The following is a 57,671-nucleotide window of genomic DNA, read 5'->3' as shown; positions in this document are numbered from 1 at the left end:
ACCAGGCTGAACATTTCGGCGCCGGGCCTTGGGCCCAGGTCCGCAATGCCCGCCCGGACGGCCTCTTCTTCCTCTAAGGCCAATCGCTGTGCATCCGCGAAGAAGGCCTCGTCGGCCACTCCTTCGGCGAGGAGCCGCTGCTTGAACCGCTCCAGCGGATCCTCGCCGGCGTCGAGGCGTTCCTCCTCCAGCGTGCGGTAGCGGCCGGGATCGTCTGCGGTGGAGTGCGGACCGCGGCGGTAGGTCATGGCCTCGATGACCACGGGGCCGTTGCCCGCGCGGCAGTGCGTGAAAGCAGAACGAGTGGCTTCGTAGACTGCCACGACGTCATTGCCGTCCACTTGCACGGACGGGATTCCGTAGCCTGCGGCGCGAGCTGCGACGGAGCCTCCGGCAACTTGGCGTTCCGTAGGGACGGAGATGGCCCAGCCGTTGTTTTGGATGAAGAAGACCACCGGGGCTTTCATGACGGCGGCGAAGTTCATGGCTTCGTGGACGTCGCCCTGGGAGGAAGCTCCGTCGCCAAAGTACGTCATGGCTACGCCCGTTTCACCTGTGGCATGGCCGGCCAGGGTTTGGCCGTGGGCCCAACCCACAGCGTGCAGCACTGACCCTGCCACCACCGCCTGGATGGGTGCGAACCTGGATTCCAGCGGGTTGTACATTCCGCCGTGCCACGTGGCCTTGTGCGTGGACATGTAGCCCACCATGTCCAGGCCCATCGCCCGTGCAACACCCATCTCGCGGTAGGTGGGGAAGACGAAGTCCCTGGTCCGGTCAACGGCGTAGCCACTGCCCACCTGCGCGGCCTCCTGGCCGAGCTCCGGCGCGTAGCCCGGAATGATCCCTTGGCGCTGCCAAGCCACGGCCGAAGTGTCCAGGTGCCGGACGGCTGCCATCAGGGTGTACAGCTCACGTAGTTGCTGGTGGGTGAGCGGGGCCGCGTCATCATCGACGGCGGCCAGCACAGGATGTGTAGTCATAGCTGTGACCCTAGTCACCCAATGATGGTGTGCGCAATCAGCTCAGTTCAAACGAAACACTTTGTACAATTTGGGCACACAAAGAAGCCCTGCACAGTACAAACTGTGCAGGGCTTTCTTGCGGTGATAAGCAGTTGGTTACTCGACGGATGTGGAGTGTTTGGCGGCCTTTGACTTGGCGTTGATGAAGCAGCCGGCGGCTATGACCAGGATCAAAATGAATGTTCCGATCAGCTGTCCGGCACTTTCCGGGTTGGCGAAGCCCACCACCAGGATCAGGCCCAGCAGGACGAGGCCGACGATGGTGAGGAAGGGGAATCCCTTCATGCGCAGCGGCAGCTCTGTGCCGTCCCGATCCGCCCTGCGGCGCAGGATAAATTGCGACACCAGCGCCGTACCCCAGACCACCAGGCAAGTGGAGCCCACAAGGTTCAGCAAGGCGGGCAGGATTTTTTCCGGGAACAGCAGTTCAAGGACCGTTGCGATGAAGCCGAAGGCAACCGAAATTCCGACGGCGGCGACGGGAACCTTTGAGCCGCTGAGGCGGGACAGGAAGCGGGGTGCTTCCCCCCGCTCTGAGAGGGAGAAAATCATGCGGGAGGCGCCGTAGAGATTGGCGTTGAGCGCGGACAGCAGGGCAACGACGGCCACCAGGGTGATGGCTGCGCCGGCGCCGGGGATTCCCGCAAGGTCCAGTACGCCGGCGAACGGGGACTTCAGGCCGTCCGAGCCCACGGGGAGAACGGCTGCGATGACAAACACGGAGCCGATGTAGAAGACCAGGATGCGCCAGACCACCGTGCGGATGGCCTTGCCAACGCTATGGGCAGGGTTCTCGGTTTCGGCAGCAGCAACGCTGACGATCTCGGTTCCACCGAACGCGAAGATCACGACGAACAAGGCGGCGGCGATGCCACCGATGCCGTTGGGTGCAAAGTCGCCAAAAGCTGAGAATCCGGGGGAGGGAACGTTCGGCAGCCAACCGAACAGCAGGGCTGCGCCGATCAGCAGGAAGATGACGATTGCGGCCACCTTGAGGATGGCGAACCAGAATTCGAACTCGCCGAAGTTGCGGACGCCCACCAGGTTGATTCCGGTGAAGACCACCATGAAGACCAGTGCAAGGACCCAAACGGGGATGACCGGCCAGATGGAGAACAGGAGTCCGGCTGCGCCGATGGCTTCGGCGGCAATGACCACCACCAGCTGGAGCCACCACAGCCAGCCGATGGTTCCGCCGGCGGTCTTGCCCATGGCTTTCTCCGCGTATACGGAGAACGCGCCGCTGTTCGGGTTGGCAGCTGCCATCTCGCCGAGGGCCCACATGACCAGGATGATCAGCGTCCCGGCCACGAGGTAGGAAATAAGCACTGCCGGGCCGGCGGCCTGGACGCCCGCTCCGGAGCCGAGGAAGAGGCCTGCGCCGATCGCACTTCCGAGCCCCATCATGGTGAGCTGGCGCGGTTTGAGTGAATGGCCGAGGCCGGATGTTGGGGCAGGAGCCGCGATGGACTTCGTTGTCATACGTGTCTACCTTCTATGGATTACATGCTGGTTTGGCGTGCTGGCCTCATGGGCTTGGCACGCAGGCGTCGACGACGCAGCAAGAGCCGTGGAATAATTCTCGCAGTTTGTAAGATACATCACTTTTTGCTTTGGCGATGTGATGGGTACGGATCCCCGGGGACAGGAACTTTGATGCTGGTCGATGCGCTTGATGCAAAAATTGTACGTTTCTTCACCGATTCACCGCGATCCTCAGTGCTGGAGGCCTCCCGCGTGCTCAAGGTTGCCCGGGCTACGGTGCAGTCCAGGATCGACCGAATGATTGAGAACGGTGTTATTGGTTCCTGGGTTCCACAGCCTGATCCCGCCAATTTCGGTTTTCCGGTGGTGGCGTTCTGCTCGGTGACCATCACGCAGGAGATAGGCCACGACGCCATCATCGAAAGCCTCAGTGCCATCCCGGAGATTATTGAGGTCCACACGGTCACGGGGAACTCGGACCTCATGGTGAGGATCGCGGCGCGGTCCAACCCGGATATGCAGCGCGTGCTCGATGCCATGATCGCAACCAAATCGGTGGTCCGGTGCTCGTCGGTCATTGTCCTGAACAGCCACATCCAAGGTCGCACTTTGCCGCTGATGGAAGCGGCCGTGAAGACAGTGTGACGCAAGGCATTTTGCTAACCGCCGGTCGAGTCGTACCATTAGTTCTAGTCAACATGACTTTAACTAACACTCCGCTTTGGTGGGAGCGTTTGGGACGGCGATGAAGCGAGGTGAACGCCGTGAACACCAACTCAGCAAACGTCGCCGAGAGGCGGCTCGCGCCGCCGTCGTTGGCTATTTCTACGGTGATTTTCGCCCTCCGTCCCAGCGAGAAGTCCGGGCGCCCCACGCTGTGGCTGCCGCTGGTCCGCCGCATCCGCGAACCGTACAAAGACATGTGGGCCCTCCCGGGTGGGCCGTTGGCCCACGACGAATCGCTTCAGGATGCGGCCTCGCGAAACCTCCGCGAAACCACCGGCCTCGCGCCCCACTACCTGGAGCAGCTCTACGCGTTTGGAGGCCTCCACAGGTCACCCACCCAGCGGGTCGTCTCCATTGTGTACTGGGCTTTGGTTCAACCCACCGAAGCTGCCCTCGCCGACGAATCCGAGAATGTGCGCTGGTTCCGGGCAGACCGGCTCGGCGAACTGGCCTTTGACCACAACGCAATCGTTGACTACGCCCTCTGGCGGCTCCGCAACAAGATGGCGTACGGGTCCATCGCGTACCACCTGCTGGGAGAGTTCTTCACCCTCGCCCAGGTCCGCGAAGTCTACGAGGCCGTGCTGGACCGCCAGCTCGATCCCGCAAACTTCCGAAGGCACGTCAAGGCAACACCGGAAATCGAAGAAACCGGTGAATACCTCCAAGGCGGAAAACACCGCCCACCACGCCTCTACCGCTTTACCGGCACGCCCGGCCTCGGGCCAGATAACAGGAGTACACCATGAGCAGCGTCAACACTGCCGTCCAGCTGATCACTCGCGAGGAAGCCGAGAAGGGCCTCTCCCGCGCAGGGTCCACCTGCAGCCCTGCCTTGGCCAGGGGCCCATGGGAGTACGACCTTGCCGAGGCCCTCGCCGGCGAGCCCGCCTACGGCCCGGGTGCCTCAAGTGACGACGTTGCGCCCCAAGCCACGCCGCGCCAAGGCCAGCTGCCGGAAGAGTACAAGAAAGCCACCGACGCCGAACTTGACGCCCGCATCCGGGCCGCCAAGGCGACGCTCGGGGACCGCGCCGTAATTCTGGGCCACTTCTACCAGCGTGACGAAGTCATCCAGTACGCAGACTTCGTCGGCGACTCGTTCCAGCTCGCCAACGCAGCACTGACCAAGCCGGACGCCGAAGCCATCATCTTCTGTGGCGTGCACTTCATGGCCGAAACGGCGGACATCCTCTCAACGCCTGAACAGGCCGTGATCCTGCCGAACCTCGCTGCGGGTTGCTCCATGGCGGACATGGCGGACGAAGACTCCGTTGAGGAGTGCTGGGAGCAGTTGGAGGAAATATTCGGCACGGAGCCGGACGCATCAGGGCGTGTACCCGTCATCCCCGTCACGTACATGAACTCTTCCGCTGCGCTCAAGGCGTTCTGTGGGCGCAACGGTGGAATCGTTTGCACCTCGTCCAACGCCAAAGTGGTCCTGGAATGGGCCTTCGAGCGCGGTCAGCGGGTCCTGTTCTTCCCCGATCAGCACTTGGGCCGCAACACCGCCAAGGCACTGGGCGTCCCGCTGGAACAGATGCCCATGTGGAACCCGCGCAAGGAACTCGGCGGCAACGACGAACAAGCGCTCCTGGACTCCCGCGTCATCCTCTGGCACGGCTTCTGCTCAGTCCACAAGCGCTTCAACGTAGGCCAGATCGAAAAGGCCCGGCTGGACTTCCCTGGCGTCAACGTGATCGTCCACCCCGAGTGCCCCATGGAGGTAGTGGACGCCGCCGACTCCGCCGGTTCCACCGACTTCATCAAGAAGGCCATCGCTGCCGCAACCGAACCCACCACGTTCGCTATCGGCACCGAGATCAACATGGTGAACCGGCTCGCCGCCGAAAACCCGCAGCACACCATCTTCTGCCTCGATCCCGTCATCTGCCCGTGCTCCACCATGTACCGCATCCACCCTGGCTATCTCGCCTGGGTCCTTGAGGAGCTCGTGGAAGGACGCATTGTCAACCGGATCACGGTGGACGACTCCGTGCAGGAAAACGCCAAGATTGCGCTGGAGCGCATGCTGGCCGCCAAGCCGGCCTAAGCCAGTCGGCACAAACCATCTGGCACTTCACCCCGGACTAGCCGAATCGAGCCTCACATGACTACAGCGAGCGTTGCTGAAGGGCCTGCCCCCAAGCGGCTGATCGTCGTCGGAAGCGGAATTGCAGGACTGTACTCCGCGCTGCTTGCCGCGGAAGCCGGTGCGGAAGTGGTACTGCTGACCAAGGGTGCGCTCGCGGACAGCAACACATACTACGCCCAGGGTGGGATCTCCGCCGTGCTGGACGAGCCAGCCCCCGGTGACACGGTGGCTGCGCACATCGCTGACACCCTCAAGGCCGGGGCAGGCCACTGTAACGAAGAAGCAGTACGGGTGTTGTGTACCGAGGCGCGGCTGGACATTGCCGGGCTTGGACGGTTCGGCGTGCAGTTCGACCTCGACGACGACGGCGACCCCGCCTTGGGTCTCGAAGCCGCCCACTCGGCTCCGCGTATCCTGCACGCCGGCGGCGACGCCACCGGTGCGGGAGTGGCGGCAGCGCTGATCAGGACAGTCCTGGATTTCCAAGCCGCGGGCAGGATCCAAGTCATCGGGCACGCCCAAGTCACTTCGCTCTCGTTGGGCGGACCGCAGGGTGGCCGCGTGGTGGGGGCCAATTTCCTCCACGACGGACGCCACCTCGGCGTCCACGGCGACTCCGTCCTCCTCGCGACGGGCGGAGCCGGACAGCTTTTCGCCCAAACCACCAACCCTGCGGTTGCCACGGCAGATGGTTTGGCGCTTGCATGGCGTGTTGGAGCCGCGGTTGCAGACCTCGAGTTCTTCCAGTTCCACCCAACATGCATGGTGCTCCCGGCAGCGGCCAGGGAAGCAGAAGGGAACAACGACCCCCTGCTCATCTCTGAAGCAGTGCGTGGCGAAGGGGCCATCCTGCTCGATGCCACCGGGCTCCGGTTCATGCCCGATTACCACCCTGACGCAGAACTCGCGCCACGGGACGTCGTCTCCCGCAGCATCGCCCTGCACCTGGCAAAACTCGGCGACCCCAACGGCCACGTCTTCCTCGACGCCACCGTGATCGAAGAACAGCGAGGTCGGGGCTTTCTGGCCAAGCGCTTCCCCACCCTCAGCAAGCGGACGCGCCAGGCCGGCGTCGACTGGACCCGGCAACTTGTTCCCGTTGCACCAGCGGCCCACTACTGGATGGGCGGGGTGGTGACCGACCTCTACGGCCGCACGTCTGTTCCTGGTTTGCTCGCTGCCGGCGAAGTCGCTTGCACCGGTGTAGAAGGTGCCAACCGGCTGGCCAGCAACTCCCTGCTCGAAGGCCTCGTGTTCGGGCGCAGGGCTGTTGAGGGGTTCCTCGGGTCGACTAACGGAGTCCCTCTGCGTGCTAACTCGGCCGCGGGCGGCCTCGCTTTTACGCACGCTGCCGGGACCCCGCCAGCCGACCAACAAGACGCCAGCTCTCACGCGACAACGGCGCTGTCGGGACCTCCGGAACTACCGGTTGTTGACAGCGGACGTCCGCTGTCGGGACCTCCGGAACTACCGGTTGTTGACAGCGGACGTCCGCTGTCGGGGTCTCCGGCGCCGCTGGATGATGTGGCCGGTTACGTGCGGTCTCAATCTGCAGAGTCGGGTGGATTTTCGCGGCAGGCACTTCGCCGCCTCATGACCGCCAGGGCCGGCGTGCTCCGGAGCGGGGAGTTGTTGGGTGAGGCCGCCGAAGCTCTTGGCGAGTGGGAGAGCGGGGTGCTGCCCCTCAACGTTCCGGATTCCCTTGATGTCCGGGAGCATGAGGACGCCAATCTGCTGTTGGCGGCCCAGTTGCTCGTCCACGCGGCCCGGGAGCGGCGGGAGTCGCTTGGAGCGCATTACCGCAATGACAGCGTGAGGGAACCAGCCGCCGTCGAGGAATTTGATAAGCGTTACACCATGAGCCGGAAAGCGAGCCTCGTCCATGACTAACCTGACCCTCCCCGCAGCCCCCGTCCGGGACATCCTGGAACGGGCATTCGCGGAGGACGCACCCAGCGGCGACATCACCTCGCAACTGCTGATTCCCGCCGATGCCCGGGCGAGCGCCGTGCTGAACGCGCGCGTCCCCGGAGTCTTCAGCGGCGGTACCGTTTTCCGCGACGCCATGAAGCTTGTGGACCCGGACACCGAGGTGGAGCTACTGCTCGCCGACGGTGAAGCGTTCGACGCCGGAACCCACCTGGCGCGGGTCAGTGGCAGGGCCCGCTCAGTGCTGCTTGCCGAAAGGGTGGGCCTGAACCTGGTGCAGCGGATGAGTGCCATCGCCACCAAGACCGCAGAATTCGTAAAGCTCGTGGAAGGGACGCGTGCGCGGATCACTGATACCCGCAAGACCACGCCGGGCCTTCGTGTCCTGGAACGTTACGCCGTGCGTTGCGGTGGGGGAGCGAACCACCGCTACAGCCTTTCAGATGCCGTTCTGGCCAAGGACAACCACCTGGCCGTCATGACCGGAGGCGACTCCAGCAAGCTGACCGAATTGCTGGTTGCCGCCAAAGCCCAGCTGGGCCACACCACCCACTTCGAAGTTGAAGTGGACAGGGCCGAGCAGATTGAACCGGTGCTGGCGGCCGGTGTGGACACCATCATGCTGGATAACTTCTCCGTCGACGAGCTCCGGGCCGGTGTCAAGCAGGTGGACGGGCGGGCTATCGTGGAAGCGAGCGGCAACGTGAACATCAACACTGTCACCGAAATCGCTTCGACGGGCGTGGACGTCATCTCCATCGGAGGCCTGACGCACAGCGTAAGCGCGCTCGACCTCGGCCTCGACATCGAACTCAAAGCCACACCCAACTGAAGGCGTTTCCGCCATGATCTTCCTTGATGCCGCAGCCACCACTCCGGTCCGCCGCGAGGCTCTCGAAGCCATGTGGCCTTATCTGAGCGGCGAGTTCGGCAACCCCTCCAGCCATCACAGCCTGGGCGAAGCGGCAGCAGCTGCGCTCGCAGGGGCCCGTTCCGGCGTCGCGAAGGTCCTGAACTGCCGTGCCGGCGAGGTGACCTTCACCTCCGGAGGCACGGAAGCTGACAATCTTGCCGTGAAGGGCATTGCGCTGGCCCGTCAGGCGGCCGATCCTTCGCTGAACAGGGTGGTCATCAGCGCAATCGAGCATCCCGCGGTGGAAGAGTCGGCCCGCTACCTGGAACGAGTGCACGGGTTCGCCGTGGATGTGCTTGCGGTCGATGGAGAAGGCCTGGTGTCGATCGACGACCTGCGGGCGACAATAAGGCCCGAAACGGCTTTGGTGAGCATCATGTACGCGAACAATGAGATCGGAACCATCCAGCCGATCGCTGCCTTGGCGACGGTGTCACGGGAACACGGCGTGCCTTTCCATACTGACGCGGTGCAGGCCGCCGGATGGTTGCCGCTGGACGTCAAAGCGCTTGGCGTCGATGCATTGAGTATTTCCGGACACAAACTTGGTGCGCCCAAAGGATCCGGCGTCCTGTTCACCAAGGGGCGTCTCCGCATGGAACCACTGGTTCACGGTGGCGGCCAGGAGAGGGCAAGGCGCTCGGGCACGGAGAACGTGGCTGGAGCTGTGGCACTGTCCACGGCACTAAGGCTCTCCCACGCCGAGCAACCCGAACAGGCTGCGCGGGTTTCCGCTCTGAGGAATCAGTTCATCGATCAGATCCTCGCCACCGTTCCGGACGCCTTGCTCACGGGGCACCGAGGCCAACGGCTGCCTTCAGTAGCCTCTTTCTGCTTCCCGGGCACCAGCGGCGAGTCGGTGCTGCTTGAGCTCGAGCGGCTTGGGGTGGTGTGTTCCAGTGGCTCGGCCTGCGCGGCAGGATCGGACGCGCCCTCGCCGGTGCTGGTTGCCCTCGGCATCGCCCCTGAAACGGCACAGACTGCGGTGCGTTTCAGCTTCACGTCAACTGTCACTGACGCCGAACTGAAACAGGCAGCCGTTGCCGTGGAAACCGCCGTCGGACGTGTCCGGAACCTGGCGGCACCGCAGCCAGGCTAGAACCGGCGGCCGTGCCGGCTATACGTGCCGGGCCCGCCGGAAAATCCAGTGCCGCAACAGGGTAAACCGAACGGCCGTGGCCACGAACCCGGACAATGTAGTGGTCCAGAGCTCCTCGGCCACCGTGGCTTCGGGCCGGAGGAGATGCAGCATGCCAAGGCTCCCCCCGGTGATGATCAGCGCAATGCCGATCACGATCACTCCACTCAGGTGATCCTGCGTGCGCTTCTTGCGGCCCGTGATCTTGAACGTCAGGCGGCGGTTCAGGGCCGTGTTCATCAGCGACGTCAGGATCAGTGCCACAGCGTTGGCCAGTTGGGGATCAATCCACGGACGCAGCAAGGCATAGATGGCCAGGGAACTCGCCGTGCAGACGACACCAACCCCGGTGAAGCGGATCAACTGACGGACCACCGGGTACTTCAGGATGCCGCGATGCCGCTTGCGTGGGAGCTTCTGCCGGCCTGGTGGCTTGCTTGAGGGAGATGGGCGTAGCTCAGTGGCCCCCGCAGCTATCTCCATGAAGTTAAGCCTGACACACTATGCGGGCTACTGTTCCCAGGAAGCGCCGGTTACAGGGTTGTGGAGCTCTCCGATTCCTTCCACACGGCACACTACGGTGTCGCCAGGCTGGATTCGCGCGCACTCCGCGGGGAACCCTGAGAGCACGAGGTCGCCGGCTTGGAGGGTCATGAACGAAGTCAGATAAACCATGATCTCGTCCACTTTCCAGCCGAGATCAGCTGTACCGGCGGTGCTGAGGGCGTGGCCATTGTGGACAATGCCGATTTCAAGGTTCGAGTCATCCAGGTCCGTGACTATCCACGGGCCGACGGGCGTGAACGTGTCCTGGCTTTTGGCGCTGATCCAGAGTTCGTCGGACTTCTGGAGGTCTCGGGCGGAGACGTCGTTGCCGATGGTGTATCCAAGGATTGCCGACCTCGCCGTCTCCAAGGTCAAACCCCGCGCGGCACGGCCGACGACGACGGTCAGTTCAGCTTCCGGGTCCACATAACCCACGGTGGAGCTCAGTTGGATTGCTTCGCCGGGTCCGATGACGCTGGATGCTGCTTTGTGGAATGCCTGGGGCGGCAGGTCCCGGCCAGGCTGCCCGGTGTTGTGGGCCATACCGAAGACGTTGACAGGAGCCGATGGGGCCAGGAAGTAAAACGAATCTTGGCTGACCACGTCGCCAAGCTCCCAGCCGTCCCTGGCAGGACTGTTGGCGTTCGCCCTCGATCCCGGGAAAGGGGAGTCCACCACGGTCCACTGGGTTCCTGCGGGCGAGTCGAAATCCGTGGCGTTGTTGGCCACGAAGAACTGCTCGTCCGGATACGAGCTCGTCGAAGGCCTGCCGCTCAAGGACTCACTAGTCGGGGACTGGGCAGGGACGGGCCGGACGCGGGCGATGCGACGGGGAAGCAGCAAGGTCATGATGACATCCTACGTCCTCCCTGAGCTTCGCCCTGCGTTGCGAGGCCCGTTTTACACCCCATGGCACGCCCTTAGCACGCAGAGCGGGCCTCGCAACGCGTCAGGAGAGTGGGGCCGATCCGAACGCAACGCTGAAACGGTCACACCACAGGACCACAGACGTCAGACCGGCGACGTCGGTCCCTGCGGGGATGGCGTAGTTGTGGTTGCCGTGAGTGGCTTTGATGGCTCCCAGGTCCACGTATCGCCCTGAACGGTACTTGAACCAGTCGCCACCGGCTTCCAGGCTGCTCAACCAGACTTTGACGTCCGGACCGTCGCTGCTGGCCAGGTTCTCAAGTCGCAGCAGATGGCTCCCGTCGGCGAGTTTCACCAGCTGGGCCGTGCCAGTGGTCTCATGCTCCTGGGATTGGAAAGCACCCGAGCTAAGAACCAGCGGAGCTGCGGGGACGGGCGGGGTGGGAGCCGGTGCTGCGGGACCGGAGGACGCGGGCGGTGGTGAGCCTGGGACTGCGGGCCTGTCGGCAGGTCCCGAGCTCGCAGAAAACGGTGCAGCGGGCAGCGCTTCATTGAGGGTGCTGCTGGTGAAGAGGCGCCACGGCTGGAACAACGCGGCTCCCGCCACCACCGCTGAGAGGATCACCAAACCTGCCACCGCCGCAAGGATCCTGTGGGCCCGGACCAGTCTCCGGAATCGGGTCATGCTCCACAGTGTGTTCATGCTCCAAGGCTAGGCTTCGCAGGACCGGCGCGGGTGCTCCAAGGCTTACGGTTCGATGACGCGTTGTCCTCGTGGCGCGGAGGAAGGACACAGGGGCCGGGCTTAGAATCCGTTCCATGCGTCTGGCAATCATTGGGTTGGTCCTCCTTGTGGCTGGTGGGATCACCGTGACCACGGGTGTCCTGCCATGGCAGGAAGTGGCGGTCCTGGTGGACCGGGTGGCACCCATCCTCGGCTTCGTGGTTGCCATGACGGTGGTGACAGAACTCGTCAGTGAGGCCGGCGCCTTCCAATGGATAGCCCGCCATCTGCGCGGTTGGGGGCGCGGACGCAGCATCCTTCTGTGGTTGCTTTTGGCGTTGTTTGCCACCTTGGGCACTGTCTTCCTGTCGCTGGATACGACGGCGGTTCTCCTCACCCCGGTGGTGGTCACCGTTGCCCGCCAAGCGGGCCTACCCGTCCTGCCCTTTGCTCTGACAACCGTGTGGCTCGCGAACACCGCCAGCTTGTTGCTTCCCATCTCCAACCTGACCAATCTCTTGGCGCAACACAACCTGGGCGGTATCAGTCCCGCACAGTTCGCCCAACTGATGTGGGCGCCGTCGGTGGCCGCCGTCCTGGTCCCTTTGGCGTTCATAGCCATCGTTTTCAGGCGCGAACTGCGCAAGACCTATGCACGCGATTCCACCCGTCCAGCCCAAGGAATTTCGTCCAAAGCAACCACCGACAGGGTCCTGCTGCTGGTCAGTGCCGTGGTCCTGTTGTTGCTGTTGCCGGCGCTGGTATCCGGAGTTGCCATCTGGATTCCTGCTGCAGCGGCTGCGGCCACCCTTGGGGTGGCGTTCGCAGTCCGTAGGCCCAAGGTGCTCAGGGTGACGTTGATTCCGTGGTCCCTGTTGCTGTTCACGTGCGGACTCTTCCTGGTGGTCGAGGCAGGTCAATACCTTGGAGCGTCAGTGCTTCTTGGCGAAGTGGCGGGGCAAGGGTATGGGTTCCTTGAACTATTGAGACTGGCCATGACGGGAGCCCTGGGCTCCAATGTGGTCAACAACCTCCCCGCCTACCTGCTGGCCGAACCACTGGCAGGAAACCCTGAGAGGATGGCTGCCCTTCTGGTGGGAGTCAACGCGGGGCCCTTGATCACGCCGTGGGCATCATTGGCCACCCTGTTATGGCACGACCGGTTGGTGCGCATGAACGTGCTGGTCAAGTGGAGGGGATACGCGCTCTTCGGCCTGATCGTGGCGCCCCTGACAATACTGGCCGCCGTTGCGGCGCTCGCGGTTTTTGGCCCGGGTGGGCTGTTCGGCTAGCCCAGGTAAAGTTCTCCCACAGGTACTTCTGCCGCCAATCGGTTGGCTGGTCCAGCCAGCGGGCACGCCCAAGCTTCGTTGTAGGCGCACGACGGGTTGTACGCAAAGTTGAAGTCCAGCACGAGCTCTTGCCCGGCGCCGGTTTCCCGTGTCCCATGGAACGCGCCTTTGACTGTGTCCAGCAGATATCTTCCCGCTCCGTAGCTTCCGCCCTCTTTGCCGGCAGTCGAGTCACGGAAGGGCACGAAGATGCCGCCACCATAGCTGCGTAGCCGCCAGGCCGCCAACGAGCCCAGTCCGGGTAGCTCAAGGGTGCCGATCCTTGTAAAAGGCACTACGCCGTCAGTCCCTGTTTCGACGTTCATCTCCTGGCCGGCTCCGTCGGGGGACAAGGCGGCGTACATCCGGAAGGAGGGATCGTAATCAGCGGTTCGCAGCCCGGAAAATGAGGCTTTCATGCCCGCGGTCAGCGCTGAAGCAGGATGGGTAGCGAACATCAGGTCCCGTTCCTGCCGCCAGAAGACATGCGCGTCGAACGGGTTGGTGGCTGCGAGCTGACGCACCTTGTCGTAGAGAGCGAACGTCCGCAGGCGCCAGTCGGCAATATCAACCGCTGACATAGTGGGGATGTCGTCCTCGAAATAGTCCTGCTGATCGGGAGCCATACCCTCAGCCTAGTCCTGTGCGTGTCGCGGGATCGCCGCAGCTAGGCTGAGCTCATGAAGGGCATCCTGAACCTGCACCGCATTCCGATGCGGGTCGCAGCCGTGGTATTGGCTGGGTCCGTACTCGCGGCCACAACATCCTGCTCCGCTGAGAACAAAGGCCCGCAAGTAACCTCGACGGCCAGCTCCCAGCCCAACACCTCGGAATCAGGGACCGGTACTGCGGAAAGCACGACGCCGGCAACGGCCTCCGCGGCAGGCTCGCCTTCCGAAGCCCCCAGCGAAGGCGGCAGCGCCTCGGCCAGCGCGGAACCCAGTCCGGCCGCAACGGCGGTGTCCTGGAAGACGTACACGGACTCCGCCAAAACCGTCAGCTTTGAGCTACCGCAGGAGTGGATAGCGCAGTCGGTGACGCCGGAGGCAGGCTCGCTGGCCCATGCCTTGAAGGTGGAGGTCAAGGATGCTGAAGGACGCTACATCGCCACCCTCCAGACAGGCCTCCCTTCGGCTGCGCCCGTTGCATGCCCCGCCGGGCAGTCCCGCCCGTACGTAGTAATCAGCAGCGTGCCCTTGGACGTCCCGCACTCGGATGGCCCGGACACCATTGATCCGCGCGTGGTTTTCCGTGTGGTCCAAGGCTACAAATTTTTCGGCTCCTACGGCATCACCAATATGGTGGCTGGTGTGGACGGGCAGTCCTGCGAACTGAGGAACAGGGTGCTCGGCCCTGCCGGAAAGGGCGATATCTCCTTTGGCGACGTCCTGGCGATCCATGCCTTCGCCGCGGACGAGAAGGTGGCCCCGGCCAAGGCTTTCGATACTCTGGACCTGGCTGCGAAGTACGCGGTCCACGGATCTGAATTCGCCAATGTCCAGCGGATGCTACTGTCTCTGAAGGTCAATCTGTAGTCCTGCGATTGGCTGATTCACACATACGGCGGCGATGGGGATGCCCGCCGCAACCCACCCCGGAGATCAATGGAACGCAATGTTGCTGCCTCGCTCGTTTTCAAGACTGCAGCCAACACCAAGGTGGCCATGGCCGTAGCCGTGGCCAACAACCATGGCTACGACGCAGTGGAGGAAACTCTGTCCATCACCAAGGATGGTGCTGAGGTTCCCTTTGCCGAACTCAGCGACCACCATGGCGGCCGCTTCCACTACCTGGAGTTCACTGAGCCCGGTGAGGTGACAGTGGACTACCGGGCAACGGTTCATGGCTATGGCGAGCCCGATACGTCCAGCCCGATGGAGCTCATCAGGTACGTCAGGCCCAGCCGGTACGCGGAGTCAGACAGGCTGCTGCCTACTTCCTATGCCGAGTTCGGCAGCCTGCAAGGTCCCGAACTGCTCCAAGCGGTACGCGATTGGGTGAACGGGGAATTGCGGTACGTCAGCGGTTCGTCGCGGGGAACAGACGGAGCCGTGGAAACCTTGCTTCACCGCAAAGGTGTCTGCCGGGACTTCGCCCACCTCGCCATCGCCCTGTTGAGGTCCAAGGACGTTCCTGCGCGTCTGGCGGCGGTGTACGCTCCAGGGCTGAGTCCCATGGATTTCCATGCTGTTGCCGAGGCACATATCAACGGAGCCTGGCACATCATCGACCCCACCGGACTGGCTCCCCGCGAATCCATGCTCCGCATCACTGCGGGACGCGATTCATCGGATACCGCGTTCCTGTCCACCGTGGGCGGCAGCCTGACCCTGAAAACACTCAAGGTCAGTGCGTCGGTAAACGGAGAGCTCCCGGTGGAGGACCCCCGGGAGCTCATCAGCTTGCGTTAGTGTCCCGCAACCGAAGCGCGGAGCTTCTCGGTCAGCCGCAAAAGCTCCCGCTGTTCCTCAGCTGTGAGCGCAGGCGCCACCAGGTGCGCGATGTCCCGGACATGTTCGCGGCCGATGGTTTTTTGAAGTTCACTGCCCGCTTCGGTGAGTGAGAGCAGGACTCCGCGGCCGTCGTCGGGCGCTGTTGTTCTTTCCACCAAACCGCGCTTCTCCAAACGGTCCACCAAGCGGCTCAAGCTGGACTGGCTCAGCAGGACTTTGTCGTTGATCTCATTGAGCCGAAGTTGGCCCGAAGGGCATTTGGACAACGTGAAGAGGACATCGTATTCCTTGACGGGCAGTGTCTTGAAGGCGGGTCCCGACTGCAGCTTCCGCATCACCGCCACCTGGGAGCGGAACAACGACTCCCAGGTTTCGGCGGCGAGGCGAACGGCGGAGGACGCCGAGGGGCTGGACATCAGGCGTCCTGCCCCGCAGCACCAGCGGTAGCGGATTCGCTGACCGTGGCTTCCAGGGCGGCGGCGGCGCGTGAGGCGTGCGTCGGTGCGTCAGGCACGTGCGCTGGCTTCATGGCGGCGTATTCCTTGCGGAGTACCGGCAGGACTTCTTCGCCGAAGAGGTCCAACTGTTCCAGCACGGTCTTCAGCGGCAGGCCGGCGTGGTCGATCAGGAACAGTTGCCGCTGGTAGTCACCGAAGGCCTCGCGGAATGTCAGCGTCTTCTCGATGACTTCCTGCGGGCTGCCCACTGTCAGCGGAGTCTGCGAGGTGAAGTCCTCCAGGGACGGTCCGTGCCCGTAGACCGGCGCGTTGTCGAAGTACGGGCGGAACTCCTTGACGGCGTCCTGCGAGTTCTTCCTCATGAAGAACTGACCACCAAGGCCAACAATTGCCTGGTCTGCCTTGCCGTGTCCGTAGTGCTCGTAGCGCTCCCGGTACAGGCCGATCAGCTGCTGGTAGTGCTCCTTGGGCCAGAAGATGTTGTTGGCGAAGAAACCGTCGCCGTAGTAAGCGGCAACTTCTGCGATCTGCGGCGTCCGGATGGAGCCGTGCCACACGAAGGGGGCCATGCCGTCGAGCGGCCGCGGTGTAGACGTGAAGTTCTGCAGGGGTGTGCGGAACTTTCCGGACCAGTTGACCGTGTCCTCATCCCACAATTTGCGGAGCAGGCTGTAGTTCTCAATGGCGAGTTCGATGCCGTCCTGGATGTTCTTGCCGAACCAGGGGTACACCGGCGCGGTGTTGCCACGGCCGAGGACCAAATCAACGCGGCCATCGGAGAGGTGCTGGAGCATGGCGAAGTCTTCGGCGATCTTGACCGGGTCATTGGTGGTGATCAGGGTGGTGGCCGTGGACAGCGTGATGCGCTCGGTCTGGGCTGCGATGTAAGCCAGGGTGGTGGTGGGCGAGGAGGAGAAGAAGGGCCGGTTGTGGTGCTCGCCAAGGGCGTAGACGTCCATGCCGATTTCTTCGACCTTCTTGGCAATGGCAACGGAGGCCTTGATGCGTTCGTTTTCCGTGGGCGTGCGGCCCGTGGTGGGGTCAGTGGTGATATCGCTGACGCTGAATACGCCGATCTGCATGATGTGCCTTTCTCCCTGCCCGAGGTCCCGGGCTCTGTAAACAGTGTACCTCAAACTAGATGCATTTGCATGTATCGATACCTGTAACAGGGCAGGGCCGGGAATTGTTCCCGGCCCTGCCCATCGATGTTAGTGTGCTGGGGAGCTTGCTATTCTCCGGGATTGTGCGCCGCGCGGCGGCCCGTAACGCGGGGAATCATTCCAGTGGTCCAGTCCTGGAACTCGCCCGATCCGTTGCCGGAGGCACCGCTGCTGTCAGTGCCGCCGGGTCCGTCGTCACGTTTCGTCGTCGGCTTGTCCTGCAGGGCCTTCAGCAACTCTTTCTTCTCCCGGCGGCCCTCCACAAGTTTGTAAAGAACCGGGACCAGAACCAGCGTCAAGGCAGTGGATGAAACCAGTCCACCGATCACCACGATGGCCAGTGGTTGCGAGATGAACCCGCCGCCACCCGTGAGGCCCAGCGCCATGGGAGTCAGGGCGAAAACGGTGGCCAATGCGGTCATGAGGATGGGACGCAGGCGCTGCCGTGCACCGTGTGTGATGGCATCGGCAACGTTCATGCCCTGACTGCCGTCATGTGGTTTGCGGTATTGGTTGATGAGGTCGATCAACACGATGGCGTTGGTGACCACGATGCCCACCAGCATCAGCATGCCGATCAGTGACGGCAGGCCCAACGGAACGCCTGTCACCAACAGCAGACCCACTGCGCCTGTGGCAGCGAAGGGTACAGAGACCAACAGGATGAGCGGTTGCACGAGTGATTTGAACGCGGCCACCATAATCACGTAGACGATCGCGATGGCTGCCAGGAGGGCCAGGCCCAGCTGGCGGAAGGACTCGGCCTGCTGTGTGGTGGCACCGCCGATAGTCGCCGTGACCCCCGCGGGCAGTTCCACAGCTGCCAGCCTTTCCTGCACTGCGGCGCTGACGCTGCCAAGGTTGGAGCCGGAAGGCGTCACAGTCACCCTCGCGGTCCTCTGCCCATTGCTGCTGGTGATGGATACGGGGGTATCAACCTGCTCGACGGCGGCAATCGTCTCCAGCGCGACGCCTCCGCGGGCCGTTGGGAGCTGGAGCGCGCGTACTGCGGCAATGCTGGTGAAGCGCGTGCCCTCGCCGATCTGCACCGGGTAGTCGTTGGTTTCGATCCGGACGGTACCGGCCGGAATGGGGCTTACCGTGGATGCGAGGAAGGCACCTACCTGCTCTTCCGTCAGGCCTGCTGCGACAGCCTTTGCCCGGTCAACGCGAACCTGGACCACCGACTGCTTTGAAGCGAGGTTCGTGGCGACTTCCGAGCTGCCCGGGACGCCTTCCATGGCCTTCACCATGGCATCGCTTGCTGTCTGCAGGTCTGCGGAGTTCGCTGCCCTGATGGTGATGTCCACAGTAGAGGAAGTACCGAATCCACCTTGCTGGGATCCCACAGTGACTTTTCCGGCGGCCCCCTCCAGCTTGGAGCGGACCTCGTCCTGGAGTTTGCCTTGATTTATTTTCTCGTCGGTGACAATGGTGAACGTTGAGTTGGATGACCCGGTTGACGTCAGGGCAGCGAAACCCGTTTGGGCATTCCCTGAAGTGACCTGCACGTCCTTGATACCCTCAATGCCCTTGAGGGATTCCTCAATCTTGGACGCCTCATCGCTGGTGGCCTGCAGGCTGGTGCCAGGCGGAAGGACCTGGCGCACCGTCATGCTGTTCTCTCCGGAACGGCCCAGCAGATCGGTGGCCAGAAGTGGCGAGACGGCGATGGTCGCCACCAGCACCAGCGCTGCCGCGGACAGGGTGATGACCGGGTGCTTTTGCGTCTTCGCAAGAATGGGAAGGTAGCCGCGCTGGAGGCGACTCCGCTGTTCGGCTTCCTTGGCCTTCTCGGCAGCTTCCTTGGCAGATGCCTGTGCTTCAGGGCCTTTCCCGGGGGAGGACAGGAACCAGTAGGCCAGGACCGGAACGATCGTCAGGGAAACCAAGAGTGACGACAACAGCGCGATGGTCACGGTCAAGGCGAAGGGACGGAACAGCTCACCGGCGAGGTCGCCCACGAAAGCGATGGGGAGGAACACGGCCACAGTGGTCAGTGTGGAAGCCGTGATGGCCCCGGCCACCTCCCGGATGGACGTCAGGATGGCTGTCAGCTTGTGTTCGCCGTAGCTGAGGTGCCGCTTGATGTTCTCGATGACCACGATGGAATCGTCCACCACGCGCCCGATCGCAATGGTGAGGGCGCCCAAGGTAAGGATGTTCAGCGAATAGCCTGTGGCGGAGATGCCGATGAAGGTGATCAACAAGGACAACGGGATGGAAACGGCCGTGACCAGGGTGGAGCGCACGGACATCAGGAAAACCAGGATGACGGCGACAGCGAAACCCAGACCAAGGAGCCCTTCCGTAGTGAGGTCCTTGATGGACTTCTCAATGAAAGGTGCCTGGTCGAATACCGGTGTGAAGGTCGCGTTGTTGCCGAGCTCGTCTTCCATGGGGCCGACGGCGTCCCGCACCGCATGCGAAATCGCCACCGTATCGCCCTCGGGCTTTTTGGTGACGGACAGCGCCAGGGTGGGCTTGCCGTTGGTGCGGGTGATGGAAGTAGCGGCGTCGTCCTCGATGCTGACGTCGGCCACGGCTCCGATGGTTGCAGCACCCTTGGCACCGGCCAAAGGAAGTCCCTTGATGATGTCGAGGGAATCCACGGGGCTGCCGAGCTGGAGGGACAGGGTCTTGCCTTGATCCTCGATGGTGCCGACAGGAACCAGGGTGCCGTTGTTTTTCAACGCATTGCTGATGGACTGAACCGAAGCCCCAGTAGTTGCGAGGTCCGCGGGGCGGGGCTGAATCAGGATGTGTTGGCTGGAACCGCCGGTCACATCGGCGCCGCGGACGCCGTCGATCTTCTGCAACCGGGGCACGCTGAGTCGCAGGAGGTCAGCGTTGAGCTCGCTCAGGGCTTTGTCCGAGGACACCGCCAAATAGACGATCGGGAAGTCGCTGATGTTGCCGGCGATGGACTGGGGTTCGACGTCGGCCGGCAGCACCCGCTTGGCGTTGGAGATCGCCCGGTCAATCTGGTTGCGTGCCCGGTCCAGGTTGGAGCCGTACGTGAAAACCATGGTGATCTGCGAAACGCCGTTGCGGGACGTCGATGTGGTGGATTCCAGACCCTCGACACTGTTCAGGGCTGTTTCCAACGGCTGGCTCAACTGCTTGTCCACAACCTCCGGGGAGGCGCCGGGCATGGAGGTCACCACTGTGATCTGCGGGAACTCGATGGAAGGAATGAGTTCCTGCTTGAGCGACCCCATGGTGATCACGCCGAACACCGCCGCAAAGACGGTGATCAGCGCGATCAGGGCCCGGTTTCCCAGGGACAGTTTGGCCAAGCGGAACATTGCATTGACTCCAGCGGTCTACGTAACGATTCGACTGACGGGAACCGGCCGCAGCCCCGGGGGTGGTCTAGCTCTGGATGGCGTTGGCCACTTCCAATTGCAGCGACCTGGCGGTGCTTGCTTCCAGTTCCGCGGCCAGGTCCGGATTCTCGTTGAGCTTGACGCCGTAGCCCGGCATCATGTCCTTGAGCTTGGACTGCCATCCCTTGAAGTTCTTGGGGAACGACTTTTGCAACAGTTCGATCATGATGGGCACGGCGGTTGAAGCACCCGGAGAAGCGCCCAGCAGAGCGCCGATGGAACCATCGCGGGAAGCAATGACTTCAGTGCCGAACTGCAGGACGCCACCCTTCTGAGGGTGCTTCTTGATGATTTGTACACGCTGGCCGGCGGTGATCAGTTCCCAGTTGTTCCCGGCTGCTTCGGGGTAGTACTCACGCAGGGCCTCCACCTTGGCCTCATGCCGCTTGGCAACCTCCTTGATGAGGTAGGCGGTGAGGTCCATGTTGTCTTTGGCTACGGCCAACATGGGAATGATGTTTCCCGGCCGGATGGACAGCGGAAGGTCCAGGTAGCTGGAGGTCTTCAGGAAGTTGGTGGAGAAACCCGCGTACGGGCCAAAGAGGAGGGAACGCTTGCCGTCCACGTAGCGGGTGTCCAGGTGCGGAACGGACATGGGCGGGGCGCCAACGGACGCCTGGCCGTAGACCTTGGCGCTGTGCTGGGAGGTAATGGCGTCATCCGTGCAGCGGAAGAACTGGCCGGACACTGGGAAGCCGCCGTATCCCTTGCTCTCGGGGATACCCGAGGCCTGTAGCAGGTGGAGGGCACCGCCGCCCGCTCCAACGAAGACGAACTTCGCGTGGATGCGGCCGTGCTCGCCGGACTTGGGGTGTTTGATGGAGAGGTCCCATCCACCACCTGCTGCGCGGTGGATGTTGGTGACGTCGTGTCCGTAGTTGACCTCGGCGCCGCTGCTTTGCAGGTAGCCGGTCAGTTCACGGGTCAAGGCGCCGAAATCGACGTCGGTGCCTTCCGAAGCGCGGGTTGCGGCAACGCGCTGCTTGCGGTCGCGGCCCTTGACGATCAAGGGGGCCCACTTGGCGATTTTGTCCTGGTCCTCGGTGTACTCCATGCTGCGGAACAACGTGTTGGGCTTCAGGGCCTCGTACCGGGTCTTCAGGAAGTTCGCGTGGTCATCGCCAATGACGAAGCTCATGTGCGGGACGGTGTTGATGAAACCTTTGGGGGACCCGATCACGTTGCTGTCCACCAAGTGGGACCAGAACTGGCGGGAAAGCTGGAACTGCTCGTTGATGTGCAGGGCCTTGGAGGGGTCTACGGAACCGTCTTTTGCAGCGGGAGAGTAGTTAAGCTCACACAGCGCAGCATGGCCGGTGCCGGCGTTGTTCCATGGTCCGGAACTTTCGAGCCCTGCTTCGTCGAGTCTTTCGAAGAGGGAGATGGTCCAAGTGGGTTCAAGTTGTTTGATGAACGCACCAAGGGTGGCACTCATGATTCCACCGCCAATAAGGACGACGTCGGCATGTTGAGTCTTGGAAATGAAGGTCACGATCAATCTCCGTTAGCGGCGGCACTGGCTGTCACAGAATATCCCCGCGCAGACTCAATACTGAAATTGCGGGGAATCGTCAAGGCTTTAGGCGGACGTTTGTGAAAACTTCGTTGAGGACGGGGGAAGCCGGGTAGCTTTCCACCTTGTTGGACAGTGCCAGGGCAGAGATGGGGAAGGCGATGGGCACAGCGGGTACCGACGCCGCGATCTCTGCGTTGATGGCTTGATACTGGGTGTTGCGGTCGTCGCCTTCGGGCATGGCCCGCGCGCGTTCTATCTTGTGGAAGACTTCCGAGTCTGCGTAGCCGAACTCGGCGCGTGATTCGCCGAACAAGGGTCCCAGGAAGTTGTCCGCGTCAGCGTAGGAGCCATTCCAACCGAGCAGGTGCAGGCCGCGGTCACCGGCCGATTGGACCCGCTGGAGGTAGCCGTCTTCCCAATCGATGGGAACCGGCTTGATGTTGAAGCCGACAGCCACGAGTTGGCGGCTGAGTTCGGCGTAGATCTTTTCCGGCGTGGGCATGTAGGCCCGTGTGGCGTTGAGCGGGTAGTAGAACTTCAGTTCTTCACCCTTATAGCCGGCCTTCTTCAAGAGCTCTTTAGCCTTCTCCGGGTTGTATCCCAACGAGGGAGCATTGTTGTTGAAGCCACTTAGTTTGGGCGGCACGAACTGGGACGCCTGCGCGGTGTTGTCGATGAAGAACTTTCGGATCAACGCTTCCTTGTCGATCGCCATTTCTATCGCTTGGCGGACCTCTGGCTTTTCCAACGGTGCCACAGCCTGGTTGATGCCGAGGTACATCACCGAGAACGGGTCGCGCTGGATGATCTGGACACCCTTCTTGACCAACTGGTCAAAGGTTCCGGAGGTCACAAGATCATAGGCATCGATCTTGCCGTCCAGCAGGGCCTGCTGACGGGTTTCGGCGCGATCGTAGGGGACGAAGTTGATGGTTGCTATTTGTCCCCTGTTGCCCCAGTAGCCCTTGTAGCTGGACAGGGTGAGTTTCTTCTCGTCCCAGCCAGTGAACTCGTACGGGCCCGTACCCACAGGATGGCCGGCGTAGCTGGACATGGCTTGGCCATTCCGGACCTGATCAAGGACGTTGGCTTTCTGTGCCTGCAGAGCGGCCGGGGAGGATATTGCGAAGGCCGGCAGTGTCAACGCCTGGAGGAATCCCGTGAAGGGACGCGTCAGATTGATCCGGACGTCGCTGGCCGAGACCACTTTGCAGTCTTTGAAGATGGAGAACACCGGCTGGTCCGAGTAAGCCTTGAATACGCTTTGGAACGAAATCCCGGGCGCCTGCTTTCGGAGGTCCTCGGGGAAGGTGAACCAGCGGTTGAAGTTGGCGCATACTGCGGTTGCGTCCAGTGGAGTGCCGTCGTGAAATGTCACGTCGGAGCGGAGCGTGAAGTCGTAACTCAGCCCGTTGTTGCTGTCTTTCCACTCAGTGGCGAGGAGGGGAGTGGTCTGCCCTGTCTCACCGTCTACCCCCACGAGCCCTTCGAGGACTTGACGGGTGACACGGTAGGACTCGGAATCGGCGGTGACTGCAGGATCGAGGCCCAAGGGCATGGACGCCGTGCCGAAATTGAAAGTTGCCGAAGGTTCAACGGCGGGGGAGTTGCTGGTGGATGTAGACAGTGCGGGGCCGGGTGTTCCTGTGCACCCTGCCAGTCCCAAAGCCAGTACGGCAGCTCCGAACTGAATGCTTAGGTGCCGCATTTTGCTGCTTGCCACTCTTGTCCCCTCAAGCCGGTTGGAAGTGCTGTGGCCGGCTTCGGCCAGACCGCATTCCAGTCTAGTTGAACGTCCTGAGTGCACTTCCCAGCGCACCCTCAGGATGGCCCCCGCGGCTTGAGGAGAAAAATACCCCCGATCGTGCAACCGGGGGTATTCACATATCTGTGCGCAAGGGGGGACTTGAACCCCCACGCCCGAAGGCACAGGAACCTAAATCCTGCGTGTCTGCCAATTTCACCACTCGCGCTGGCTGGCTAACGAACCGCCGGGTTGGACGGTCGATGCCATATACCGGCCTCCAGTGTACCCGCTACTTGTCCAGCTTGAGATCCCGCCGGAGCTTGGCCACGTGCCCCGTAGCGCGTACGTTGTATTGCGCCAGGGAGAGCTTTCCATCGGGATCGACCACAAAGGTGGATCGGATCAGCCCCATATAGCTGCGGCCGTAGTTCTTCTTCTCGCCCCAGGCCCCATACGCTTCGGCAACGGAGTGGTCCTCGTCCGAGAGGAGGCGGAAGGTCAGTTGTTCTTCCTCACTGAACCTGGCAAGCGCCTTGACGGGGTCGGGGGAGACTCCCACCACTTCGTACCCTGCAGCCTGCAGTGACCCGAGCGTGTCGCGGAAATCGCAGGCTTCCTTGGTGCATCCGGGAGTGGAAGCGGCCGGGTAGAAATAGAGGATGGTTTTCCGTCCCCGGAGGTCCCCCAAGCTCATGCTTTTGCCGGTTTCGTCCTGAAGTGTGAAGTCCGGGGCGATGTCTCCCGGGATAAGTCGTTCAGCCAAAATGTGCTCCTTGCCAGTGATCGCGATTTCCCAGTTTAGTAGGAGAAGCCGCGTCCTCACCGCTTCCGCGCATATACTGTCGGCATGCCAGATATGGAGAGATGGCCCACCACCCGATTGCTTTCGACAGCTGCACGCCTGGTGGAAATCTCGTGGAACGAAAAATTGAAGTCCATCGGCCTGACCCACGCCGGTGTCATTGCCATGCAGGTATTGGCTGCCAAGGGTGCCATTACGCAGGCGGCTTTGGCCGAAGTTGCGCGGGTCAAGGCCCAAACAATGGGGACCACCCTGGCGAGGCTTGAGCTGCACGGGCATGTCACCCGGCAACGCAGTGATTCCGACCGCAGAAGTCACGTGGTGACCCTTACCGACGCTGGTATTGCAGCGCTTGCAGAAGCAGTAAAGCTTGAGCAGGATGTCTTGTCGCCCGTCGCCGTGGACACCGCCCGCCTCCGCGAGGAACTTCGGATCGTTGTCAGGGGCCTTGCCGGGCTGCCGGCGCCGGAATCGCACCAGGTTGACACCGACCTGCCTCAAGTCTGACCGAAGGCTGTGGCCGGGGTTTAAGTTGCGAAGCCCCGGCATGGAAACAGATGGAATACAGAAAGGCTCCGGATCGTATCTACGATCCGGAGCCTTTCCTCTGTGGTGCACCCCCCGGGACTCGAACCCGGAACCCATTGATTAAGAGTCAATTGCTCTGCCAGTTGAGCTAGAGGTGCAGCTATTGTTTCGGCTTATCCGGGAAATTCACATTCCCCGTTGACCTCCGCAACGACAAATAACTCTACACCACGATTTGACTGCTGGAGACCAAAAGGCGCAATGCGTGATGAACGCCATTTGATTGACCCGAAAAGAGTATTGAACAACAAAAAAGGCCTTGGAGTGGGATTCACTCCAAGGCCTTTTGCTTGGTGCACCCCCCGGGACTCGAACCCGGAACCCATTGATTAAGAGTCAATTGCTCTGCCAGTTGAGCTAGAGGTGCAGCTGTTGATTCTGATCAAACCCGGAAGCTTTTCTTTCCCCGGCGATCTCCGCAACGACATGTAACTCTACACGACTTCCGCCCAAGAGGGAAATCGGCACCTCGTCGCCTGCGGTGTCACGGCCCAACCCTCAGAATCACCGCGAAATCAGGGTTTCTGTTGTTGCTGATAACCCAGAGGGTGCCGTCTGGAGCTCGGGCTACGTCCCTGAGCCGCCCGTATTGTCCTGTGAAATAGGCCACAGGAGTGCCCGCGTTCTCACCCTCAAGGGGAACCGCCCACAGTCTTTGACCACGAAGCGCACCGGTGTAGGCAATGCCATCCACGATTTCGAGTCCGCTCGGTGAGGCGTCCGACGTTGAGGGCCAGACGACCTTCGCATCGATCAGCCCGCTTCTGCCCGGTGCGCCGGTCACGGTAGGCCAACCGTAGTTGCCGCCCGGGGTGATCAGGTTCAGTTCGTCATCCACGTCCGGCCCGAATTCGCTGGCCCAGAGGCGTCCGTCACTGTCCCACGCCAGGCCCTGCACGTTACGGTGCCCATAGCTGTAGACAGCGTTATCGCCGAAGGGATTACCCGGCGCCGGGCGTCCTTCCGTAGTAAGCCTAAGGATTTTGCCTCCCAGGGCGTTTGTATCCTGGGGTTGCTCCCGGCGCTGGGAATCGCCGGTTCCCACGTACAGGAACCCATCCGGGCCAAAACGGATTCGACCACCGTTATGGGTTGAGGCCTTGGACATCCCGGAGAAGATCACTTCAGCCTCGCCCAAGGCCAATTGACCACCAGAGTCCTCAGTCAACTTCATCCGCGCAATCCGGTTGTCGCTCGGCGAAGTGAAGTATGCGTACAGCCACCGGTCCGTTGCGAAGTCAGGTGAGAGGGCCAGTCCGAGCAATCCGCCTTCTCCGCCGGGGTCGACGCCGGACACCTCGCCTATGGTGGTGGCCTCGCCGTTTCGGATGCTCTTGACCTGTGCGGAGTCGCGCTCGGAGACCACAGCTGTGCCGTTTGGCAGGAAGACGACCGACCATGGCAGTTGCAGTCCGACGTCGAGCTTTTGAGCGACTTCCGGGATCCGTGGCGACGCGGGCGTCGTTTGGCTGCTTCCGGGGGCGGATGTCCCTGAATCGGTTGTCCCCTCCTGGGTCGCCGACGCGTTGGGTGTTGCCGCGGTGCCCGGCGACGACGGACTGCCCGTGCATCCCGTTAGCGACAAGAGCAGGACAAGCGCAGAGGCGCGCATGAGGCGATCACGCCGTTCCGGAGAGCGCCTGCCCATGTTCCTGCCTGCCTGTATGTCTGGCCGCGCGCGTTCTTCCCAGCGCGTGTTCTTCTCAGTGCCTGCTGCGGCGGGGTGGGCGGAATCCGGCAGCCTCTGCGTGCGCGGAAGACTCAAACCACACATCGGCAGCAGCGTCGTCGTACCCTGCCGTGTCCTCGTCGTGGTAGGTCATGGCCGAGGCGTCGGCCTTGACTGGATACGCATCCCCTGGGGCGCTGGATGATCCGGTGCCGTAGGGATGCTCGACGGCCAGGTGACCAGAGGCCGCCGAATCTTCGGCCGCTGCGGACTCTGCTCCCGGCAGGGTGGGTGAGTGGGCATCGGTGTACTCGTGATGATGGACAGGGGTGCCGCTCTCGTCTGTCCAGGAAGACTCCCACTCAGCCTTATCTGCTGCCTCCTTGGAGGCGGCAGCGGAAGCACCTGTGCCCCAGTCGTCCACGTCACCGGCGTCCATTTCACCGGCGTCTGCGGCGTGGACCTTCGCGTCCGTGTCCACCACGGGTTCGGCCACCACTGGTTCGTCAATCACGGGTTCGGCCACCGCGGGGGGTGCGATGACTGGTTCGGCCACGGTCAATCCGGGTGTGGTGGCCGGCTGAGCGTCGGAGGCTACAACAGGTGGTGAGTCGTCGACGGCGGTGCGGGGCTCGGCTTGCATGTCATGGGTGACAGGGGAGGCGCCGTGGATTTCTTCGGAAGGTCCGGGTTCGGCAACGTCCGGTTCGGCAATGTCGGGTTCGGCAACCCTTGGCTCGTCGACAGTCGGGCCGCTGCCTTCGGCGGCGGTCTTGCCCAGGTTGGTTACCCCGGCCATGCCGGCCACACCTGCTGCCGTTGCACCAGGGTCAGGCATGGAAGCTGTGTTACTGGGCTCCATCGCTGCCGGGGCCGTGGTGCTGGTTGTCCCGGAAAGGCGATCATCGGCGGGAGCTTGGCTTGGGGTGGTATCGACGTTTCCTGCCTTGTTGCGGTTCATTAGCCACCAAACAATTGCGACGACCAAAACAATGACAATGACCCAAATTAACCAGTCCATGGTGGAAGCCCTTCTGCTCACTGGGGTGAAGCTCGTGGTAATGCCGACGTTACGTGCCTGCTTATGGGCTGTCCAGCGTTTGACCTGCCGGTTTGTCCGAAATGTCAGTTGCCTTACTAATTGCAGGCCGGGATAATTCGCGGGCAGGCAATTCTCCGGGCGTCGCCTAGTCTGGCTCCATGGACTTCAAAAGGCTGCAGATTCTGCGCGAATTGGCGGACCGGCAAAGTGTTGGCGCTACCGCCGAGGCCATGAATGTCACAGCCTCGGCGGTATCACAGCAGCTGAAAACGCTACAGGCCGAGATCGGTGTTGTCCTTGTGGAGAAAGTGGGCCGGGGCGTTCAGTTGACCGAAGCAGGGCTGGCCATGGCGGCAGCAGCAGCGGATATAGCCACAGCCATGGCCCGGGCGGAGTCCACCATTGACACCTACCGGAACGGTTGGCAAACACGTGTTTCTGCTGCTTTCTTTCCCAGCGCTGCGGAAATGCTCCTCCCAGGTGTCCTGCACCGGGTCTCCTCCGTGGATGGTCTGACTTTCGATGCACATTTCGAGGATCCGGGAACCGCCCATTTCGCTCCCTTGGTGGCGGACTACGACATCGTGCTGGCGCACAGCGTGGACGGGCCGGAAGTTTTCGCCCGGCGGGGCCTGACCGTGGTGCCGCTCCTGGAGGAAGCCCTGGACGTCGCCATGCCGGCCGGTCATCCCTTGGCCGCAAAAGTCCGGCTCAGCCCCCAGGACGTTGTTGATTACCCGTGGATCGGGGTCCCGGAGGGCTTCCCGTTCGACACGGTGCTTCGCCAGATCGAACTCCATGCAGGCAGGCAGGCCCTGAGGGGTCAGCGATATCCGGATTTGAGGGTGCTTGAGGCTCTGGTGGGCGCGGGCCATGGCATCTGCCTTCTGCCTCGATACACTGCCCGGGCAAGTGCGCGGCGGGGACTCGTTCTTCGGCCCCTTACAGGGGTCAAAGCAAGCAGAAGCATCGTGGCTTTGTCGCGGCAGGAAGTTGCCGCTCGGGCCACCATTGCAAGTGTCCTGGATATGCTCAAAAGCGAAGCTGAATCCATTGCCAAGGAACTCAAGGAGACACGCCCCAACGGTTGAGGCGCAGGTCATTCGAGGCACGGACCTTCGTTTGGGGCAGGGTGGCCGCAAAATCGCAACATTCGGCAGTTTGGGCTTAACCCGGCGTGCATCAACGTTCGCAGCCGCCCGGTACACATAGACTTTGGACCATGAGTGACACCACCCGAATTGCGACAGACAACACGCCGGACATCAAACCCCGCAGCCGGGTGGTGACCGACGGCATTCACGCGGCGCCTGCCCGTGGCATGTTCCGTGCGGTGGGCATGGGAGACGACGACTTCGCCAAACCCCAAATTGGTGTTGCCAGTTCGTGGAACGAAATTACCCCCTGCAACCTTTCCCTTAACCGCCTTGCGCAGGGCGCCAAAGAAGGCGTCCATGCGGGCGGTGGCTTCCCGATGCAGTTCGGCACCATCTCCGTCTCGGACGGTATTTCCATGGGCCACGAGGGAATGCACTTCTCGTTGGTTTCCCGTGAGGTCATCGCCGACTCCGTGGAAACAGTGATGCAGGCTGAGCGCATAGATGGCTCTGTGCTGCTGGCCGGCTGTGACAAGTCCCTTCCCGGGATGCTCATGGCGGCTGCCCGCCTGGACCTCGCATCGGTGTTCCTTTACGCAGGTTCCATCATGCCGGGCTGGGTCAAGCTGGAAGACGGCTCGGAGAAGGAAGTCACCCTCATCGACGCCTTCGAGGCCGTGGGCGCCTGTGCCGCCGGCAAAATGAGCATGGAAGACCTCACCCGCATCGAAAAAGCCATCTGTCCCGGCGAAGGCGCTTGTGGCGGCATGTACACGGCCAACACCATGGCTTGCATCGGCGAGGCCTTGGGTATGTCCCTGCCGGGTTCGGCCGCTCCGCCGTCGGCTGACCGCCGTCGTGATGATTTCGCCCGCAAGTCCGGCGAAGCGGTGGTGAACCTGTTGCGCCTGGGCATCACGGCCCGCGACATCATGACCAAAAAGGCCTTCGAGAACGCCATTGCCGTCACCATGGCATTCGGCGGCTCCACCAACGCCGTGCTCCACCTGCTCGCGATCGCCCGCGAAGCCGAAGTCGAGCTGACGTTGGACGACTTCAACCGCATCGGCGACAAAATTCCCCACCTGGGGGACCTCAAGCCTTTCGGCCGCTACGTTATGACCGACGTGGACAAAATTGGTGGCGTGCCGGTCATCATGAAGGCACTGCTCGACGCCGGATTGCTGCATGGTGACTGCCTCACCGTTACTGGCAAGACGCTTGCCGAAAACCTCGCCTCGATCAATCCGCCGGACCTTGACGGCAAGATCCTCCGTGCCTTGGACAACCCCATCCACAAGACCGGTGGCATCACCATCCTGCACGGGTCCATGGCTCCGGAAGGTGCCGTAGTGAAGAGTGCAGGCTTCGATGCTGACGTCTTCGAAGGAACTGCGCGTGTCTTCGAGCGCGAACAGGGCGCCCTCAGCGCGTTGGACAATGGCGAAATCAACAAGGGTGACGTCGTGGTCATCCGCTATGAAGGCCCCAAGGGCGGCCCCGGCATGCGCGAGATGTTGGCCATTACCGGAGCCATCAAGGGTGCAGGGCTTGGCAAGGATGTCCTGCTGCTGACCGATGGCCGCTTCTCCGGAGGCACCACGGGCCTGTGCATCGGCCACGTTGCGCCGGAAGCCGTCGACGGCGGCCCCATCGCCTTCGTGAAGGACGGCGACCGCATCCGTGTGGACATCGCTGCCCGCTCCTTCGACCTCTTGGTCGACGAAGCCGAGCTCGAGGCCCGCAAGGAGGGCTGGGAGCCACTGCCAGCCAAGTTCACCAAGGGCGTGCTTGCCAAGTACGCCAAGCTTGTCCACAGTGCCTCCACGGGAGCGTACTGCGGGTAGTTCCTGCTTCGGACTCCGGCTGCCACGCGGCGGCCGGAGTCCGGCAGGCGGACATTGCTGTCCAAATAGTGAGATACGATAGTGCCCGATTGACACGTATCTCACTTTGAGGGAACACTGAACGCATGATCACATTCGTTACCGTCGGCATCGTCGTCCTTACCAAGCGCGTGGCTTAGCCCGACTGGTAACGAACCGTCACGCGCAAACCCCTCGAAGAGCCGGAAGGCTGAGGGGTTTTTTTATTCCCCGAAGCAAGACCCACCTATTGAAGATCCACTAAGGAAGAGTCCGATGAGCAAAGGATCGCCGATCAGCCCCTCGCTGATGGCTGCAAAGTCCGCTGGAGCCCACAAAGCTCCGGAAAAGGTCGACCGTACGGCTGAGGCCGTCGTCGTCGACGCTGCTGCACCTCTCTCTCCTGTACTTGGGCCGAACACCGTTGTACCCCCAACGGTGATGTCCGGCTCGCAAGCAATTGTCCGTTCGCTCGAAGAACTCGGCGTGGACGATATTTTCGGTTTGCCCGGTGGCGCGATCCTGCCCACCTACGACCCCTTGATGGCCTCCAGCATGAATCACATCCTGGTCCGTCACGAACAGGGAGCCGGCCACGCCGCGCAAGGCTACGCCATGGTTACCGGACGGGTTGGCGTTTGCATCGCCACCTCGGGACCCGGTGCCACCAACCTCGTTACCGCCATCATGGACGCCCACATGGATTCCGTGCCCATGGTGGCCATCACCGGCCAGGTTTCCAGCGGTGTCATCGGCACCGATGCCTTCCAGGAAGCGGACATCGTGGGTATCACGATGCCCATTACCAAGCATTCGTTCCTGGTGACTGACCCCAATGACATCCCGCATGTCATGGCTGAGGCTTTCCACCTCGCGTCTACCGGCCGTCCCGGCCCCGTCCTGGTGGATATCGCCAAAGACGCCCAGGTTGGCCAGATGACCTTCTCCTGGCCGCCGAAGGTTGATTTGCCGGGCTATCGCCCCGTAGTGCGCGGCCACAACAAGCAGGTCCGCGAAGCTGCCAAGTTGATCGCTGCCGCCAGCAAGCCGGTCCTCTACGTGGGCGGCGGTGTGGTCAAGGGCCATGCGTCCGCAGAGCTCATGGAGCTCGCGCTGGCTACCGGCGCTCCCGTGGTCACCACCCTGATGGCGCGCGGTGCATTCCCTGATTCGCATCCGCAGCACGTTGGCATGCCGGGCATGCATGGCTCTGTCTCCGCCGTGACTGCGCTTCAGCAGGCTGACCTCCTGATCACCCTCGGTGCCAGGTTTGATGACCGCGTCACCGGCGTGCTGAAGACCTTTGCCCCGTTTGCCAAGGTCATCCACGCTGACATCGACCCCGCGGAAATCTCCAAGAACCGCACGGCCGATGTCCCGATCGTTGGCTCGGTCAAGGAAATCATTCCGGAACTCACCGAGGCCGTGAAAACGCAGTTCGAACTGAGCGGGACCCCGGACCTGGACTCGTGGTGGGCCTTCCTGGGCAACCTTCGCGACACGTACCCGCTGGGATGGACCGAGCCCGAGGACGGGCTCACCGCCCCGCAGCGCGTGATCAAGCGGATCGGCGAGCTCACGGGTCCCGAAGGCATCTACGTTGCCGGCGTTGGCCAGCACCAGATGTGGGCCGCCCAGTTCATCAAGTACGAACGGCCACATGCCTGGCTGAACTCAGGCGGTGCAGGAACCATGGGATACTCGGTTCCGGCGGCCATGGGCGCCAAGGTCGGTGAACCGGACCGCGTGGTCTGGGCCATCGACGGTGACGGCTGCTTCCAAATGACCAATCAGGAGCTGGCCACCTGTGCCATCAACAACATCCCGATCAAGGTCGCCATCATCAACAACTCCTCGCTGGGCATGGTCCGCCAATGGCAGACGCTGTTCTACGAGGGCCGCTACTCGAACACGGATCTGAATACAGGCCACGACACCATCCGGATTCCGGACTTCGTGAAACTGGCCGATGCCTACGGTTGTGCTGCACTGCGTTGTGAGCGCGACGAAGACATCGATGCCACCATCCAGAAGGCACTCGAAATCAATGACCGTCCCGTGGTCATCGACTTTGTCGTCAGCCCCAACTCGATGGTGTGGCCGATGGTGCCTTCGGGCGTCAGCAACGACCAGATCCAGGTTGCCCGCAACATGACCCCGGAATGGGAAGAGGAGGACTAGGCATGAGCCGCCACACACTGTCTGTTCTGGTAGAAGACAAGCCCGGCGTGCTGACCCGCGTGGCCAGCCTCTTCGCCCGGCGCGCTTTCAACATCAATTCCCTGGCTGTGGGACCCACCGAGGTTCCTGGCATGTCCCGCATGACGGTTGTCGTCGACGCCGACGGCGACCTCATCGAGCAGGTCACCAAGCAGCTCAACAAGTTGGTCAACGTCATCAAGATTGTTGAGCTGACTTCCGAATCTTCCGTACAACGTGACCACATCCTGGTCAAAGTACGTGCGGATGCCGCGACACGTCTGCAGGTTACCCAGGCTGCAGACCTGTTCCGTGCCGCTGTCGTCGACGTGTCCACAGACTCGTTGGTGATTGAGGCAACCGGTACCCCCGAGAAGCTCGCCGCGCTGCTTTCAGTGCTCGAGCCGTTCGGCATCCGTGAAATCGTGCAGTCCGGCACCTTGGCCGTTGGACGGGGATCCCGCTCCATGAGTGACAGGGCGCTCCGCTCCGCGTGAGCGTTGCGTCCAGTACCGCAGCACCACTATCAATATCGAAAAACCACTCAAGAGGAGTTACGCAAGTGACTGAAATGTTCTACGACGACGACGCAGACCTGTCGATCATCCAGGGCCGCAAGGTAGCCATCGTTGGCTATGGCTCCCAGGGCCACGCCCACGCACTGAACCTGCGCGATTCCGGCGTCGAGGTTGTTATCGCGCTGAAGGACGGCTCCAAGTCGGCCGCCAAGGCAGAGGACGCAGGCTTCACTGTCAAGAACGTTGCGGATGCCGCCGAATGGGCAGACGTCATCATGATCCTGGCACCGGACCAGCACCAGCGCTCCATCTACAACGACTCCATCAAGGACAAGCTGACCGAGGGCAAGGCACTCGCCTTCGCTCACGGCTTCAACATCCGCTTCGGCTACATCGAAGCTCCGGCAGGCGTCGACGTCATCCTGATCGCCCCGAAGGCTCCGGGCCACACTGTGCGCCGCGAATTCGAAGCCGGCCGCGGTATCCCGGACATCATCGCTGTTGAGCAGGACGCATCCGGTTCCGCATGGGACCTGGCGAAGTCTTACGCCAAGGCAATCGGCGGAACCCGCGCCGGCGTCATCAAGACCACCTTCACCGAAGAGACCGAGACCGACCTCTTCGGCGAGCAGTCCGTTCTTTGCGGCGGCGTTTCCCAGCTCGTCCAGTACGGCTTCGAAACCCTGACCGAAGCCGGTTACCAGCCGCAGATCGCCTACTTCGAGGTTCTCCACGAGCTCAAGCTCATCGTTGACCTCATGTGGGAAGGCGGCATTGCCAAGCAGCGCTGGAGCGTTTCCGACACCGCAGAGTACGGCGACTACGTCTCCGGCCCGCGCGTCATCACCCCCGAGGTGAAGGAAAACATGAAGGCTGTCCTCGCCGACATCCAGAGCGGTGCTTTCGCCAAGCGCTTCATCGACGACCAGGACAACGGTGGCACCGAGTTCAAGGAACTGCGTGCCAAGGCAGAGCAGCACCCGATCGAAGAGGTCGGCCGCGAACTGCGCTCCCTGTTCTCCTGGCAGCAGCAGGACGCTGACTACGTTGAAGGTTCCGCAGCCCGCTGATCCTTCGGTGCTGGCCTAACGGCCGGCGCACTACGACGCCCGTCCGGAGAACATAGCCGGGCGGGCGTCGTCGTTTCTCCATCGACACCAGTTTCTCCAGTGAATTGCCCAGCCTCATGGGCTGTGAACTTCTTCACAACAACTACCGGCCCGGCCGTAACATCCCTCCCCGGCACCGGAAACCCTGCCCGGATTCGATATTCTGGGCTGGTCCCGGCGCCGTGCCCCGGGCCACGCATCCGCTCCTTGTCCAGTTCTGTCCAAAGTTGTCCAAAGTAAGGTGCCACCCCGTGTCAGTCAGCAAACCCGTCGTCCTCCTCGCCGAGGAACTTTCGCCCGCCACAGTCGAGGCATTGGGCCCGGACTTTGAAATCCGACAGACCGACGGCGCCGACCGTTCCCAGCTGCTGTCCGCCATTGCCGACGTCGACGCCATCCTGGTCCGTTCGGCCACCCAAGTGGATGCCGAAGCCATCGCTGCGGCCAAGAACCTTAAGGTCATCGCCCGCGCCGGCGTGGGGCTGGACAACGTGGATATCAAGTCCGCAACGCAAGCAGGCGTCATGGTGGTCAACGCACCCACGTCCAACATCGTTTCTGCCGCAGAGCTCACCGTGGGCCACATCCTGAGCCTCGCCCGCCACATTCCGCAGGCCAGCTCTGCGCTGAAGAACGGCGAGTGGAAGCGCTCAAAGTACACCGGCATTGAACTCTTCGAGAAGAAGATCGGCATCATCGGCCTTGGCCGTATCGGCGCACTGGTAGCAGCACGCCTGCAGGGATTCGAAACCGAAATCCTCGCCTATGACCCCTACATCACGGCTGCACGCGCGGCCCAGTTGGGCGTCAAACTTGTAACTTTGGATGAACTGTTGGAAAACGCCGACTTCATCACCATCCACATGCCCAAGACGCCGGAGACGGTAGGCATGCTGGGCGCCGACGCCTTCCGCAAGATGAAGGAAACGGCGTACGTCATCAACGTGGCACGTGGTGGCCTGGTGGACGAAGAAGCCCTCTACACGGCTTTGAAGGAAGGCCAGATCGCGGGCGCCGGCGTGGACGTCTTCGTCAAGGAACCCAGCACCGACCTTCCGTTCTTCGAGCTCGACAACGTCGTTGTCACCCCGCACCTTGGAGCGTCCACGGATGAGGCCCAGGAGAAGGCCGGCGTGTCAGTGGCCAAGTCGGTTCGCCTTGCCCTTGCAGGCGAACTGGTTCCCGATGCCGTGAACGTCGCCGGAGGCGTCATCGCTCCCGATGTTCGCCCGGGTATCCCGCTGATCGAAAAGCTGGGCCGGATCTTCACGGCGCTTACCCACGCGTCCCTCACCCAGATCGACGTTGAGGTGGCCGGCGAAATTGCCGCGCTGGACGTCAAGGTACTCGAACTGGCTGCACTGAAGGGCGTCTTCGCTGATGTGGTCACGGAGCAGGTCTCCTACGTGAATGCTCCGGTAATCGCAGAACAGCGTGGCATCAACACCCGGCTGATCACCACCCCCGACGCCGAGGACTACCGCAATGTCCTGACCATCCGTGGTGCCCTCAGCGATGGTTCGCAGATCTCTGTTGCCGGTACCCTCACGGGTCCCAAGCAGGTGGAGAAGCTCGTAGGCGTCAACGGATACGACGTCGAAATTCCCATCAGCGAGCACCTGGTTGTTGTGGCCTACGCCGACCGTCCGGGCGTGATTGGCACCATCGGACACATTTTGGGCATGAACAACATCAACATCGGCGGGATGCAGGTTGCGCGCCAGACCGAAGGCGGCCAGGTTCTTGCGCTCCTGACCATCGACAGCTCGGTTCCGCAGCAGGTGCTGGAAGCCATCAAGGCCGGTATCGGCGCAGAGATGGTTCGCGAAGTGGACCTGGAGGACTAGCGCTGATCTCCATCAGCTAGGTTCGCGTGCCGGCGACACACCATGGCACGCAGGAGTGGCCGGTCTGCTTACAATGGCTGGGTCCGGGATTCGGACCCGGCAGCAGGCCGGCCACAACTTTTTGCACATACAGCCCGGTCTTCCTCTGTGTCTTTTGAGGAATCACGGTGCGTGTGTGCGCGCCCGCAATCAAGGTCTCAGGGAGCCCAATGAACGCCGTCCAAAGGTTCATCAGAAGCCGTGTGCTGCTGCTGACCGCGGCCATTTTGATCGTCGCCATGTGCTTGTCCGTCCTCGTCCAGAGCCAGTCGCAGGCGGCTCTGAACAGGACAGTGGACGAGAACTCGCGGGGACTCTACGACATCCTGGTCCAGGCAAAGCCTGACCAATCACAAGATGGCGACGGCGGTGCATTGATTCAGCCGGAAATCGCCAACGGCCAAGGCGGCATCAGCTTTGAGCAGTTGGAGAAGATCCGGACCATGGGCCAAACGGCCGTGGCCGCACCCATCAGCCTGGTCTCGCGTGTATCGCAGAACCTTGAAGCTCCGCGGCTCAACGCCATGGACTACCTGGGCTATAACGCGGGCCTTGCCGGCGCAGTGACGGCGGGGGATCCATCCGCCATGGATTCGGGCAAGTGGCCTGCAGCGGAATCAGTACTGCCTGATTCCCCCAAGAAGTACCGCCTGACCGCCTCGGCCACGAGCTCGGACGGAGCCAACCAGAAAACCCTTTTCAAAACCAGCGCTGAGGGCACCTTGGGCAAGGGCCGCCTGATCCAGGAACAGACGGCGGGCGGCACCAACGTCCGGATCGCCGGTCCTGAGGGCGAGACGGGCGTCAAGTTCCCCGCCCCGGCCTTGGGCTCGGAACACAATCTTTTTAATCTCTCCGTGGCGCTTCCCCTGGCGCCTGAGGTGACAGAGTCCGTCGTCGCCGTCGACCCTGCCGCTGAGCGGGCGCTGCTGGGCTCAGCAGGAGATTTCCTGGCACCCCTGGAAAAGGCACCTCCGGCGGATGCCCGTGACGCGGGCGCTATCGGACGCCACTTCGAGAGCCTTTTCACCACCGGCCTCAGCATGGACCAGTTGGAAGAAGGTCCCGATTTCCTGGGCGTCAAGCTCAAGCACTGGGCGCCGCTGATGACGCAGTACCAACAGGCCAAGCGCGACGGCCTGCTGACTGCGGACTCCCAAGCCATTCCGCTGATTGTCCGTTCAGGCACATCCCTCGACCTGCAGTACTCGGTGAAGATCGAGGAACTTGACGCCAGCGGCAAGGTAGTCAATGAGGTGGGCACCGTAACGCGTTCACTGGACAAGGACTACCTTCCGTTCGTGTCCAAGTCCCCGTTCGCCCTCGAGTGGCCTGGATCAACCGATCACAGCAAATTGCTGGGCAGCACGGCCTCCTTCAGCCAGGGTTTGTACAATCCCGCCACGTGGAGCACGGCATTTGCCGCAGCGCCCCAGTACAAGGACGGCGACGAAGCTTCCAACGGCGCTTCGGATAAGAGCGCCACACCGGGGGACTGGGTTACGGTGAACCGTCTGCCGGAGAAGTCGTCCTTCGGTGCGCCCGTGGACCAGACGCAGCGTAAGCCGGTGGAGGAGCGCTCATACCGGGAAGACCTGGAAACAGGCAAGAAGCCGGCAACGCCGCTGCCCATGGTGTACGGCACCTTCGACCCTGCCGCGGTGAAGTCAGCTGCCGGGGACGTCAACAAGCTGCCCTTGGGCGGCTACGACCCCACGCCGATGACTCTCACCAAGGACGCTGAAGGCAAAGAGGTTGAGGGCACGGAGCTGAAGCCATCGCTGAGTGCTACGGGCTTGGTCAGCCAGTCCGCCGGTGCCATCACCGATTACTACGGTCTGGCAGCCGCCCGTGGTTACGACACCAATGCGGACGTCATTGACGCTATCCGTGTCAAGGCGTCGGCAACCGGAAACTGGAAGACGGCACAGCCCGAGGTTGAGAAGCTGGCCACCCAGATCCGTGAGCTCGGCCTTGAGGCTACGGTCGTGGCGGGTTCCGCCCGTGAAGATGCCAATATCTTCGTCCCCGGTTACAGCAAGGACGACGCCGGCAAGGAATCACCCCTGGGCACTGTCCAGCAGTCGTGGGTGCGCCAGGACGCAGCCGATGCCGTCTCAGGTTCCCTCACTGGAACCAACATCACCCTGCTGTTCCTGACGCTGCTTGGTGCAACGCTCCTGACGGGCGCTTCCACAGTCAGCTACATCCGACAACGCCGAAGCGAAGCCGGCATCCTCCGCGCCATGGGTTGGACCCAGAAACGGATCCGCTCCTGGGTCCTGGAGGAATTCGCTGTGGGAGCTGCCGCACTCGCGGCGGCGGGACTCGTCCTCAGCTTGCTGAGCTGGAACGTTGCCACCGTGATCGTCTCAGTCACGATGCTGGTCATTTACAGCGCTGCTGCATTGCTCGCCGCCCAGCAGTTGCGCCACCGCGTGGTGATTGATCAGGAACCGCAGCACGATGAACGCCTGGTGACTGTTGACTCGCCCCTGACGTTCGCCAACAGGCAGCTCACCACGAACCGCTTCAACTCGATCTCCCTGGCCGTGGCAGTGGGTGTGTTCGGTGCAGCCGTGGGTGCCCTGATCGCACTCCTGATCGACATTCCCCGAGCAGCCGGCGCAAGCGCTTTGAGTGGTCTGGCCGCTGCCAGCATCACCTTGCCGAGCATCATCCTCGCTGTGTTCGGTGTGGTTGTTGGCCTTCTCCTGACCTTGGTCACCGGCCGCTTCGAGCTCCACGCCAAACGGGAGTACCTCGGTACTTTGCGTGCCATGGGCTGGAACCCGGACATGCTTGGCCAGGTCCGCTTCTTCGAAAACGCACTTGTGGGCACCGTGGCACTTCCCTTGGGTGTCCTTGGTGCCCTGGGGCTGGGATTGCTCCTGGCTCCCTACGCGGCTCTTTGGGCCGGTTTGGCCGGTCTGCTGGCCGTAATTTGCTGGATTCCGATTGCAACGAAAGTAGTCAAATGACTGACAACCTCAACCCCGAGCTGAAGGCCACCCCGGAATCCGCGGACGAGTCGCTGCAGACCCGTGCCAACACCATCGTGAGGGCCACGGACCACGCAACTCCCTTGGAACTGAGCCGGGTCACCATTCATTACGGTGGCGACAAGGGCGGTGCCGAGGAAGTGGACGTCGTGGACGACTTCAACCTCACCCTTCACGCTGGTGAGATGCACTGCATCGCCGGACGAAGCGGTTCCGGTAAGACCAGCATCCTGACGGTGAGCGCGGGACTTACGCTCCCGACGTCGGGCAAGGTCTTGTGGGAAGGCCAGCCGTTGGACACCATGGGCGACGACGAGATCGCGGACCGCCGACGGGCCCTGATTGGTTACGTGGACCAGGGCGGCGCCTTGATCGACGGTATGAGTGCCCTTGAGAACGTCCTGCTTCCCGCAGTACCCGACGGCGAAGTTGAACAGCGCACCGAAATGGCCAAGGACCTCCTGGACCTGGTGGGGCTCGGACGCCGCATGCGTCACCGTCCCGCCCAGCTCTCCGGCGGTGAACGCCAGCGAGTCGCCATTGCCCGTGCCCTGATCCTGGGAACCCGCGTACTGGTGGTGGACGAGCCTACCGCCAGCCTTGACCGTGCAGCCGCCAACCGCATCATCGGCATTCTCAAGGACACCACCAGCGATGGCATTGCCGTCCTGGTTGCTTCCCATGACCATGAACTGGTCCGGCTCAGCGATACGCTGACCGAACTTAACTAAGCTATTTCATCCCAAAAAAAGGTAACTTCTTAGAGTGACGTCTCCAGAGAAATCCCCGTTCTACATCACCACCGCAATCAGCTACCCCAATGGCGTGCCGCACATCGGCCACGCCTACGAGGTCATCGCGACTGATGCCATGGCGCGGTTCAAGCGCCTTGACGGCCATGAGGTGTTCTTCATGACCGGAACGGACGAGCACGGACTCAAGATGCAGCAATCAGCCGAGAAGGAAGGCATTACTGCCAAGCAGCTCGCTGACCGCAATTCGGCAGCCTTCAAGCAGATGAGCCAGGACTTGGGGATCTCCCACGACCGGTTCATCCGCACCACGGATAAGGACCACTACGCGGCTTCCCAGGCCATCTGGAAGAAGATGGAAGCCAACGGTGATATCTACCTGTCCAAGTACGAGGGCTGGTACTCCGTCCGCGACGAGGCCTACTACGTCGAAGACGACACCGTGGTCAAGGAGGATGGGCTCCGCTACTCCAAGGAGACGGACACCCTTGTCACCTGGACTGCCGAGGAAAGCTACTTCTTCCGGCTCTCCAACTACCAGGACAAACTCCTTGCCCTGTATGAGGAACAGCCTGAATTCGGTGCGCCGCAATCCCGTTTCAATGAGGTCATCAGCTTTGTGCGACGTGGTCTGGAGGACCTGTCCATCAGCCGCACCACCTTCGACTGGGGTGTCCCGGTCCCGGGCGACGAGAAGCACGTCATGTACGTCTGGGTTGACGCGCTCACCAACTACCTGACCGGCGTCGGCTACCCGGACATCGAGTCGGAATCCTTCAAGAAGTTCTGGCCCGCTGACGTGCACGTCATCGGCAAGGACATCTCACGCTTCCACGCCATCTACTGGCCCGCGTTCCTCATGAGCGCAGGGCTGGAACTGCCCAAGCGCGTCATGATCCATGGCTTCCTCACCAACAACGGTGTGAAGATGTCCAAGTCATTGGGGAATGTTGTGGCACCCCAGGATTTTGTGGCGCAGTACGGCCTGGACCAGTGCCGCTACTTCTTCCTCCGTGAAGTTCCTTTCGGGGCGGACGGCAACTACAACCACGAAGCCATCGTGGGCCGCATGAACTCGGATCTGGCAAACAACTTCGGCAACCTCGCGCAGCGTTCGCTGTCCATGGTGGCGAAGAACTGTGAAGGCAAGGTTCCGGTTCCCGGCGCGTTTACAGCCGAGGACACCGCTTTGCTGGCCCAGGCCGGCGAATTGTTGGGCACTGCACGTGCTGCCTTCGATAAGCAGGAATTCAGCAGGGCCCTTGAAGCGATCTGGACTGTCCTCGGCGACACTAACGCTTACTTCGCGGAGCAGGCTCCGTGGGTGCTGCGCAAGACTGACCCGGAGCGTATGAACACGGTCCTGTACGTCACCTTGGAGGTTGTCCGCATCGTGGCGATCCTCGCCCAGCCGGTCATGCCGTCGTCGTCCGCGAAGCTCCTTGAGGTGCTCGGGCAGCCTGAAGGCGAGTCGCGCCGGTTCGCCGCCGTAGCCACCCCGATTGTTGCCGGCACGGAATTGCCCGCCCCGGCGCCCGTCTTCCCGCGCTACGAAGAACCCGTCGAGGCGTAGACCCTCTTTCACATAACAGCCATAAACAGGAAACGCTCTCTCACTTCCTTCCGGTCCGTCCGGGGTAGTGAGAGAGCGTTTCCTGTTATAGGGCGATGAAGTGGGAGAGGGTCTAGGCTGTGGCCAGTCCCTCCACCGGTGACAAGCGTGCCGCGCGCCTGGCAGGGACCACCGAAGCCAGGAGTCCGGCCACCACGGCGACCCCAAAGACAGCCGTCAGCTGAAGCCACGGCACGGCCGGAACAACAGTGGCTACGCTTCCCAGGCTTGCCTGCGCGCCAAGCCAGCCATAAACGATGCCCAAACCTGCGCCCATGATCGCTGCCACACCTGCGACGAGCACGGCCTCGATGGCCAGCATGCCGCGGAGTTGGCCCCTGGTCAGCCCCAAAGCACGGAGCAAGGAGTTCTCGCGCGTCCGTTCCAGGACCGAAAGTGACAACGTGTTGGCCACACCGATCAACGCGATCACCACCGCGACACCAAGGAGCCCCGTGACTACCAGCAACAGGACATCGATGATGCTGTTGAACGTCACCCGCTCAATCGCGGCACCGCTGACAGTGCGCTCATGCACGCCCAGCTCTGCGGCGATCTCCTTCTGGATGGCCTGAACCCGATCTGCGGATACGGAATCATCCAGTTTCACCCACACCATCCCGGGAATTTCCGGCAGCGTACCGGAAGAGATGCTGGAGCTTTCCACGAAGGCAGGCACATGGCGGGTACGCAGGACTTTGGCATCGAGCGAAATGGTTCCGGCCGCCGTCGTGATGCTTGCCGGGCCTTCGGGGGAGTCCTCAGGCAGATACACGGTGCCCGCGGACGGCTGCAGGTGGTTATCACGCACCACGGATGCAGCGTCTGCGGCGGAGAGACCATAGATGGTCATGCCGCCGTCGGGCGTCGTCTTGTCATTCAGCATTCCCACCGGCTGCAGCAGTACTGCAGCGCTGACGCCGTCGAGCGCTTTGATCCGGGATACAGCCTGGACGGGATCGCTGGCGTCCACCGCGGTCTGGGCGGACAGGTCCACCGGGTAGTTTTCAGCCAAGGTGTCGTTGAAGGCGTGCCTGGAGGTAGCCGCCCCCGTCATCATGAGGGAAACCAAGGTGACGCCGATCAGCAGCGCGGCGGCAGTAGCGGAGGTACGTGCCGGGTTCCGCGTCGCGTTGACGGCGGCAAGCTTGCCTGGCACACCGGCCGGTGCGGCCAGACGTCCGGCCAGGGCCACCACGGTGGGAATGAAGAGGGTGGAGCACAACAGGATGCCCACAAACGAGACAGCTCCACCCAGCAGCGCCACAAGCAAGGAAACAGTCATGCTGCCGTACACCAGCAGGGCTGTTCCGCCCAGCAGGCCCAACAGGCCCAGGACAAGGCGAATCCTGCCGCGGCGGTTGCTTACGGAGGCGTCGTCGGCCGGGCGGAGGGCGGCGAGTGGTGCGACGGCGGTGGCCGCCTTCGCGGGCACCAGCGCGGCAACTACGGTCAGAAGCGTTCCGGCCACCAAGCCGGCAATGATGGCCGACGGCGGCACCGCCAACGTAGCGAACGCCTGCTCGGGCTGGGATTTGGCCCAGGCGATCAAGCCGGTCATCAATCCCGTGGCAGCGAGGACACCCAACACTGAAAAAATGAAACCAACCACGACCGCCTCCAGCATCACCGACCCGCGGATCTGTGCCCGGCCGGCGCCCAGGCATCGGAGCAACGCCAACTCCCTGGTCCGTTGAGCTACCAACACTGAGAACGTATTGGCCACCACCAACGTGGAAACGAGGATGGCCACCCCTGCGAAGGCGAGCAGGACAACGGTCAACTGGTCCTGGCCTGCACTGAGCATGGCCACTGTGGAGGTGACTTTCTCCTGCGCCGTTTCCAACACTGGCTCACTTGCACCGGCTGCTTCCATGCGGTGTGCGATGAAGTCCTTGGCGGCGGTGACGTCTTCGCCGGGCTTGAGTGCGAACTGTAGCCCCGAGTACCCGGCGCCAGTGTCCTGGACCGCGTCCAGCACTGATTCAGACCCCACCAACTGGGCAGCCGATGACGAGAAAGGGTCATTGGTGGCCTTCGTCAGGCCCGAAATAGTCACTTTCGCGGTCTTGACGGGTCCTGACCCCCGCAGCTCCAAGGTGCTGCCCACTGTGAGGCCCAAATGCCCGGCCGACTTGACGTCAATGACCGCTTCCGAGGCTCCCGATGGCATGGATCCGGAGGAAAGCACTGCGCCCTCCAGGGAAGCCGGTGCCGCATTGCGCAACCGACCGTATTGTTCACCGCCACCAGCCTCGAACGTCACGTAGGTGGAACGCTCGGGATAGCTGTCCTGCACTGAGGGCGAGGAAACCGCTGCGTCCACCGCTGCCTGGGTGAACGGCTCCCCGTTCTTGGACGTAGCCACAACATCGGCGTTGCGGTACGCCTCGCCGATGCTCGCGCCCAGTGATGCATTGGTGCTCGCGCCCACCATCAGCGTGGCGGAGAGGAACATGACAGACAACATAACTGCAAGCCCGATGGCCACGAAACGCCGGAAATGGGTGGTCAATTGGGAAAGGGCAACACGCAACATGCTCTAGGCCCCCAGCTTGCCGAGGGCAGCCAGCACAGAATCGGCAGTGGGATCGTGGATCTCACCCACCAGGCCTCCATCACTCATCAGCACCACGCGGTCCGCATAGCTCGCCGCCACGGGATCATGGGTGACCATGATGATGGTTTGCCCCATCTCCTGGCTGCTCCTGCGCAGCAACGCCAGGACTTCCCCGCCCGCCCGCGAGTCCAGGTTTCCAGTGGGTTCGTCGCCGAAGACGACGTCGGGACGCGTCAGCAACGCCCGGGCAACCGCCACGCGCTGCTGTTGGCCACCCGAGAGCTCATGGGGCCGGTGCTTCAATCGGTCCTTGAGCCCTAGCGTTGTGACAACGGTATCCAGCCACCCGGCGTCGGCCGTGGTTCCCGCCAAGGCGAGCGGAAGCGTGATGTTCTGTTCTGCGGTCAAGGTGGGCACCAGGTTGAACGCCTGGAAAACGAAACCGATCCGCTCGCGGCGCAAAGCGGTGAGCTGACGGTCATTGAGCCCCGTCAATTCGGTGCCGCCCAACAAGATCCGCCCGGAGTCGGCCGTGTCCAAGCCGGCAAGGCAATGCATCAAGGTGGACTTGCCGGAACCGGACGGTCCCATGATGGCAGTGAACTTTCCGGCATCGAAGCTCACTGACACTTTGTTCAAGGCAGTGACGGTGGTGTCAGCACGGCCGTAGCTCTTGGTCAGCTCATGCGCCTCCACGGCGGGACGAGCCTGTGCGTCTTCCGGGCCTGCGGGCCGATCGGTTCCTGACGGGTGGGGGAGAGACGTGAATGTTGTCATGGTTCCACGCTATGTTTCCGGCCGGCCCTGGCGGATCGGGCCGCAGGCCCATTATCAGGGAGGCTTGCTCATACCCTGGTCTGAGTTGCTAGGTACCCGGGGCTACAACGCCGGTCTCATAGGCGATGACCACTACTTGAACGCGGTCCCGTGCGCCAAGCTTCGCCAGGATATGCCCCACGTGGGTCTTGACCGTAGCCTCGGACAGGAACAGCCCCGCCGCGATTTCGGGGTTTGATTGTCCCTGCGCGATCAGCTGGAAAACCTCGCGCTCGCGGGCTGTGAGGCGCTCGACGGCGGCAGCATGTTCAGTCTGCTCCGGTGTCTGCGTCCTCAGGAGTGGCGCCACATGGTCAAGCAGGCGTCGGGTTGTGGAGGGGGCAATCACGGCGTCCCCGCGGTAGACAGTGCGGATGGCCTCCAGCAGTTCCTCCGGCGGCGCATCCTTCAGGAGGAATCCGCTGGCGCCGGCCTGAATGGCTGCAAGGGCGTACTCGTCAAGGTCAAAGGTGGTGAGGACCACAATTTTGACATCGGCCCGCTGAGAACCGACGGGCTGTGCCGCTGCCTGTTCCAGGATGCGACGGGTCGCTTCAATCCCGTCCATGCCAGGCATTCGAACATCCATCAGGACCACGTCGGCAGCGGTGGCGCTCAGGGCTTGGACCGCCTCGATCCCGTTGCCGGCCTCAGCAACTACTTCAAGGTCCGGCTGCGAATTGATGAGCATGCCAAAACCCGATCGGACCAACTGCTGGTCATCAACGAGAGCCACCCGGATGGGTGCGGAAACTTCAGGCATGGATCAGGCCTCCGAATACGGGATAAATGCGGACACACGGAAACCGCCGCCCTGTTCAGGTCCCGCGGTCAAGGAACCATCGTAGAGGGAGACACGCTCACCCATTCCCAATAGTCCGTTACCGCCCCCTGCCGAGGGCGGATCAGCAGCGGCGCCCCGGCCGTCGTCGATGATGTCCAGTTGCAGGCCGCGGGCCTGCCACGTCAGGGTGACACCCGCCGTCGCCTTCGGTCCTGCGTGTTTCATCACGTTGGTTAAGGCTTCCTGGATGATTCGATAAGCCGTGAGTTCCGCGCCGGCTGGTAGGGCCCTGCGTGGTACACCGGTCTGTTCGAACGCCACCTGCAGTGTTGCGGCGCGGAAGCCGAGGAGGAGTTCGTCAAGATCGGAAAGCCGGGGTTGAGGGCGGGTAGGGGAGTCGTCGTCGGAGCGGAGTACGCCCAGCAGTCTTCGCATCTCGCCCAGCGAATCCCGGCCCGTAGCGGCAATAGTGGCCAGTGCCTCGGTCGCGAGTTCAGGTTTCGCGGCGGCAGCGTATCGGGCTCCGTCGGCCTGGGTGATGATGACGGACAGGGAGTGCGCCACGATGTCGTGCATTTCCCGGGCAATGTGGGAACGTTCGTCGGCGGCAGCCAGCTTGCGCTCCTGCATCTGCTCCACTTCAAGCCTCCGCGTGCGATCCTCAAGAGCCTGAAGCTGTAACCGGCGTACGCGCGTGAGGTCGCCCAATGTCCAGCTCACCAGCACCAGCATCCATATCAGCACGGTATAAAGCGCACCGATGGTGAGACCCAGGATGCCGGACTCAGCTGTGGTTGAAAAGAGCCGGGTAGTGAGCATGACTCCACCCAACAGGCCGGCCAGAAGAACCGTCCGGCTCGCCCACGCGGGCCCATAAGCCGCCGTAGCGTAGATGACCAGCGGGACGGCGATTTGGCCAGCTACGGGTTCGACGCCCGCTGCCCACTGGATGAGGCACACAAGGATGACGACGCCGGCCGCCACGGCCGGGCGCGTGCGTCGCCATGCGAGGGGCAGCAGGAGGCTGCAGGACAAGAGGAACAGCCAAGGGCGGTCCGCGACCAGATATACGGGACCAAAGAGGAGGATAAGGAGGCACGTGGCCGTCATATCAACTTTGAAGCGGTTGATGCGGAACCATTCGTATATCTCGTGCCTTCTATCCACGCTACGACTCTATGTGCACGCGACCGGCCCGGGCATCATGCCGTGGTCTGAGTCTTACCCAAGTCCCGGGCACGGCCAGTGTTCGCAGAGTGAGACGATTTTGACCAGCATGTGGATTGCTTGGCTAGATAGAGCTATGAGTGCAACGTCCATCAATCTCGCTGTCATCCCTGGCGACGGCATTGGCCCTGAGGTCATCGCCGAAGCCGTCAAGGTCCTCGAAAAGGCTGTCGCCGCCGAAGGCGTGGCCCTCGAGCTGACCAACTACAAGCTTGGCGCCCAGCACTGGCTTGAGACTGGCGAGACCCTCCCGGACGAGGTCCTGGAAGACCTGCGCACGCGTGACGCCATCCTCTTCGGAGCAGTGGGCGCAGCCCCGGGGGATACCCGCATCCCTTCCGGCATTATCGAACGCGAGATGCTGCTCAAGCTCCGCTTCAGCCTGGACCACTACGTGAACCTGCGCCCGTCCCGCTTGTACGGCACCGTCGGCAGCCCCCTGGCGAACCCCGGCACCATCGATTTCATCGTCGTCCGCGAAGGTACTGAAGGTCCCTATGTGGGCAATGGTGGCACCCTGCGCGGCGGAACACCCCACGAAGTGGCCACGGAAGTTTCCCTCAACACAGCTCACGGTGTGGAGCGAGTCGTCCGCGATGCCTTCCGCCGCGCCAACGAGCGTCCGCGCAAGCACGTCACGCTCGTCCACAAGCACAATGTGCTGGTCTTCGCCGGGCACTTGTGGAAGCGCACGGTTGAGGCCGTGGCCCTGGAATTCCCTGAGGTCACCCACGACTACCTGCACATTGACGCCGCCACCATCTTCATGGTGACCGACCCCTCCCGTTTCGATGTCATCGTCACCGACAACCTGTTCGGCGACATCCTCACCGACCTCGCCGCTGCCATCACCGGCGGCATCGGCCTGGCGGCATCGGGCAACATCAACATGGACCGCACCGCACCGTCCATGTTCGAGCCCGTCCACGGCTCAGCCCCGGACATCGCCGGACAGCAGAAAGCCGATCCCACCGCGGCCATCCTCTCCGCAGTGCTCCTCCTGGACCACCTTGGCTACACCACGGCGGCCCGCAAGATCGAAGCGGCAGTAGTCGCCGACGTCGAAACCCGCACCGGCGAGCCGCGCAGCACGGCTGCTATTGGCGATGCCATTGCGGCCGCACTTTAGGCCCTTTTCTCAGGCGTAAGCTTGTGTTGAATTATTTACCTGCTTCCCTGGTCCATCGCTGAACCATACCCTTTTTTGGGACCCGGTTCGCCCTGCCAGGTAGCTGACTGTGGAGGAAACATGACTCAGACTGCCCATGGCGTCGACTTCAGCCAGCAGCTTTCGGATACCCCGAAGTCTGCTGAGGAGCGTGCAGCCGTCCTGGCGAACCCAGGCTTCGGCGACTACTTCACCGACCACACCGCCGTCGTCGACTACAAGGTTGACGCCGACGGAAATGGCGGTTGGCAGAATGCCCGGATCGAGCCCTACGGACCCATCTCCCTGGACCCCTCGGCTGCGGTTCTGCACTACGGCCAGGAAATCTTCGAAGGCCTGAAGGCATACCGCCACGCTGACGGCTCCGTTTGGACTTTCCGGCCCGAAGCCAACGCCGCCCGCTTGAACAAGTCCGCGCGTCGCCTAGCCCTCCCGGAGCTGCCGGAGGAGTACTTCCTCGGCGCCATCCGCGAACTCGTCCAGGCTGATAAGGAATGGGTTCCTTCCGGCGACGGTGAAGCCCTCTACCTGCGTCCGTTCATGATCGCCACGGAGGCGTTCCTTGGTGTTCGTGCCGCGCGCGAAGTGTCCTTCCGCGTCATTGCTTCTCCTGCCGGCAACTACTTCGGCGGCGAGCTCAAGCCCGTCTCCATCTGGATCTCCCGCGAATATGCCCGTGCCGGCCGCGGCGGAACCGGTGCTGCCAAGTGCGGAGGTAACTACGCAGCTTCCCTGATCGCGCAGCAGGAAGCCGAAGCGAACGGTTGCAAGCAGGTGCTGTTCCTGGACCACTTCAACGACGACGCCGTGGAAGAACTCGGCGGCATGAATGTCTTCTTCGTCATGAAGGACGGCTCCCTGGTCACTCCGGCCCTTAGCGGCACCATCCTTGAAGGCGTCACCCGCATGTCCGTTATCCAGGTGGCCAAGGACATGGGCCGTGAAGTCACCGAGCGCAAGATCACCCTGGACGAGTGGCGCGACGGCGTGGCCTCAGGTGAGATCACCGAAGTCTTCGCTTGTGGCACCGCGGCCGTGATCACGCCGATTGGTGTGCTCAAGGACGCCACCGAATTCATCGGCTCCGAGGACGCGAAGGCCGGGGAAACCACTATGGCCATCCGCCAGCAGCTCCTGGGCATCCAAACCGGAACCGTCGAGGACACCCACGGCTGGCTGACCCGCCTGGTCTAGGTTTTCGGCTCAACAGAACGCACGACGGCGGCCCTTCCACTTGGCAACAAGCGGAAGGGCCGCCGTTCTGCTTCCCCCAACGCTCTTTCACCTCCCTCGGGTTTGGGGTGGACGCTCTTTCACCTCCCGCGGGTTTGGGGCGGACGCTCTCTCACCTCCCTCGGGAGGCTTTAGATTGGCGACGGCGGCACCTTGGTGAGGCGACGGCGTCGGGGCGTTGGTGGGAAGGGTTAGGGATGTGAGAGAGGGGTGGTGGGAAGGGTTAGGGATGTGAGAGAGGGGTGGTGGGAAGGGTTAGGGATGTGAGAGAGCATCCGTTCAGTGCCAAGATGGGACAGTGACTCAAGAATCAACGGCGACCTCCCATGACAGTTCCCTGCAACGCAGCAGCGAACTCACCCGCTTCCAATTGGCCCCCAATCCGGGCCCGATGAGCCTGGACGGTACCAACTCGTACGTCATCGGCGCCCCGGGATCCCGTTATGTGGCGGTGGTAGACCCGGGCCCTGAAGACGAACAGCATTTGGCTGTGTTGGCATCGGCAGGTGTTGTGGACGTAGTCCTCATTACGCATCGGCATGCGGATCACACGGAGGCGTCAGCACGTTTTCATCAGATCACCGGGGCGCCTGTCCGTGCTGCATTGCCGGAGCATTGCCACGGCGGCGAGCCGCTGATGGACGGCGAAGTCCTGACGGCAGGTGGCGTGGAGATCCGTGTCGTGGCCACCCCGGGTCACACGTCGGACTCCCTCTGCTTCCATCTCCCTGATGACGGGCCCAACGGATCCGTTCTCACCGGCGATACGATTCTGGGCCGCGGAACCACTGTGTTGGATTACCCGGATGGCCGGTTGGGAGACTACCTTGCAAGCTTGGAAAGGCTGGAAGCGCTAGGACCCGCAACACTGCTGCCCGCACATGGGCCTGTTCTGCCGGCCTTGGACGAAAAGTGCCGTGAGTACCGTCATCATCGCGAGCAGCGGCTCGACCAAATCCGGACGGCGTTGAAACACCTCGGTACTCATGCATCCGTCGCTGCGGTCACGGATGCCGTTTATCCCGACGTCGACCCTTCGGTCAGGTGGGCGGCAGAGACTTCCGTTGCGGCCCAGTTGGATTACCTCCGAAGCTAAACCCGGACTGTAGGCTTGAGCCCATGCGTATCGCCCGGTTTGTAGTTGATTCTGATCCCCTTTACGGCGTTGTTGAAGGCGAGCCCGGCAGTGAGGAAATCACTGTCATCAACGGCGACCCCTTCTTCAATGGCGTCGAACGTACCCATGTGAAGCACAAGCTGGAGGACGTGCGGCTCCTCGCCCCGATCATTCCCCGCAGCAAAGTCATCGGCGTTGGCCGGAACTTCGCCGAGCACGCCGCTGAACTCGGCAACGAGGTTCCCCAGCAACCGCTGCTGTTCCTGAAGCCCAACACATCAGTGATCGGCCCGAACGATCCCATCATCCTTCCCGAGTTCTCCGAGGAAGTTTCTTTCGAAGCTGAGCTCTGCGTAGTGATCGGCCGGATCTGCAAGGACGTTCCCGAGGAGCGTGCGGACGATGTTATCTTCGGCTACACCTGCGGTAACGACCTCACCGCCCGTGATGTCCAGAAGACCGATCTTCAGTGGGCGCGGGCCAAGGGGTTCGATACCTCCGCACCGCTGGGTCCGTGGATCGAAACCGAACTCGACCATGAGGACCTGTCCATCCAGGGCCGGCTCAACGGCGAACTCCGCCAGGACGGCAGCACCAACCAGATGATCCGCGGTGTACGCGAGCTCGTCTCGATCGTTTCGCACGCGTTCACCCTGCTTCCGGGCGACGTCATCATGACCGGCACTCCGGCCGGCGTCGGCCTGGTCAGTGAAGGCGACCGCTTTGAAGTGGAAATCGAAGGCATCGGCCGGCTCTCCAACCCGGTGGTTCGCCGCTAGGCTCCCAGCCAGGCCTTAAACCTCGACGGCGGCACGCACCTTTCACACGAAAGGCACGTGCCGCCGTCGAGCGTTTCCGTACGGGAATCCGAGGCATCGCCAAGCGGTAAAGTTGGAACCACTATGACTACTGCTTCTGCGTCGAACGCTGCCTCCAGCGCCATTCCTGCCGTCAACGCCGAGACTCCGGTCCGCGTCCGTTTTTGCCCGTCACCCACGGGAACGCCGCACGTTGGCCTGATCCGCACCGCCCTGTTCAACTGGGCCTATGCACGCCATACCGGCGGCAAGCTGATCTTCCGCATCGAGGACACGGACTCAGCCCGCGACAGCGAAGAGAGTTACCACCAGCTGCTGGACGCCCTCAAGTGGCTCGGCATCAATTGGGATGAGGGCGTAGAGGTTGGCGGACCGCACGAGCCTTACCGGCAGTCGCAGCGCGGCGACATCTACCAGGATGTTATCGCCAAGCTCAAGGCAGGGGGACACGTTTACGAGTCCTACTCCACGCCCGATGAGATTGAAGCCCGCCACAAGGCGGCCGGCCGCGACCCGAAGCTGGGCTATGACGGTTTCGACCGGCACCTGACGGATGAGCAGCTGGCACAGTTCAAGGCCGAGGGCCGCGAGGCCGTCCTGCGTCTCCGCATGCCGGACGAGGACCTGACATTCAACGACCTCGTCAGGGGCGAGATTACCTTCAAGGCAGGCTCGGTTCCCGACTTTGCCGTTGTCCGCGCCAACGGTGCTCCGCTCTATACGTTGGTGAACCCCGTTGACGATGCCCTCATGGGAATCACCCATGTCCTGCGTGGCGAGGACCTCCTGAGCTCCACTCCGCGTCAGATTGCGTTGTACCGTGCGCTCTACGCCATTGGCGTGGCCGAGTACATGCCGGAATTCGGACACCTTCCCTATGTCATGGGCCAAGGCAACAAGAAGCTTTCCAAGCGCGACCCGGAGTCGAGCCTCTTCCTGCACCGCGAACGAGGATTCATCCCCGAAGGCCTGCTCAACTACCTCTCGCTGCTTGGCTGGTCCTTGAGCGCGGACGAGGACATCTTCACCGTGGAGCAGCTAGTTGCTAACTTCGACATTCATGATGTCCTGGGCAACCCCGCCCGTTTCGACATCAAGAAGGCCGAAGCCATCAACGGAACGCACGTGCGGATGCTCGCGCCGGAGGACTTCAAGGAGCGCCTGGTTCCCTACCTCCGCGCTGCTGGTTTCGTTGGGGAAATCCTGACTCCACGGCAGGAGGAGATCCTCGCTGAAGCAGCTCCTCTGGTCCAGGAACGAATCACCCTCCTGGGTGAAGCTCCCGAGATGCTGGCTTTCCTCTTCAAGGCCGATGACGCGATCGATGTTGCGGACGATGCCCGCAAGGGTCTGCCGCAGAACCTGGAAGAAGTACTGGATGCCGCCCTGGCGGCGTTGGAGCCCATCGGGGAGTGGACGGCAGAGAACATCCAGGCCGCGCTCAAGCAGGCCCTGGTTGAGGACTTGGGTATCAAACCGCGTGCGGCGTTCGGGCCTGTGCGCACTGCTATCTCAGGACGACGCATTTCGCCGCCGCTTTTCGAGTCGATGGTGATCCTCGGCAAGGATTCCTCGCTCGCCCGCGTCCGCGCCTTCCGCGGCTAGCAACGGAAGCAGTCATGGCTATCTCAAGTACTTTCGGCACCATCCGCGGTGTCCTCTTCGACATTGATGACACCTTGGTGGACCTTGAGTACGCCATGACAACAGCACTCCGCGATGTCAGCGAGCATCTCCTGCCCGGCCTGGACCAGGCCGGGTGGGTGAAGTTCGGGCGCATCTTTACCCACGAAACCACGCACTTCTACGACCGCTACCTGGCCGGAGAGTTGACGTTCAACGAGCAGCGGTTGCTGCGTGGCAGGGCCGCTTTGGGCCACTTTGGTGTGGAGCTTCAGGACGGCGAGGAGTCGCAGGCGTGGGTAGCCGACTATCACCAACGCCAGACGGCGTACGTCCGGGCTTTTGACGATGTAGAAGGCGTACTGGACGCACTCGATGCTGCAGGCATCCCTTACGGCGCCGTCAGCAATAATGTGCATGATTACCAGCGGGCCAAGCTGGATGGTGCCGGCCTTGCAAGGATCAAGGTCCTCGTGGGTACGGACACTGTAGGTGTGCCGAAGCCGGATCCTGCGATCTACCTCGAAGGCGTGCGCCTGCTGGGTACCCGTCCGGGGGAGACCCTCTATGTGGGCGATAACAGGTTGCTTGATGCTGACGGTGCAACGGCGGCGGGCTTGGTTGGCGTGTGGCTTAACAGGACGGGGGAAGTGGTGGAAGAGTTTGCCGGCCGCCAAGTGGACTCACTGTCGCGGCTACTGGTGAAGGCTGCTACTCCGGCATGAAGGCCGTGTGATGCAGGTAACGGCTTGACGATTTGTGCAGGTGGCAAGACTCCGGTAGAGTCATTACTCGTGCTGAGGGGCACGGAGGGAAAAGCTGAGGGAAACCAAAGCGCTGAACTCCGGTCCAAAAGCCACTTTGGGATATGGTGTAATTGGCAACACTACGGTTTCTGGTACCGTCATTCTAGGTTCGAGTCCTGGTATCCCAGCTCTGAAAATCCGCGTAAACACGCTGGAAATTCAGAAGTTTCAAGTCGATTAGTCGATTTGGAGCGTAGCTGAAAGTATGAAATACTCATTCAGCTTGATCGCCGGAAACGGTGACAAAAAGTGCAAGGCCCCATCGTATAGCGGCCTAGTACGCCGCCCTCTCACGGCGGTAACGCGGGTTCGAATCCCGCTGGGGTCACAAACAAATCCCCCGGAACCACGGTTCCGGGGGATTTCTTTTTCCCCAATTTCGGCCACGGTGCTTGCGCCGCTCCTGTGACGGAGATCGGGCTGGCATGATGATGCTGTGACCGCAAATGATGAGACAACACCCCGGGCTACCCAAGCTGCCCAAGGTGCGGCAACCGCCGTCGAAGCCTTGGAAGCTGCCCGTGCGGAACTCGCGGCCACAACCCTTCCGCTCGCGGTGCCGGAGGTCCGGGAAGCCCGTCAGTGGATCCGTGAATCCCTGGCCCAGCTCGACGACTACGTTATTCCCCGCTACCGCAGCCTTGACGCTCCGCTGCTGGCCGTCGTAGGTGGTTCCACCGGCGCAGGGAAATCCACGTTGGTCAACGCGCTGATCGGCTACCCGGTGACCCGTGCAGGCGCTATCAGGCCCACCACCCGCCAGCCCATCCTCCTGCACCATCCTCTGGACGCGGGGTGGTTTGAAGGCCACCGGATACTTCCCAGCCTGGACCGTATCCGCGGCACAGTCTCTGCGAGTCCTCTCCCGGCGCATCAGGCAGGGGCCGCTCCGGACGCACAGGCCATCACGTCTTTGGTACTGGTGGGACACGAGTCAGTGCCCCAGGGAATCGCCCTTCTGGACGCACCCGACGTAGACTCCATCTCCGATGACAACCGTCGGCTCGCCGGACAACTGCTTGCTGCCGCTGACCTCTGGGTGTTTGTCACCACGGCTAACCGCTATGCCGACGCCGTACCGTGGCGCCTGCTCTTGGACGCAGCTTCGCGGGATATCACCGTAGCGGTGGTCCTGGACCGCGTGCCCGCAGCTGCGGAGGATGAAGTCAGGACTGACCTCCAGGCAATGCTGGACCGGCAGGGCCTGGCTGACGCGAAGCTCTTCGTCGTTCCGGAGAGTGCCTTGGATGGGCTGGGGATGCTCCCGGAGGACTCCGTGGTCGGCTTGCGTCAGTGGCTGGGGGCCTTGGCGGCCAATGCGGCCGGACGGGCGGAAGTGGCCAGGCGGACACTGAATGGCGCAGTTAAAGCTGTCAGCGTCCGGTTGGAGGGAATCGCGGGTGCTGCTGCGGCCCAGGATGCCGCCGCCCACGATCTCCAGGCAACGTGCGTCACCGAGTATGAGCAAGCTCTCTCGCGCATTCTGGAGGCCACGAAGGACGGAGCGCTGCTTCGCGGCGAAGTGTTGGCGCGGTGGCAGGACTTCGTGGGAACAGGGGAATTCTTCCGGGCACTCGAGCAGAACATCGGCCGGATGCGGGACCGTGTAGGGGCCTTCTTCCGGGGCGAGCCGGCTCCCGCTGTGAAGGTTGAAACAGCGATCGAGACCGGGTTGCAGGCGGTGATCCTGGACGAGGCCGCGAACGCGGCCGAAAACGTGGACAGGCGATGGCGTTCGGACCCCGCTGGTCGGGAACTTCTTGGCTCCGAAGATCTTTCGGGCACCAGCGAGGGTTTCGATGCGAAGGCTGCAGCAGCTATTCGTTCCTGGCAGGAAGGACTGATGGAGATGATCCGCACGCAGGGCCAGGGAAAACGCACCCAGGCCCGGTGGTTGTCCTTCGGCGTCAACGGGCTCGGCGCCGCGCTTATGGTGGTGGTGTTCTCCATGACCGCGGGCCTGAGTGGCTTGGAGATCGGTATTGCAGGCGGAACGGCTGTTGTTGGGCAGAAGCTGCTGGAAGCCGTGTTCGGTGAGGACGCAGTACGTCGCTTGGCCCAGCAGGCCAGGGATGATCTGCACACACAGTGCCAACGACTCCTGGACGACGAGAGGCAAAAGTTCCTGGATCGCCTTGAAGCGGCCCATCCCAACTCCGGAGACAACCTCGCCCGGCATGCCCAAGCCTTGCGCCGCCTGGCAGGGGTCGCATGAGCCGCCACGGCCAGGTCCGCGAGTCGTCCCAACTGCAGCGCCGGCTTGAATCGCTCAACACTGCCAGGGAACTGGCTGAGGGCGTCCTGCCGGACCCCGATCTGCAGTCAGTGTACGACGTTTTGGAGCGTGCAACCTCGCGGCGGTCATTGTCGGCAGGGCACACTGTGGTGGGGTTTTTCGGGGCGACGGGCAGCGGAAAATCGTCGTTGTTCAATGCTGTATCCGGCAGCAATCTCGCGACTGCCACTGCGCGGCGTCCCACAACGTCTGCACCTTTGGCGGGCATCTGGGGCGAAGAGGGCAGCGGCCCTTTGCTTGATTGGCTGGACGTCAAGGAGCGGCATACCCTACCGCCTGTGCCAGGGCTCGCAGACGAGAACAGCGGCCTGGTGCTGCTGGACCTGCCCGACTTCGATTCCACCAGGGTGGAAAACCGGGAGATTGTTCAGCGCATGGTGGGCATGGTGGATGTGCTGGTGTGGGTCCTGGACCCGCAAAAGTACGCCGACGCTGCGGTGCATAACGACTTCCTTCGACCCATGGCCTCCCACGGTGCCGTCACGCTGGTTGTCCTGAACCAAGTGGACAAACTCAATGCAGCCGATGCAGCCGCCGTGATGGTGTCCTTGGAAGGGATCCTGGCGCGGGACGGACTAGGCAAAATCAGAGTCCTCAGTGCCTCGGCCCTAACCGGCGACGGCGTCCAGACTCTCCGCGCGGCCATCCGGAACGTAGTGGTCCAGCGGCAGGCAACAACACAGCGCCTGTCAGCAGACGTCACCAAGGCCGCGGCGGAACTTGCCCGGGCCTCCGGCGAGGGCGAAGCCCGAGGCATCAAAGGAAGCGCGAAGGCCCGCCTGGCGTCTGAACTCTCGACGGCGGCAAACGTACCGGTGGTGGTGGACGCCGTGCAGCGATCTTTCACGAGGGAGTCAGCCAAGAGGACCGGGTGGCCCGTCACCCGATGGCTGTTGCGTTTCCGACCCGACCCATTGCGGAGGCTGAACCTGGGCAGGGATGACACCAAGCCGGAATTGAGCCGGACATCGCTGCCTCCTGCGGGGGCGCCGGAACGGGCACGGACGGACGCCGCCGTCAGGGATTTTGCCGATGAGGCTTCCGCCGGCGCCCCCGGTCCTTGGCGTGCAGCCATTCGCAGCGTGGCCAGGGAGGGGCGGGAACAGCTGCCTGACGCGTTGGATCAAGCTATTGCAGGCACCGACTTGAAGGCGGGCAAACGTCCCCTGTGGTGGATCCTTTTCAATACCCTTCAATGGATTGCGCTTCTGCTCGCAGTAGGCGGCCTTGGGTGGCTGGGTGTGTTGGCCGTACTCGGCTACTTCCAAATGCCAGTGCCGGAGGTCCCGCGAACTGAAGGGTGGCCGTGGCCTACGCTGATGGTCGCCGGGGGAGTGGTGCTGGGCATCGTCCTTGCCATCACTGGAAGGATTCTTGGAGGCTGGGCTGCCCGGGTCAGGGCATCGGGAGCAGCGAAGCGTTTAAAGGCCGCCGTGGCGGCAGTTGCCGAGCAACGGATCGTGGAGCCTGTCGGGGTGGAAATTACGCGCTTGAAAGCGTTCAACGCGGCGCTGAAGGCCGCGCGCTCCGGCTAGGGCCGTGCAGCTTAAAGGGCCGAAGCGGCGTCCCTGACTTTG

General features: G+C 62.5%; 46 protein-coding genes and 5 tRNA genes (2 of these 51 cut by a window edge). 29 read left to right on the top strand and 22 right to left on the bottom strand.

The window, feature by feature from the left end; all coding sequences use genetic code 11:
• Positions 1–983, bottom strand: the 5' portion of a protein-coding gene (locus KCX59_RS13795) for a thiamine pyrophosphate-dependent enzyme (RefSeq protein WP_178996777.1). The gene continues 70 nt to the left of window position 1, outside the view; 983 of the gene's 1,053 nt are visible here — the first part of the coding sequence; the start codon lies at positions 981–983; the stop codon falls past the left edge of the window.
• A gap of 138 nt (positions 984–1,121) precedes the next feature.
• Positions 1,122–2,507: an amino acid permease gene (locus KCX59_RS13790; protein WP_178996776.1), complete on the bottom strand. Its 1,386-nt coding sequence runs from the start codon at positions 2,505–2,507 to the stop codon at positions 1,122–1,124.
• A gap of 174 nt (positions 2,508–2,681) precedes the next feature.
• Here KCX59_RS13790 and KCX59_RS13785 point away from each other — a divergent pair, with 174 nt between their 5' ends.
• From KCX59_RS13785 to KCX59_RS13760, 6 genes are all read left to right on the top strand, one after another.
• Positions 2,682–3,155, top strand: a complete 474-nt coding sequence (locus KCX59_RS13785) for an Lrp/AsnC family transcriptional regulator (RefSeq protein ID WP_091468276.1) — start codon at positions 2,682–2,684, stop codon at positions 3,153–3,155.
• A gap of 110 nt (positions 3,156–3,265) precedes the next feature.
• On the top strand, positions 3,266–3,985 hold the full coding sequence (locus tag KCX59_RS13780; RefSeq protein ID WP_011775198.1) for an NUDIX hydrolase: 720 nt from the start codon (positions 3,266–3,268) through the stop codon (positions 3,983–3,985).
• Entirely contained in the window at positions 3,982–5,289 is a 1,308-nt protein-coding gene (gene nadA, locus KCX59_RS13775; RefSeq protein WP_179017199.1) for a quinolinate synthase NadA, read from the top strand. Before KCX59_RS13780 ends, nadA begins: the two co-directional genes overlap by 4 nt.
• Positions 5,290–5,346: 57 nt before the next feature.
• A complete protein-coding gene (locus KCX59_RS13770; RefSeq protein ID WP_179017200.1) occupies positions 5,347–7,221 on the top strand; it encodes an L-aspartate oxidase in 1,875 nt (624 codons plus the stop codon).
• Positions 7,214–8,092 carry a carboxylating nicotinate-nucleotide diphosphorylase gene (gene nadC, locus KCX59_RS13765; RefSeq protein WP_179017201.1) on the top strand — a complete coding sequence of 293 codons (879 nt, stop codon included), beginning with the start codon at positions 7,214–7,216 and terminating at the stop codon, positions 8,090–8,092. The genes KCX59_RS13770 and nadC overlap by 8 nt, the downstream gene beginning before the upstream one ends.
• Positions 8,093–8,105: 13 nt before the next feature.
• Positions 8,106–9,272 carry a cysteine desulfurase family protein gene (locus KCX59_RS13760; RefSeq protein ID WP_179017202.1) on the top strand — a complete coding sequence of 389 codons (1,167 nt, stop codon included), beginning with the start codon at positions 8,106–8,108 and terminating at the stop codon, positions 9,270–9,272.
• An 18-nt stretch (positions 9,273–9,290) separates the two neighbouring features.
• Here KCX59_RS13760 and KCX59_RS13755 read toward each other — a convergent pair whose 3' ends face one another.
• The 3 genes from KCX59_RS13755 to KCX59_RS13745 all read right to left on the bottom strand — a co-directional run bounded on the left by KCX59_RS13755 (position 9,291) and on the right by KCX59_RS13745 (position 11,427).
• The gene (locus KCX59_RS13755) at positions 9,291–9,794 is read right to left on the bottom strand and encodes a GtrA family protein (RefSeq protein WP_179017203.1); all 504 of its coding nucleotides are present in this window, start codon (positions 9,792–9,794) and stop codon (positions 9,291–9,293) included.
• A gap of 27 nt (positions 9,795–9,821) precedes the next feature.
• Positions 9,822–10,706: a fumarylacetoacetate hydrolase family protein gene (locus tag KCX59_RS13750; RefSeq protein WP_179017204.1), complete on the bottom strand. Its 885-nt coding sequence runs from the start codon at positions 10,704–10,706 to the stop codon at positions 9,822–9,824.
• A 100-nt stretch (positions 10,707–10,806) separates the two neighbouring features.
• The gene (locus KCX59_RS13745; protein WP_256871379.1) at positions 10,807–11,427 is read right to left on the bottom strand and encodes a DM13 domain-containing protein; all 621 of its coding nucleotides are present in this window, start codon (positions 11,425–11,427) and stop codon (positions 10,807–10,809) included.
• Between the two features lie 116 nt (positions 11,428–11,543).
• Between KCX59_RS13745 and KCX59_RS13740 the strand changes: the two genes are divergently transcribed.
• On the top strand, positions 11,544–12,740 hold the full coding sequence (locus KCX59_RS13740; protein ID WP_179017205.1) for an SLC13 family permease: 1,197 nt from the start codon (positions 11,544–11,546) through the stop codon (positions 12,738–12,740).
• On the opposite strand, the gene KCX59_RS13735 is transcribed toward KCX59_RS13740, so the two are convergent.
• Entirely contained in the window at positions 12,737–13,405 is a 669-nt protein-coding gene (locus KCX59_RS13735; protein WP_179017206.1) for a DUF1684 domain-containing protein, read from the bottom strand. The two genes, KCX59_RS13740 and KCX59_RS13735, sit on opposite strands and share 4 nt — an antisense overlap.
• Positions 13,406–13,459: 54 nt before the next feature.
• On the opposite strand from KCX59_RS13735, the gene KCX59_RS13730 reads away from it, so the two are divergent.
• Positions 13,460–14,314, top strand: a complete 855-nt coding sequence (locus KCX59_RS13730; protein ID WP_179017207.1) for a hypothetical protein — start codon at positions 13,460–13,462, stop codon at positions 14,312–14,314.
• Positions 14,315–14,383: 69 nt separating this feature from the next.
• A complete protein-coding gene (locus KCX59_RS13725) occupies positions 14,384–15,190 on the top strand; it encodes a transglutaminase-like domain-containing protein (RefSeq protein WP_178996765.1) in 807 nt (268 codons plus the stop codon).
• Here the strand turns inward: KCX59_RS13725 and KCX59_RS13720 are convergent.
• The 7 genes from KCX59_RS13720 to bcp all read right to left on the bottom strand — a co-directional run bounded on the left by KCX59_RS13720 (position 15,187) and on the right by bcp (position 24,268).
• The gene (locus KCX59_RS13720) at positions 15,187–15,648 is read right to left on the bottom strand and encodes a MarR family winged helix-turn-helix transcriptional regulator (protein WP_054808488.1); all 462 of its coding nucleotides are present in this window, start codon (positions 15,646–15,648) and stop codon (positions 15,187–15,189) included. The two genes, KCX59_RS13725 and KCX59_RS13720, sit on opposite strands and share 4 nt — an antisense overlap.
• Positions 15,648–16,772 carry an LLM class flavin-dependent oxidoreductase gene (locus tag KCX59_RS13715; RefSeq protein ID WP_179017208.1) on the bottom strand — a complete coding sequence of 375 codons (1,125 nt, stop codon included), beginning with the start codon at positions 16,770–16,772 and terminating at the stop codon, positions 15,648–15,650. The genes KCX59_RS13720 and KCX59_RS13715 overlap by 1 nt, the downstream gene beginning before the upstream one ends.
• 149 nt (positions 16,773–16,921) lie before the next feature.
• Complete coding sequence (locus KCX59_RS13710) at positions 16,922–20,161, bottom strand: efflux RND transporter permease subunit (RefSeq protein ID WP_179017209.1); 3,240 nt, start codon at positions 20,159–20,161, stop codon at positions 16,922–16,924.
• Positions 20,162–20,228: 67 nt separating this feature from the next.
• Positions 20,229–21,734: a malate:quinone oxidoreductase gene (locus KCX59_RS13705; RefSeq protein ID WP_179017210.1), complete on the bottom strand. Its 1,506-nt coding sequence runs from the start codon at positions 21,732–21,734 to the stop codon at positions 20,229–20,231.
• 79 nt (positions 21,735–21,813) lie between these two features.
• Entirely contained in the window at positions 21,814–23,481 is a 1,668-nt protein-coding gene (locus KCX59_RS13700; protein ID WP_370628990.1) for an ABC transporter substrate-binding protein, read from the bottom strand.
• Between the two features lie 168 nt (positions 23,482–23,649).
• Positions 23,650–23,731 (bottom strand) — tRNA-Leu (locus KCX59_RS13695).
• Between the two features lie 63 nt (positions 23,732–23,794).
• Positions 23,795–24,268 carry a thioredoxin-dependent thiol peroxidase gene (bcp, locus tag KCX59_RS13690; protein WP_218648973.1) on the bottom strand — a complete coding sequence of 158 codons (474 nt, stop codon included), beginning with the start codon at positions 24,266–24,268 and terminating at the stop codon, positions 23,795–23,797.
• Between the two features lie 84 nt (positions 24,269–24,352).
• Between bcp and KCX59_RS13685 the strand changes: the two genes are divergently transcribed.
• Positions 24,353–24,814, top strand: a complete 462-nt coding sequence (locus KCX59_RS13685) for a MarR family winged helix-turn-helix transcriptional regulator (RefSeq protein WP_091468228.1) — start codon at positions 24,353–24,355, stop codon at positions 24,812–24,814.
• 103 nt (positions 24,815–24,917) lie between these two features.
• Here KCX59_RS13685 and KCX59_RS13680 read toward each other — a convergent pair.
• From KCX59_RS13680 to KCX59_RS13665, 4 genes are all read right to left on the bottom strand, one after another.
• Positions 24,918–24,993 (bottom strand) — tRNA-Lys (locus KCX59_RS13680).
• Between the two features lie 193 nt (positions 24,994–25,186).
• Positions 25,187–25,262 (bottom strand) — tRNA-Lys (locus KCX59_RS13675).
• Positions 25,263–25,379: 117 nt separating this feature from the next.
• Positions 25,380–26,543 (bottom strand): PQQ-dependent sugar dehydrogenase, encoded by a 1,164-nt coding sequence (locus KCX59_RS13670; protein WP_179017212.1) that lies wholly within the window; start codon positions 26,541–26,543, stop codon positions 25,380–25,382.
• A 55-nt stretch (positions 26,544–26,598) separates the two neighbouring features.
• Entirely contained in the window at positions 26,599–27,585 is a 987-nt protein-coding gene (locus KCX59_RS13665; RefSeq protein WP_256871380.1) for a sunset domain-containing protein, read from the bottom strand.
• Positions 27,586–27,764: 179 nt separating this feature from the next.
• On the opposite strand from KCX59_RS13665, the gene KCX59_RS13660 reads away from it, so the two are divergent.
• From KCX59_RS13660 to metG, 9 genes are all read left to right on the top strand, one after another.
• Entirely contained in the window at positions 27,765–28,697 is a 933-nt protein-coding gene (locus KCX59_RS13660) for a LysR family transcriptional regulator (RefSeq protein WP_179017213.1), read from the top strand.
• A 131-nt stretch (positions 28,698–28,828) separates the two neighbouring features.
• The gene (gene ilvD / locus KCX59_RS13655) at positions 28,829–30,550 is read left to right on the top strand and encodes a dihydroxy-acid dehydratase (RefSeq protein ID WP_179017214.1); all 1,722 of its coding nucleotides are present in this window, start codon (positions 28,829–28,831) and stop codon (positions 30,548–30,550) included.
• Positions 30,551–30,844: 294 nt separating this feature from the next.
• Positions 30,845–32,749, top strand: coding sequence for an acetolactate synthase large subunit (locus tag KCX59_RS13650; protein ID WP_017199595.1), 1,905 nt, complete (start codon positions 30,845–30,847; stop codon positions 32,747–32,749).
• Between the two features lie 2 nt (positions 32,750–32,751).
• Positions 32,752–33,264 (top strand): acetolactate synthase small subunit, encoded by a 513-nt coding sequence (gene ilvN / locus KCX59_RS13645; RefSeq protein ID WP_011775174.1) that lies wholly within the window; start codon positions 32,752–32,754, stop codon positions 33,262–33,264.
• Between the two features lie 65 nt (positions 33,265–33,329).
• Complete coding sequence (gene ilvC, locus KCX59_RS13640; protein ID WP_141285198.1) at positions 33,330–34,355, top strand: ketol-acid reductoisomerase; 1,026 nt, start codon at positions 33,330–33,332, stop codon at positions 34,353–34,355.
• 290 nt (positions 34,356–34,645) lie between these two features.
• Positions 34,646–36,241: a phosphoglycerate dehydrogenase gene (serA, locus tag KCX59_RS13635; RefSeq protein WP_091468213.1), complete on the top strand. Its 1,596-nt coding sequence runs from the start codon at positions 34,646–34,648 to the stop codon at positions 36,239–36,241.
• A gap of 209 nt (positions 36,242–36,450) precedes the next feature.
• Positions 36,451–39,261: an FtsX-like permease family protein gene (locus KCX59_RS13630; protein ID WP_179017215.1), complete on the top strand. Its 2,811-nt coding sequence runs from the start codon at positions 36,451–36,453 to the stop codon at positions 39,259–39,261.
• Complete coding sequence (locus tag KCX59_RS13625) at positions 39,258–40,013, top strand: ABC transporter ATP-binding protein (protein ID WP_017199599.1); 756 nt, start codon at positions 39,258–39,260, stop codon at positions 40,011–40,013. Before KCX59_RS13630 ends, KCX59_RS13625 begins: the two co-directional genes overlap by 4 nt.
• A 34-nt stretch (positions 40,014–40,047) precedes the next feature.
• On the top strand, positions 40,048–41,607 hold the full coding sequence (metG, locus tag KCX59_RS13620) for a methionine--tRNA ligase (protein WP_179017216.1): 1,560 nt from the start codon (positions 40,048–40,050) through the stop codon (positions 41,605–41,607).
• A gap of 112 nt (positions 41,608–41,719) precedes the next feature.
• Here metG and KCX59_RS13615 read toward each other — a convergent pair whose 3' ends face one another.
• The 4 genes from KCX59_RS13615 to KCX59_RS13600 all read right to left on the bottom strand — a co-directional run bounded on the left by KCX59_RS13615 (position 41,720) and on the right by KCX59_RS13600 (position 46,973).
• Positions 41,720–44,185 carry an ABC transporter permease gene (locus KCX59_RS13615; protein ID WP_179017217.1) on the bottom strand — a complete coding sequence of 822 codons (2,466 nt, stop codon included), beginning with the start codon at positions 44,183–44,185 and terminating at the stop codon, positions 41,720–41,722.
• A 3-nt stretch (positions 44,186–44,188) separates the two neighbouring features.
• The gene (locus KCX59_RS13610) at positions 44,189–44,983 is read right to left on the bottom strand and encodes an ABC transporter ATP-binding protein (RefSeq protein ID WP_179017218.1); all 795 of its coding nucleotides are present in this window, start codon (positions 44,981–44,983) and stop codon (positions 44,189–44,191) included.
• 88 nt (positions 44,984–45,071) lie between these two features.
• Complete coding sequence (locus KCX59_RS13605) at positions 45,072–45,785, bottom strand: response regulator (RefSeq protein ID WP_091468192.1); 714 nt, start codon at positions 45,783–45,785, stop codon at positions 45,072–45,074.
• Positions 45,786–45,788: 3 nt separating this feature from the next.
• Positions 45,789–46,973, bottom strand: coding sequence for a sensor histidine kinase (locus KCX59_RS13600; protein WP_434122453.1), 1,185 nt, complete (start codon positions 46,971–46,973; stop codon positions 45,789–45,791).
• 136 nt (positions 46,974–47,109) lie between these two features.
• Between KCX59_RS13600 and KCX59_RS13595 the strand changes: the two genes are divergently transcribed.
• From KCX59_RS13595 to KCX59_RS13550, 10 genes are all read left to right on the top strand, one after another.
• Positions 47,110–48,162: a 3-isopropylmalate dehydrogenase gene (locus tag KCX59_RS13595; RefSeq protein WP_091468187.1), complete on the top strand. Its 1,053-nt coding sequence runs from the start codon at positions 47,110–47,112 to the stop codon at positions 48,160–48,162.
• 120 nt (positions 48,163–48,282) lie between these two features.
• Positions 48,283–49,395 (top strand): branched-chain amino acid aminotransferase, encoded by a 1,113-nt coding sequence (locus KCX59_RS13590; RefSeq protein WP_091468185.1) that lies wholly within the window; start codon positions 48,283–48,285, stop codon positions 49,393–49,395.
• 337 nt (positions 49,396–49,732) lie between these two features.
• Positions 49,733–50,530, top strand: a complete 798-nt coding sequence (locus KCX59_RS13585; protein WP_179017219.1) for an MBL fold metallo-hydrolase — start codon at positions 49,733–49,735, stop codon at positions 50,528–50,530.
• Between the two features lie 23 nt (positions 50,531–50,553).
• On the top strand, positions 50,554–51,330 hold the full coding sequence (locus KCX59_RS13580; protein ID WP_090818840.1) for a fumarylacetoacetate hydrolase family protein: 777 nt from the start codon (positions 50,554–50,556) through the stop codon (positions 51,328–51,330).
• Positions 51,331–51,453: 123 nt separating this feature from the next.
• On the top strand, positions 51,454–52,974 hold the full coding sequence (gene gltX, locus KCX59_RS13575; protein WP_178996751.1) for a glutamate--tRNA ligase: 1,521 nt from the start codon (positions 51,454–51,456) through the stop codon (positions 52,972–52,974).
• 14 nt (positions 52,975–52,988) lie between these two features.
• Complete coding sequence (locus tag KCX59_RS13570) at positions 52,989–53,717, top strand: HAD family hydrolase (protein WP_091468179.1); 729 nt, start codon at positions 52,989–52,991, stop codon at positions 53,715–53,717.
• A 137-nt stretch (positions 53,718–53,854) separates the two neighbouring features.
• Positions 53,855–53,926: transfer RNA gene (locus KCX59_RS13565), tRNA-Gln, on the top strand.
• A 127-nt stretch (positions 53,927–54,053) separates the two neighbouring features.
• Positions 54,054–54,126 (top strand) — tRNA-Glu (locus tag KCX59_RS13560).
• Positions 54,127–54,234: 108 nt separating this feature from the next.
• Entirely contained in the window at positions 54,235–56,013 is a 1,779-nt protein-coding gene (locus tag KCX59_RS13555; RefSeq protein ID WP_179017220.1) for a dynamin family protein, read from the top strand.
• Positions 56,010–57,629 (top strand): GTPase, encoded by a 1,620-nt coding sequence (locus KCX59_RS13550; protein ID WP_179017221.1) that lies wholly within the window; start codon positions 56,010–56,012, stop codon positions 57,627–57,629. The genes KCX59_RS13555 and KCX59_RS13550 overlap by 4 nt, the downstream gene beginning before the upstream one ends.
• 11 nt (positions 57,630–57,640) lie before the next feature.
• Here KCX59_RS13550 and KCX59_RS13545 read toward each other — a convergent pair whose 3' ends face one another.
• On the bottom strand, positions 57,641–57,671 hold the 3' portion of the coding sequence (locus tag KCX59_RS13545) for a DUF1697 domain-containing protein (RefSeq protein WP_178997607.1). 506 nt of this gene lie beyond the right edge of the window; only the last 31 of its 537 coding nucleotides appear in the window; the start codon falls outside the window, past its right edge — the gene reads right to left on this strand; it ends in the stop codon at positions 57,641–57,643.

It is taken from the genome of Paenarthrobacter nitroguajacolicus (assembly GCF_051027655.1).
In the GTDB taxonomy this organism is placed as follows: Bacteria; Actinomycetota; Actinomycetes; order Actinomycetales; family Micrococcaceae; genus Arthrobacter; species Arthrobacter nitroguajacolicus.
This window is presented reverse-complemented; position numbering and strand designations above follow the sequence as displayed.

Coding starts and splice junctions, on each gene's coding strand:
- KCX59_RS13790 (WP_178996776.1), bottom strand. CDS start 2,507: ATGACAACGAAGTCCATCGCGGCTCCTGCCCCAACATCCGGCCTCGGC.
- KCX59_RS13785 (WP_091468276.1), top strand. CDS start 2,682: ATGCTGGTCGATGCGCTTGATGCAAAAATTGTACGTTTCTTCACCGAT.
- nadA (WP_179017199.1), top strand. CDS start 3,982: ATGAGCAGCGTCAACACTGCCGTCCAGCTGATCACTCGCGAGGAAGCC.
- KCX59_RS13770 (WP_179017200.1), top strand. CDS start 5,347: ATGACTACAGCGAGCGTTGCTGAAGGGCCTGCCCCCAAGCGGCTGATC.
- nadC (WP_179017201.1), top strand. CDS start 7,214: ATGACTAACCTGACCCTCCCCGCAGCCCCCGTCCGGGACATCCTGGAA.
- KCX59_RS13760 (WP_179017202.1), top strand. CDS start 8,106: ATGATCTTCCTTGATGCCGCAGCCACCACTCCGGTCCGCCGCGAGGCT.
- KCX59_RS13755 (WP_179017203.1), bottom strand. CDS start 9,794: ATGGAGATAGCTGCGGGGGCCACTGAGCTACGCCCATCTCCCTCAAGC.
- KCX59_RS13750 (WP_179017204.1), bottom strand. CDS start 10,706: ATGACCTTGCTGCTTCCCCGTCGCATCGCCCGCGTCCGGCCCGTCCCT.
- KCX59_RS13745 (WP_256871379.1), bottom strand. CDS start 11,427: ATGAACACACTGTGGAGCATGACCCGATTCCGGAGACTGGTCCGGGCC.
- KCX59_RS13740 (WP_179017205.1), top strand. CDS start 11,544: ATGCGTCTGGCAATCATTGGGTTGGTCCTCCTTGTGGCTGGTGGGATC.
- KCX59_RS13735 (WP_179017206.1), bottom strand. CDS start 13,405: ATGGCTCCCGATCAGCAGGACTATTTCGAGGACGACATCCCCACTATG.
- KCX59_RS13730 (WP_179017207.1), top strand. CDS start 13,460: ATGAAGGGCATCCTGAACCTGCACCGCATTCCGATGCGGGTCGCAGCC.
- KCX59_RS13725 (WP_178996765.1), top strand. CDS start 14,384: ATGGAACGCAATGTTGCTGCCTCGCTCGTTTTCAAGACTGCAGCCAAC.
- KCX59_RS13720 (WP_054808488.1), bottom strand. CDS start 15,648: ATGTCCAGCCCCTCGGCGTCCTCCGCCGTTCGCCTCGCCGCCGAAACC.
- KCX59_RS13715 (WP_179017208.1), bottom strand. CDS start 16,772: ATGCAGATCGGCGTATTCAGCGTCAGCGATATCACCACTGACCCCACC.
- KCX59_RS13710 (WP_179017209.1), bottom strand. CDS start 20,161: ATGTTCCGCTTGGCCAAACTGTCCCTGGGAAACCGGGCCCTGATCGCG.
- KCX59_RS13685 (WP_091468228.1), top strand. CDS start 24,353: ATGCCAGATATGGAGAGATGGCCCACCACCCGATTGCTTTCGACAGCT.
- KCX59_RS13670 (WP_179017212.1), bottom strand. CDS start 26,543: ATGGGCAGGCGCTCTCCGGAACGGCGTGATCGCCTCATGCGCGCCTCT.
- KCX59_RS13665 (WP_256871380.1), bottom strand. CDS start 27,585: ATGGACTGGTTAATTTGGGTCATTGTCATTGTTTTGGTCGTCGCAATT.
- KCX59_RS13660 (WP_179017213.1), top strand. CDS start 27,765: ATGGACTTCAAAAGGCTGCAGATTCTGCGCGAATTGGCGGACCGGCAA.
- ilvD (WP_179017214.1), top strand. CDS start 28,829: ATGAGTGACACCACCCGAATTGCGACAGACAACACGCCGGACATCAAA.
- KCX59_RS13650 (WP_017199595.1), top strand. CDS start 30,845: ATGAGCAAAGGATCGCCGATCAGCCCCTCGCTGATGGCTGCAAAGTCC.
- ilvN (WP_011775174.1), top strand. CDS start 32,752: ATGAGCCGCCACACACTGTCTGTTCTGGTAGAAGACAAGCCCGGCGTG.
- KCX59_RS13630 (WP_179017215.1), top strand. CDS start 36,451: ATGAACGCCGTCCAAAGGTTCATCAGAAGCCGTGTGCTGCTGCTGACC.
- KCX59_RS13625 (WP_017199599.1), top strand. CDS start 39,258: ATGACTGACAACCTCAACCCCGAGCTGAAGGCCACCCCGGAATCCGCG.
- KCX59_RS13615 (WP_179017217.1), bottom strand. CDS start 44,185: ATGTTGCGTGTTGCCCTTTCCCAATTGACCACCCATTTCCGGCGTTTC.
- KCX59_RS13610 (WP_179017218.1), bottom strand. CDS start 44,983: ATGACAACATTCACGTCTCTCCCCCACCCGTCAGGAACCGATCGGCCC.
- KCX59_RS13605 (WP_091468192.1), bottom strand. CDS start 45,785: ATGCCTGAAGTTTCCGCACCCATCCGGGTGGCTCTCGTTGATGACCAG.
- KCX59_RS13595 (WP_091468187.1), top strand. CDS start 47,110: ATGAGTGCAACGTCCATCAATCTCGCTGTCATCCCTGGCGACGGCATT.
- KCX59_RS13590 (WP_091468185.1), top strand. CDS start 48,283: ATGACTCAGACTGCCCATGGCGTCGACTTCAGCCAGCAGCTTTCGGAT.
- KCX59_RS13580 (WP_090818840.1), top strand. CDS start 50,554: ATGCGTATCGCCCGGTTTGTAGTTGATTCTGATCCCCTTTACGGCGTT.
- gltX (WP_178996751.1), top strand. CDS start 51,454: ATGACTACTGCTTCTGCGTCGAACGCTGCCTCCAGCGCCATTCCTGCC.
- KCX59_RS13570 (WP_091468179.1), top strand. CDS start 52,989: ATGGCTATCTCAAGTACTTTCGGCACCATCCGCGGTGTCCTCTTCGAC.
- KCX59_RS13550 (WP_179017221.1), top strand. CDS start 56,010: ATGAGCCGCCACGGCCAGGTCCGCGAGTCGTCCCAACTGCAGCGCCGG.